General features: G+C 73.7%; 51 protein-coding genes and 1 pseudogene (1 of these 52 cut by a window edge). 19 read left to right on the plus strand and 33 right to left on the minus strand.

What is annotated here, in order from left to right:
* The 3 genes in view from ACIOHG_RS11020 to ACIOHG_RS11030 are tightly spaced (at most 3 nt apart) and all read right to left on the minus strand, a layout consistent with a single transcriptional unit that may run on beyond the window.
* Window positions 1-241, minus strand: partial view of a serine/threonine-protein kinase gene (locus ACIOHG_RS11020; protein WP_400948149.1) — the 5' end (the start) only. It extends 845 nt beyond the left edge of the window; only the first 241 of its 1,086 coding nucleotides appear in the window; its start codon is at window positions 239-241; its stop codon lies off the left edge, out of view.
* 1 nt (window position 242) lies between these two features.
* Entirely contained in the window at window positions 243-740 is a 498-nt protein-coding gene (locus tag ACIOHG_RS11025; protein WP_400948151.1) for a hypothetical protein, read from the minus strand.
* Window positions 741-743: 3 nt separating this feature from the next.
* Window positions 744-3,167 carry an FHA domain-containing protein gene (locus ACIOHG_RS11030; RefSeq protein ID WP_400948153.1) on the minus strand — a complete coding sequence of 808 codons (2,424 nt, stop codon included), beginning with the start codon at window positions 3,165-3,167 and terminating at the stop codon, window positions 744-746.
* A gap of 145 nt (window positions 3,168-3,312) precedes the next feature.
* On the opposite strand from ACIOHG_RS11030, the gene ACIOHG_RS11035 reads away from it, so the two are divergent.
* A complete protein-coding gene (locus tag ACIOHG_RS11035; RefSeq protein ID WP_400701005.1) occupies window positions 3,313-3,591 on the plus strand; it encodes a hypothetical protein in 279 nt (92 codons plus the stop codon).
* 86 nt (window positions 3,592-3,677) lie between these two features.
* Here ACIOHG_RS11035 and ACIOHG_RS11040 read toward each other — a convergent pair whose 3' ends face one another.
* From ACIOHG_RS11040 to ACIOHG_RS11060, 5 genes are all read right to left on the minus strand, one after another.
* On the minus strand, window positions 3,678-4,514 hold the full coding sequence (locus ACIOHG_RS11040) for a hypothetical protein (RefSeq protein ID WP_400948154.1): 837 nt from the start codon (window positions 4,512-4,514) through the stop codon (window positions 3,678-3,680).
* 13 nt (window positions 4,515-4,527) lie between these two features.
* Window positions 4,528-6,207, minus strand: a complete 1,680-nt coding sequence (locus tag ACIOHG_RS11045; protein WP_400948157.1) for a protein kinase — start codon at window positions 6,205-6,207, stop codon at window positions 4,528-4,530.
* Window positions 6,208-6,533: 326 nt separating this feature from the next.
* Window positions 6,534-6,824, minus strand: a complete 291-nt coding sequence (locus tag ACIOHG_RS11050) for a dsRBD fold-containing protein (RefSeq protein ID WP_400948160.1) — start codon at window positions 6,822-6,824, stop codon at window positions 6,534-6,536.
* A complete protein-coding gene (locus ACIOHG_RS11055) occupies window positions 6,821-6,994 on the minus strand; it encodes a hypothetical protein (RefSeq protein ID WP_400948162.1) in 174 nt (57 codons plus the stop codon). Before ACIOHG_RS11055 ends, ACIOHG_RS11050 begins: the two co-directional genes overlap by 4 nt.
* Before the next feature lie 50 nt (window positions 6,995-7,044).
* Window positions 7,045-7,563 (minus strand): phosphohydrolase, encoded by a 519-nt coding sequence (locus ACIOHG_RS11060; RefSeq protein ID WP_400948163.1) that lies wholly within the window; start codon window positions 7,561-7,563, stop codon window positions 7,045-7,047.
* Between the two features lie 176 nt (window positions 7,564-7,739).
* Here ACIOHG_RS11060 and ACIOHG_RS11065 point away from each other — a divergent pair, with 176 nt between their 5' ends.
* Complete coding sequence (locus tag ACIOHG_RS11065; RefSeq protein WP_400948166.1) at window positions 7,740-8,372, plus strand: uridine kinase; 633 nt, start codon at window positions 7,740-7,742, stop codon at window positions 8,370-8,372.
* A 25-nt stretch (window positions 8,373-8,397) separates the two neighbouring features.
* On the opposite strand, the gene ACIOHG_RS11070 is transcribed toward ACIOHG_RS11065, so the two are convergent.
* On the minus strand, window positions 8,398-9,189 hold the full coding sequence (locus ACIOHG_RS11070) for a DNA-formamidopyrimidine glycosylase family protein (protein WP_400948168.1): 792 nt from the start codon (window positions 9,187-9,189) through the stop codon (window positions 8,398-8,400).
* A gap of 97 nt (window positions 9,190-9,286) precedes the next feature.
* On the opposite strand from ACIOHG_RS11070, the gene ACIOHG_RS11075 reads away from it, so the two are divergent.
* From ACIOHG_RS11075 to ACIOHG_RS11090, 4 genes are all read left to right on the plus strand, one after another.
* Entirely contained in the window at window positions 9,287-10,051 is a 765-nt protein-coding gene (locus tag ACIOHG_RS11075) for an alpha/beta fold hydrolase (RefSeq protein ID WP_400948171.1), read from the plus strand.
* Between the two features lie 255 nt (window positions 10,052-10,306).
* On the plus strand, window positions 10,307-11,269 hold the full coding sequence (locus ACIOHG_RS11080; protein WP_400948173.1) for a GNAT family N-acetyltransferase: 963 nt from the start codon (window positions 10,307-10,309) through the stop codon (window positions 11,267-11,269).
* Between the two features lie 161 nt (window positions 11,270-11,430).
* Complete coding sequence (locus ACIOHG_RS11085) at window positions 11,431-11,703, plus strand: hypothetical protein (RefSeq protein WP_400948175.1); 273 nt, start codon at window positions 11,431-11,433, stop codon at window positions 11,701-11,703.
* A 98-nt stretch (window positions 11,704-11,801) separates the two neighbouring features.
* Window positions 11,802-12,125 (plus strand): hypothetical protein, encoded by a 324-nt coding sequence (locus ACIOHG_RS11090; RefSeq protein ID WP_400948178.1) that lies wholly within the window; start codon window positions 11,802-11,804, stop codon window positions 12,123-12,125.
* 58 nt (window positions 12,126-12,183) lie between these two features.
* On the opposite strand, the gene ACIOHG_RS11095 is transcribed toward ACIOHG_RS11090, so the two are convergent.
* Window positions 12,184-13,044 carry an S-methyl-5'-thioadenosine phosphorylase gene (locus ACIOHG_RS11095; protein WP_400948180.1) on the minus strand — a complete coding sequence of 287 codons (861 nt, stop codon included), beginning with the start codon at window positions 13,042-13,044 and terminating at the stop codon, window positions 12,184-12,186.
* 346 nt (window positions 13,045-13,390) lie between these two features.
* Here ACIOHG_RS11095 and ACIOHG_RS11100 point away from each other — a divergent pair, with 346 nt between their 5' ends.
* Complete coding sequence (locus ACIOHG_RS11100; protein ID WP_400948183.1) at window positions 13,391-14,143, plus strand: alpha/beta fold hydrolase; 753 nt, start codon at window positions 13,391-13,393, stop codon at window positions 14,141-14,143.
* Window positions 14,144-14,372: 229 nt separating this feature from the next.
* On the plus strand, window positions 14,373-14,903 hold the full coding sequence (locus ACIOHG_RS11105; RefSeq protein ID WP_400948185.1) for a GNAT family N-acetyltransferase: 531 nt from the start codon (window positions 14,373-14,375) through the stop codon (window positions 14,901-14,903).
* A gap of 88 nt (window positions 14,904-14,991) precedes the next feature.
* Here ACIOHG_RS11105 and ACIOHG_RS11110 read toward each other — a convergent pair whose 3' ends face one another.
* From ACIOHG_RS11110 to ACIOHG_RS11120, 3 genes are all read right to left on the minus strand, one after another.
* Window positions 14,992-15,450: a pyridoxamine 5'-phosphate oxidase family protein gene (locus ACIOHG_RS11110; RefSeq protein ID WP_400948187.1), complete on the minus strand. Its 459-nt coding sequence runs from the start codon at window positions 15,448-15,450 to the stop codon at window positions 14,992-14,994.
* Window positions 15,451-15,567: 117 nt separating this feature from the next.
* A complete protein-coding gene (locus ACIOHG_RS11115; RefSeq protein ID WP_400948190.1) occupies window positions 15,568-16,902 on the minus strand; it encodes a hypothetical protein in 1,335 nt (444 codons plus the stop codon).
* Window positions 16,895-18,436 carry an alkaline phosphatase D family protein gene (locus ACIOHG_RS11120; protein ID WP_400948192.1) on the minus strand — a complete coding sequence of 514 codons (1,542 nt, stop codon included), beginning with the start codon at window positions 18,434-18,436 and terminating at the stop codon, window positions 16,895-16,897. The genes ACIOHG_RS11115 and ACIOHG_RS11120 overlap by 8 nt, the downstream gene beginning before the upstream one ends.
* Window positions 18,437-18,727: 291 nt before the next feature.
* On the opposite strand from ACIOHG_RS11120, the gene ACIOHG_RS11125 reads away from it, so the two are divergent.
* From ACIOHG_RS11125 to ACIOHG_RS11140, 4 genes are all read left to right on the plus strand, one after another.
* Window positions 18,728-20,446, plus strand: a complete 1,719-nt coding sequence (locus ACIOHG_RS11125; protein WP_400948195.1) for a recombinase family protein — start codon at window positions 18,728-18,730, stop codon at window positions 20,444-20,446.
* A gap of 359 nt (window positions 20,447-20,805) precedes the next feature.
* Window positions 20,806-21,054, plus strand: coding sequence for a hypothetical protein (locus ACIOHG_RS11130; protein WP_400948197.1), 249 nt, complete (start codon window positions 20,806-20,808; stop codon window positions 21,052-21,054).
* Window positions 21,055-21,056: 2 nt separating this feature from the next.
* On the plus strand, window positions 21,057-21,554 hold the full coding sequence (locus ACIOHG_RS11135) for a hypothetical protein (RefSeq protein ID WP_400948199.1): 498 nt from the start codon (window positions 21,057-21,059) through the stop codon (window positions 21,552-21,554).
* 421 nt (window positions 21,555-21,975) lie between these two features.
* Window positions 21,976-22,107 carry an HNH endonuclease gene (locus ACIOHG_RS11140; RefSeq protein ID WP_400948201.1) on the plus strand — a complete coding sequence of 44 codons (132 nt, stop codon included), beginning with the start codon at window positions 21,976-21,978 and terminating at the stop codon, window positions 22,105-22,107.
* Here the strand turns inward: ACIOHG_RS11140 and ACIOHG_RS11145 are convergent.
* The 4 genes from ACIOHG_RS11145 to ACIOHG_RS11160 all read right to left on the minus strand — a co-directional run bounded on the left by ACIOHG_RS11145 (window position 22,058) and on the right by ACIOHG_RS11160 (window position 25,716).
* The gene (locus ACIOHG_RS11145; protein ID WP_400948515.1) at window positions 22,058-22,591 is read right to left on the minus strand and encodes a hypothetical protein; all 534 of its coding nucleotides are present in this window, start codon (window positions 22,589-22,591) and stop codon (window positions 22,058-22,060) included. The genes ACIOHG_RS11140 and ACIOHG_RS11145 overlap by 50 nt on opposite strands.
* A 646-nt stretch (window positions 22,592-23,237) precedes the next feature.
* Window positions 23,238-24,482 (minus strand): hypothetical protein, encoded by a 1,245-nt coding sequence (locus ACIOHG_RS11150; protein ID WP_400948204.1) that lies wholly within the window; start codon window positions 24,480-24,482, stop codon window positions 23,238-23,240.
* Window positions 24,483-24,517: 35 nt separating this feature from the next.
* Window positions 24,518-25,444, minus strand: a complete 927-nt coding sequence (locus tag ACIOHG_RS11155; protein ID WP_400948207.1) for a hypothetical protein — start codon at window positions 25,442-25,444, stop codon at window positions 24,518-24,520.
* 116 nt (window positions 25,445-25,560) lie between these two features.
* Window positions 25,561-25,716 (minus strand): hypothetical protein, encoded by a 156-nt coding sequence (locus ACIOHG_RS11160; protein WP_400948210.1) that lies wholly within the window; start codon window positions 25,714-25,716, stop codon window positions 25,561-25,563.
* Window positions 25,717-25,962: 246 nt separating this feature from the next.
* Between ACIOHG_RS11160 and ACIOHG_RS11165 the strand changes: the two genes are divergently transcribed.
* Entirely contained in the window at window positions 25,963-27,318 is a 1,356-nt protein-coding gene (locus tag ACIOHG_RS11165; protein WP_400948213.1) for a tetratricopeptide repeat protein, read from the plus strand.
* 154 nt (window positions 27,319-27,472) lie between these two features.
* Here the strand turns inward: ACIOHG_RS11165 and ACIOHG_RS11170 are convergent, their stop codons facing one another.
* The 5 genes from ACIOHG_RS11170 to ACIOHG_RS11190 all read right to left on the minus strand — a co-directional run bounded on the left by ACIOHG_RS11170 (window position 27,473) and on the right by ACIOHG_RS11190 (window position 32,951).
* Window positions 27,473-27,820, minus strand: coding sequence for a VOC family protein (locus tag ACIOHG_RS11170; RefSeq protein ID WP_400948216.1), 348 nt, complete (start codon window positions 27,818-27,820; stop codon window positions 27,473-27,475).
* A gap of 83 nt (window positions 27,821-27,903) precedes the next feature.
* Window positions 27,904-28,530 (minus strand): DUF4291 domain-containing protein, encoded by a 627-nt coding sequence (locus tag ACIOHG_RS11175; RefSeq protein ID WP_400948218.1) that lies wholly within the window; start codon window positions 28,528-28,530, stop codon window positions 27,904-27,906.
* On the minus strand, window positions 28,527-30,971 hold the full coding sequence (locus tag ACIOHG_RS11180) for a protein kinase (protein WP_400948221.1): 2,445 nt from the start codon (window positions 30,969-30,971) through the stop codon (window positions 28,527-28,529). Before ACIOHG_RS11180 ends, ACIOHG_RS11175 begins: the two co-directional genes overlap by 4 nt.
* A 114-nt stretch (window positions 30,972-31,085) precedes the next feature.
* Entirely contained in the window at window positions 31,086-32,354 is a 1,269-nt protein-coding gene (locus ACIOHG_RS11185) for a serine hydrolase domain-containing protein (protein WP_400948224.1), read from the minus strand.
* A gap of 183 nt (window positions 32,355-32,537) precedes the next feature.
* Entirely contained in the window at window positions 32,538-32,951 is a 414-nt protein-coding gene (locus tag ACIOHG_RS11190; protein WP_400948500.1) for a carboxymuconolactone decarboxylase family protein, read from the minus strand.
* Window positions 32,952-33,154: 203 nt separating this feature from the next.
* Between ACIOHG_RS11190 and ACIOHG_RS11195 the strand changes: the two genes are divergently transcribed.
* Window positions 33,155-34,081 carry a pirin family protein gene (locus ACIOHG_RS11195; protein ID WP_400948227.1) on the plus strand — a complete coding sequence of 309 codons (927 nt, stop codon included), beginning with the start codon at window positions 33,155-33,157 and terminating at the stop codon, window positions 34,079-34,081.
* A gap of 154 nt (window positions 34,082-34,235) precedes the next feature.
* On the opposite strand, the gene ACIOHG_RS11200 is transcribed toward ACIOHG_RS11195, so the two are convergent.
* A complete protein-coding gene (locus tag ACIOHG_RS11200) occupies window positions 34,236-34,778 on the minus strand; it encodes a nuclear transport factor 2 family protein (RefSeq protein WP_400948230.1) in 543 nt (180 codons plus the stop codon).
* 454 nt (window positions 34,779-35,232) lie between these two features.
* Here ACIOHG_RS11200 and ACIOHG_RS11205 point away from each other — a divergent pair, with 454 nt between their 5' ends.
* The 3 genes from ACIOHG_RS11205 (at window position 35,233) to ACIOHG_RS11215 (ending at window position 41,017) form a co-directional block, all read left to right on the plus strand.
* Entirely contained in the window at window positions 35,233-36,789 is a 1,557-nt protein-coding gene (locus ACIOHG_RS11205; protein ID WP_400948233.1) for a serine/threonine-protein kinase, read from the plus strand.
* Complete coding sequence (locus tag ACIOHG_RS11210; protein WP_400948235.1) at window positions 36,786-38,399, plus strand: serine/threonine-protein kinase; 1,614 nt, start codon at window positions 36,786-36,788, stop codon at window positions 38,397-38,399. Before ACIOHG_RS11205 ends, ACIOHG_RS11210 begins: the two co-directional genes overlap by 4 nt.
* A 1,280-nt stretch (window positions 38,400-39,679) precedes the next feature.
* On the plus strand, window positions 39,680-41,017 hold the full coding sequence (locus ACIOHG_RS11215) for an MFS transporter (RefSeq protein WP_400948238.1): 1,338 nt from the start codon (window positions 39,680-39,682) through the stop codon (window positions 41,015-41,017).
* A 94-nt stretch (window positions 41,018-41,111) separates the two neighbouring features.
* Here the strand turns inward: ACIOHG_RS11215 and ACIOHG_RS11220 are convergent, their stop codons facing one another.
* The gene (locus ACIOHG_RS11220) at window positions 41,112-43,676 is read right to left on the minus strand and encodes an ATP-binding protein (protein WP_400948241.1); all 2,565 of its coding nucleotides are present in this window, start codon (window positions 43,674-43,676) and stop codon (window positions 41,112-41,114) included.
* A 341-nt stretch (window positions 43,677-44,017) separates the two neighbouring features.
* Between ACIOHG_RS11220 and ACIOHG_RS11225 the strand changes: the two genes are divergently transcribed.
* Window positions 44,018-45,184, plus strand: coding sequence for a Rieske 2Fe-2S domain-containing protein (locus ACIOHG_RS11225; protein WP_400948244.1), 1,167 nt, complete (start codon window positions 44,018-44,020; stop codon window positions 45,182-45,184).
* Window positions 45,185-45,266: 82 nt separating this feature from the next.
* Here ACIOHG_RS11225 and ACIOHG_RS11230 read toward each other — a convergent pair whose 3' ends face one another.
* The 5 genes from ACIOHG_RS11230 to ACIOHG_RS11250 all read right to left on the minus strand — a co-directional run bounded on the left by ACIOHG_RS11230 (window position 45,267) and on the right by ACIOHG_RS11250 (window position 51,895).
* Window positions 45,267-46,853, minus strand: a complete 1,587-nt coding sequence (locus tag ACIOHG_RS11230) for a prenyltransferase/squalene oxidase repeat-containing protein (protein WP_400948247.1) — start codon at window positions 46,851-46,853, stop codon at window positions 45,267-45,269.
* Between the two features lie 5 nt (window positions 46,854-46,858).
* Window positions 46,859-47,956: a hypothetical protein gene (locus ACIOHG_RS11235; RefSeq protein ID WP_400948250.1), complete on the minus strand. Its 1,098-nt coding sequence runs from the start codon at window positions 47,954-47,956 to the stop codon at window positions 46,859-46,861.
* Window positions 47,940-49,121, minus strand: a complete 1,182-nt coding sequence (locus ACIOHG_RS11240) for a Rieske 2Fe-2S domain-containing protein (protein WP_400948254.1) — start codon at window positions 49,119-49,121, stop codon at window positions 47,940-47,942. Before ACIOHG_RS11240 ends, ACIOHG_RS11235 begins: the two co-directional genes overlap by 17 nt.
* A gap of 191 nt (window positions 49,122-49,312) precedes the next feature.
* Window positions 49,313-50,656, minus strand: a complete 1,344-nt coding sequence (locus tag ACIOHG_RS11245; RefSeq protein ID WP_400948257.1) for a hypothetical protein — start codon at window positions 50,654-50,656, stop codon at window positions 49,313-49,315.
* 177 nt (window positions 50,657-50,833) lie between these two features.
* On the minus strand, window positions 50,834-51,895 hold the full coding sequence (locus tag ACIOHG_RS11250) for a polyprenyl synthetase family protein (RefSeq protein WP_400948260.1): 1,062 nt from the start codon (window positions 51,893-51,895) through the stop codon (window positions 50,834-50,836).
* A 361-nt stretch (window positions 51,896-52,256) separates the two neighbouring features.
* On the opposite strand from ACIOHG_RS11250, the gene ACIOHG_RS11255 reads away from it, so the two are divergent.
* On the plus strand, window positions 52,257-53,279 hold the full coding sequence (locus ACIOHG_RS11255; protein ID WP_400948264.1) for a hypothetical protein: 1,023 nt from the start codon (window positions 52,257-52,259) through the stop codon (window positions 53,277-53,279).
* Between the two features lie 299 nt (window positions 53,280-53,578).
* Here ACIOHG_RS11255 and ACIOHG_RS11260 read toward each other — a convergent pair.
* The 4 genes and pseudogenes from ACIOHG_RS11260 to ACIOHG_RS11275 form a co-directional block, all read right to left on the minus strand.
* Window positions 53,579-53,782, minus strand: a pseudogene (locus tag ACIOHG_RS11260) (acyl-ACP desaturase); the annotation flags it as partial.
* Window positions 53,752-54,027 (minus strand): AMP-binding protein, encoded by a 276-nt coding sequence (locus ACIOHG_RS11265; protein WP_400948503.1) that lies wholly within the window; start codon window positions 54,025-54,027, stop codon window positions 53,752-53,754. The gene ACIOHG_RS11265 and the pseudogene ACIOHG_RS11260, both read right to left, overlap by 31 nt.
* A gap of 326 nt (window positions 54,028-54,353) precedes the next feature.
* Complete coding sequence (locus ACIOHG_RS11270; RefSeq protein ID WP_400948265.1) at window positions 54,354-54,656, minus strand: hypothetical protein; 303 nt, start codon at window positions 54,654-54,656, stop codon at window positions 54,354-54,356.
* A 242-nt stretch (window positions 54,657-54,898) separates the two neighbouring features.
* Entirely contained in the window at window positions 54,899-55,618 is a 720-nt protein-coding gene (locus ACIOHG_RS11275) for a CBM20 domain-containing protein (protein ID WP_400948268.1), read from the minus strand.
* Between the last annotated feature and the right edge of the window lie 180 nt (window positions 55,619-55,798).

The following is a 55,798-nucleotide window of genomic DNA, read 5'->3' on the forward strand; positions in this document are numbered from 1 at the left end:
AGCGCTGCCGGAAGGTCTCGTTGCGGGCCAGTTCGGGGGCGAGGAGCTTGACGGCGACGGTCCGGCCCAGCCGCAGGTCCTCGGCCCGGTAGACCACCGCCATCCCGCCGTGCCCGATCATCCGCTCCAGCCGGTAGCCCGCCACCGTCCGCCCGGCCAGTTCGCCCGGCTCGGCGGCGAGCAGTGACGGTTCGTCACCGGTCGGACCGCCGCCCGGCGGCCCGGCCGCGGGGTGCGCCACCTCAGGCCCTCCGCTCGCGGTCGACGGCGGCGAAGGTCTGCAGCTGGGTGGCGTCGCAGTAGTACCAGCGGCCCCGGTCCAGGTCGAGCAGCCAGGCGTGCGGGCCGTCCAGGACGGCGCCGAGCCGCAGGTCGCGGGTGCCGTCGCGGAAGGTCTCCAGGTCGATCCGGCCCGCCGTCCAGTCGTCGACCAGGCGGCGGTAGGTGGCGAGCGAGCGTTCGAGCGCGGCGAGCAGCGGGCGCGGGTCGTCGCTGGTGGCGAGCGGGGCGCCGGTGGTGGGCGGCGGGTGCGGGAGGGCGACCAGCAGGCGGCCGTCGACCCAGGCGGTCCAGCCGTTGGAGCAGACGATCCGGGCCCAGTTGCCGTGCGCCTCGGCGAGTTCGACGGGCAGCAGGGCGTCCAGGGCGACGCCCCCGGCGGCGGGTTCGGGGGCGGTCCAGGTGGCCATGCCGTCGGCCGGGACGACGTGGGTGGGCCGGAAGCCGCCGGGGGTCCCCACCGGCTACCGCCGCATCACGGCGGGTTCGTGGCGGCGCAGCAGCCGGGCGACGACCAGTCCGTAGCCGACGGCGAGCACCACCAGCATGCCCATGTCGAGCAGCCAGGTCCTCGGCGCGTGGGCGAACAGCGGGTCGTCGGTGAGGGCGCCGGGGACGATGCTGTGCAGGTCGATGGTGGCCGCCATCGCGCCGAGCGCCCAGCGGGACGGCACCAGCCAGGAGAGCTGGTTGAGCACCGGGACGTGGTCGAGCTGGAGCAGGGCGCCGCAGAACACCACCTGGACGATGGCGACCAGCACCAGCAGCGGCATGGTCACCTCCTCCTTCTTCACCAGCGCGGAGATCAGCAGGCCGAGCATCATCGCGGTGAGCGAGAGCAGCGCGACGGCGAGGGTGATCTCGACCAGCGGGGGCAGCAGGACGCCGCTGCCGCCCTGCGGCCTGAGCTTCACGCCGATCAGCGCGACCATGGTGAGGACCACGGACTGCACCACCGTCACGGTGCCCAGCACCAGGACCTTGGAGCAGAGGTAGGCGGATCTGGAGAGTCCGACGGCGCGTTCGCGCTGGTAGATGGTCCGTTCCTTGACGAGTTCGCGCACCGCGTTGGCGGCGCCGGTGAGCACGCCGCCGACGCAGAGGATGAGCAGCGCGTTCAGGGCGGTGTCCTGGTCGAGCCGACTGCCGGCCAGGGCGTGCGCCATGGCGCCCATCACGAACGGCAGGGCGATCATGACGGCGAGGAAGGTGCGGTCGGCGGCGAGCGCGCTGGCGTAGCGGCGGCAGAGCGTGCCGACCTGCCTGCGCCAGCGCCGCGGCCTGGGCCTGACGACGGGCGTCTCGGCGGCGGGCATCTCGGTGGCGGCCGGAAGTCGACCGTCCGGGGTCGGGCGGTCCCGGCGGTCCGCCGGGGCGAGCGCGCCGGGCCAGTCGACGGCACCGCCGGCCGGGGTGCTGACGTAGCTGCGGTAGGGCGCGGAGGCGCGGAACTCGCCGGCCCAGTCGCGGTCGGTCTGGGTCTCGAAGGCGTCGAAGGCGTCCGGCCAGTGGGCGAAGCCGAAGTGGCCGAGGGTCTCGCCGGGCGGGCCGTACCAGGCGATCCGGCCGCCGGGGGCGAGCAGCAGCAGCCGGTCGCACAGGTCGAGGCTGAGCACGCTGTGGGTGACCACCACGACGGTGCGGCCGTCGTCGGCGAGGCCGCGCAGCATCTGCATCACGGAGCGGTCCATGCCGGGGTCGAGGCCGCTGGTCGGCTCGTCGAGGAACAGCAGGGAGGGTTTGGTGAGCAGTTCGAGGGCGACGCTGACGCGTTTGCGCTGGCCGCCGGAGAGGCTGGAGATGACCTGGTCGGCGCGCTGGGCGAGGCCGAGTTCCTGGATCACCTCCTCGACCCGGGCGGCGCGTTCGGCCGGCGCGGTGTCGTCGGGGAAGCGCAGTTCGGCGGCGTACCGGAGGGCCTTCCGGACCGGGAGCTGGGTGTGCAGGATGTCGTCCTGCGGGACGAGTCCGATGCGCTGACGCAGTTCGGCGTAGTCGCGGTAGAGGTCGCGGCCGTCGTAGCGGACGGTGCCCCGGTCGGCGGGGCGCAGCCCGGTGAGGGCGTTGAGCAGGGTGGACTTGCCGGCGCCGCTGGGTCCGGCGACGGCCAGCAGGCACTTCTGTCCGACCGGGAAGCTGACCTGGTCGAGCAGGGTGCGGCCGCCGTCGACCTGGACGGTGAGCCCTTCCACGTCGAGGTCGATGTCGCCGGTGTCGACGAACTCCTGGAGTTCGTCGCCGACCAGGCAGAACACCGAGTGGCCGATGCCGACCAGGTCGCCGGGGCCGACGGCGGCGCGCAGCACGGGCTGACCGTTCAGGTAGGTGCCGTTGTGGCTGTCCAGGTCGGCGATCTCGTAACGCCCGTCGGGGCGGGCCCGCAGTTCGGCGTGGTGCCGGGAGACCGAGAGGTCGCCCAGGACGAGGTCGTTGTCGGTGGCCCGGCCGATCCGCACCACCTTGGCGGGGAGCGCCCGGACGCTGGACGGTGGCCGGAACGAGCCGGTGATGGCGGTCAGCGCGGACGGCCGGCGGCCGGGCAGCGGGTGGACGGCGGTCGGCTCGGGCAGCGCGCTGAAGGTGCAGCGCGGGCCGTCGGAGGGGCTGCCGAGGCAGAGCACGGTGCCCGGTTCGATCTCCAGGTGGACGATCCGGCGGCCGTCGGCGGCGTACGTGCCGTTGGTCGAGCCGGTGTCGTCGACGATCCAGTGGCCGTCCCCGACGTGCAGTTCGGCGTGGTGCCAGGAGACCCGGGGGTCGGTGAGGACGATGTCGCCGGTGGGATCGCGCCCCATCGCGTAGGTGCGGCTCGGGGTGATGACCGTCGAGTCGCCGCCGGTTTCCAGGATCAGTTTCGGCGCGGTGAGCGCAGCCTCTCGCTCTCCCATACGTCGATGCTAGACCTGGCGGCGGGCACCCGCCCGGGGGGCGGTTTTCGGTCTTCCGGGTGACAGTGGGAAACGGTCGCCGCGGGTTGGGTACCTGTGGGGTCGGGACCGAGCGGCCCGTTGGGCGGCGGATGGGAGCGGGCTTGTGAACACCTGGGCAACCTGGACCACTCAGGGCATTCTCTCCGGCCACGGTGGTGTGCGGACCGTGGAAATCGGCGTCATCACCGGGGACCTGACCCTGCACACCATGTGGATCGACGGCGAGGCGCGACTGACGGTGCAGTACAGCGGCGCCCTCGACTGGTTCACCGTGGAGGGCAGTCCCGTGGCGGCGGCCGACGAGGCCGCGGCGCGCGAGGTGCACCAGCACATGGTGGAGGCGGCGAAGACGGGCGGGGGTGCGACGGCGCCCCGGGCCTGAGCCCCGGCGAACGCGGCCGGGCCGGCACCGACGGACTGTTCGTCGGTACCGGCCCGGCCGCATTGCCGTGCCCACGGGCAGGAGGGCTACGGGCAGGAATAGGTGAACGCGGCCTCGGCGGTGCGGCCGCCGCTCGGCTCCAGCACCTCCAGCCTGGCGGTGGCCGCGGCCTCACCCTGACCCTGGAACGTCCAACGCAGCGTCACCTCGGTGCGGTGGCGGCCCCGCAGGACGTGCTGGGTGATCGGACCGGAGTCGGTGCCGTCGCTGCGCACCCAGCGGTACGTCACGTCGCCCTCGCCGCCGTCGGTCTCCAGCACGCCGGCGATCACGGCGGTGCCGTCGCAGGTCGGCCCGCCCTGGGCGACGGCCGCCACCCCGACCACCTCGACGGAGCGGCCGTAGCGGTCCCACAGCAGGTAGCCCAGCAGCGTCAGCAGCAGCACCAGCGGGATCAGCAGCCACCGGTCCCAGCGCCGCCGGGGCGGCTCCGGCTCCGTGGCCGGGCCCTCCCCGTGCCAGACCGCGGCGGCGAGCGGCGGCACGCCGGGGCCGTACCGGCGCAGGGCGGCGTCGGCGGGCACGGCATCCGCGACGGGCGTGGGCGCCGGGGCGAGCACGGTCTCGGCGGGTTCGATCCGGACGGTCTGCTCGGCGTCCGGCCCGGCGGGAACGGGCGGCACGGGGCCGAGCTGCACGGTCGCGGCGGGGTCCGCCACCGGCGGGGCCAGCCGGAAGGTCTCCTCGTCGGCGGCCTGCGGCGCGGCCGGGCGCAGCATGACGGTCCGGTCGTCGCCCTGCGGTTCGGCGGGCCGCAGCCGCACCGTCTCCTCGGGGACCGACGGAGTCGACGGAGCCTCGGGCTGCGGGGGGCGGCGCACCGGGCCGAGGCGGAGTCCGGAGTCGGGGGGCATTTCGGTCATCGTCGGACTCCTCTCACGGCACCGGGCAGATCATCAGGTACTTGCTCGTCGTTCCACTGGCGCCCCCGGGATTGGTGGTGATCTTCGCGCTCACGTAGTGGACCCCGCTTCCGGTACGGCAAGCAAAGGTGTGAGCCTGCGTGACGGACCTTGCACCGGCGGCAACCGTCACGGGGGCATCAGTCGTGGTGGGGCCTGAATCGTCGATCCACGTGAAGGTGGCTGTCGCCCCGCTGCTGCCCGCAGGGTCCACCGAAAGCGAAGCGCTCGCCGTGAGGGTGTATCCGCTGAGGCCACCAGCGACCCGAACCACCTTCACCGTCACCGGCGGGGCAGTGCTGGAGGCCGGAGGTGCGCTCGGAGGAGCGGGCGGCGTGGTGGTGCCGCTGGTGGGTGGGGGTGCGGTTTTGGGCGGGCTTGTCGGCTTGGTGGTGGCGGAGGCGGTGGGGCTGGGGTCGGCGGTGGGCGAGGCGCTGTCGGTGGGGGTGGGCGGGGCCGAGGGGGCGGGGGTGGTCGGGGTGGGGGTGCCGGGAGTCCCGGGGGCGCCGGGGAGGAGGCTGGTGGTGGCCTTGGGGGCAGCGACGGGCTGCGGGTCTCCGACGGCGCCGCTCTCGCCGACGGCGCCGCTCTCGCCGGCGGCGGCGACCGCGCCGAGCGCCCCGACGGTGATCACCAGCGCGCCGACGGTGGCGAGCAGCGGCCCGCGCAGCCGGGGCCGGGGGCGGGGCTTGGGGGCGAGCACGGTGGTGGCGTAGGAGGTCGCGCCGGGCGGGACGCCGTCGCCGAGCGGGGTGGGGAGCAGCAGTGGGAGCAGGGCGACCAGCGCGGCGAGGCGGCGGCGGCCGCGTTTCTCCCAGTCGGCGCCGTAGGCGGCTCCGGCGAGGGCCTCCAGTTCGTGGACCAGGGCCTCGGCGCCGGCCGGGCGCTGCTCGGGGGTCTTGGCGAGGCCGGCCCGGATGAGCGGGCGGAGCGCCTCGGGGGCCTGGGTGTCGGGGATCTCGGCCTCGGTGTGCTGGACGGCGAGTTCCATCAGTGTGGTGCCGGCGTAGGGCTTGGCGCCGGTGAGGCATTCGAAGAAGGTCGCGGTGGCGGCGTACACGTCGGTGGCGGGCGAGGCGGCCCGGCCGGCCCACTGCTCGGGGGCCATGTAGGCGGGGGTGCCGGCCACGGTGCCGCCGGTGCCGGCCCGCACGGCGATACCGAAGTCGACCAGCTTGGACCGGCCGTCGACGGTGACCAGCACGTTGCCGGGCTTGTAGTCGCGGTGCACGACGCCGGCCCGGTGCGCGGCGGCGAGGCCGAGCAGCGAGCCCTTGAGGACGACCAGGGCGGCTTCGGGGCCGGTCTCGCCCTCGGCGCGCAGCAGGTCGCGCAGCGAGATGCCGTCGACGAGTTCCATCACGATGGCCGCGCCGTGCGGGCTCTCGACGTACTCGTAGAGCCGGGTGACGTGCGGGCTGTCGAGGGTGGCGAGCAGTTCGGCCTCGACCCGGAAGGCGTCCTGGTCGGGGTGGTCGCCGAGCAGGTACTTGATGGCGACGGGCGTGCCGGTGGCCCGGTGGTGGGCGAGGACGACGCGGCCGGAGGCGCCGGCGCCGAGTTCGCGTTCGTGCGCGTAGTCGGGCAGTTCCCAGCGGGCGTCCTGCGGCGGCGGGTCCGCGGGTCTGCCGGTGGGCTGCTGGTCGTTCGTCATCCGTTCCCCCCGTCGCCCCTGTCGGTCCGGGGGCGGCTGTCGTGCGTGCGGCGTGCGCGGGTGCACGGCCACCGTGAGTGACGCGTCCCCGCACCGGAGGGGTTCCGGAGCGGGGGCGCGGGAAAGTCACGATTCGGTTCTTTCGTACACCGTGCACGGCTGACGGTCCGTCAGGGCGGTTCGTCCGTGCACGGTGGCATTGTCTCGGCGGTCACGGAGCGTGGCGCCGGTGGCCGTGCGGGGGCGGCCACCGCACGGAGCGGTGGCCGGTCCGGCGCGCGGCCGCCCCGCATCCTAGCGCTGCGGCGGGCGGCCGCTCGGGCGGGTCAGGGGAGGTCCCGCCGACGGGCGGAGTCGGCGGCCTCGGCGGCGGTGGAGCCCTGCTGGATCAGCTGCCGGCCGAGGGCGTCGAGGGCGCGGCCGACGGCGAGTTCCTCGCCGATCGCGGGGTCGGCAGGGTCGTACCGGCTGCGGTGGGCCTCGGCGTCGGCCTCGATCAGCCGGACGCCGGTGTCGAGGACGGCGTGCGCCTGGGTGAGGTCGCCGACCTCGACCACCCGGAGCCGGACGTTCCATTCGGTGCTGTGCGGTGCGGGCACCGCCGGGTGCGCGCTCACCGCCGGTCCTCCTGCTGCGGGGGCTCCGCGAGGCGGTCGCCCTCGGCCCGGGACTCCTCCTGGGCGTGCATGATCTGGTAGGAGGTGATGCCTTCCTCGGGGTCGGCGGCGCGGACGTCGTCCTCCTCGCGCCGGGCCTTGTCGTCGAGCCGGTCGTTCATCCCGGACATGCTGGGCTCCTCGCTCTCGGCCCCCTCCGCTCCCCCTCCCCTCCAGCGTGCTACCGCGTGCGGGATCGGTCGAGTTCGGCCAGCAGGTCCGGGTTGACGATGCCGACGATCGTCCGGACGTCCTCGGGCGCGGCGGCCGGCCAGAGCACGGCGCGGGCGGCCCGGTAGCGCTCGGCGAGCCGGAGCCGGTCGGCCTCGGGGAGCCGGGCGGCCCGGTCGGCGCGGGAGTTGTGCGCGTTGTCGGCGATCTTGACCAGGGTGGCGTCGGGGTCGGCGACGATGCCGTGCAGCATCTGCGCGTACTCGGTGCCGGGCTGCCGGGTGACCAGCCGGACGGTGGCCACCACGGCGGCGGGGACGCCGGCGGCGAGCAGGTCCTCGGCGGTGAGCGGGGTGTCCTCCAGGACGTCGTGCAGCAGCCCGGCCATCTGCCGCTCGGCGCCGAACGGGGCGAGGCCGACCGCGACGGCGCGCACGTGCTCGACGTAGCGCACCCCGATCCGGTCGTACTGGCCGGCGTGGGCGCGCTCGGCGAGCGCGTCGACCTCGGCGAGGGTCAGGTCCGGCACGGCGGGCTCCCGGGGTGGTGGATGATCGGTCGTCGGGAAATATAGTCCGCGCGACGGCCCGCCGGACGGCTCGGCCGATGGCCCGGCGGACGGCCCCGGTGGGTGGTCCGGCAAGCGGCCCGTCGGACGGCCCGGCCGCCGGGAGGCCGGTGGAAGGTGGAAGGAGGTGGCGGCGGGTGCGGGTGACCCCGATCTCCCCGGAGCGCCTGGTCGAACTGCTCGCCGGGCGGATCGACGCCCTGGCCGGGGACGACCGCCGGCTGCGGGTCGCGGTCGACGGCGCGGCCGCGGCCCGGCCCGAGGCGCTGGCGGACGCCCTGGTGGAGCCGCTGCAACTGCTGGGGCGGCCGGTGCGGCGGGTGTCGGCGGGCGGCTTCCTGCGTCCGGCGTCGATCCGCTTCGAGTACGGCAAGCAGGACCCGGACGCCTTCCACGACCTGTGGCTGGACCAGGGCGCGCTGCTGCGCGAGGTCCTCGACCCGCTGGAACCGGGCGGGGACGGCCGGATCCTCCCCTCCTACTGGGACCCGGTGACCGACCGCTCCACCCGGGCCGGGTACGTCGAACTGCCGCCGCGCGGGGTGCTGCTGCTGGACGGGTCGTTCCTGCTCGGCCGCTGGCTGCCGCTGGAGCTGACGGTGCACCTCGCGCAGTCCCCCGCCGCGCTGGCCCGCCGCACCCCGGCGGAGGAGCGGTGGACGCTGCCCGCGTACGAGCGCTACCGGGCGGAGACCGACCCGGTGGCGCTGGCCGACCTCACCGTCCGGGTCGAGGACCCGCGGCACCCGGCGCTGGTCGAGCCGGTCTGACGGCCCGTCGGCGGCAGGTGCGGTTTCAACTCGTCGGGGCCGGGCCGCGCTGGCAGCGCGGGCACCAGTGGGCGACCCGCCCCTGGTCGTGTCGGCCGGTGCGGATCGACGTACCGCAGCGGATGCAGTCGCGCCGCGTCCGGCCGTAGACCCAGTGCCCGCAGCCGGGGCGGGTGTCGCCGGTGGTGATGTGGCCGGGGCGGAACCTGTTGGCCTCCAGCAGTTGCCGGGCACGCTCCAGCAGCCGGTCGAGGTCGGGGAGTTCGGCGACCGGTGTCCACGGTGTGACCCCGGCCAGGAAGGACAGCTCGACGGCGTAGACGTTGCCGATCCCGGCCAGGTTGCGCTGGTCGAGCAGGGCGGCGCCGATCGGGCGCTGCGGGGCGGCGAGCAGCCGGCGGCGGGCCTCGGCGGCGTCCCAGCCCGGGCCGAGCAGGTCGGGGCCGAGGTGGCCGACCGCCCGGTGCTCCTCGGCGGTGCGCAGCAGTTGGACCACCGGCAGCCGGTAGCCGACGGCGGTGGCCCGCTCGGTGCCGAGCAGCGCCCGGATCTGGAACGCGGGCCCGCCGCGCCAGCGCTCGCCGGGCCGGAACAGCTCCCAGCGGCCGTCCATCCGCAGGTGGGTGTGGAGCGTGACGCCGCCCTCGAACCTGGTCAGCAGGTGCTTGCCGCGCGGCACCGTGCCCAGCACCCGACGGCCCGTCAGGTCGGCGGTGGCGTGGGCGGGGACGCGGAGCTCCGCCGCCGTCAGGACCTGGCCGGTGAGCGCCTGGTCGAGCCGGTGGGCGAGGTGGTAGATGGTGTCTCCTTCAGGCACTCCCCCATCATGCCGCCCGCCACCGACACCGTCGCCCCGAGGGGCGGGTCGGGAAACCTGCTGGTCAACGACCTTGCCCTGCCCTAGGGTCGACCGAATGACGATCATGCATGAGGTGGCCGGGGACGGCCCCGCGGTGGTACTGCTGCACTCCTCGGTCGGCGACCGGCGGATGTGGGACGGCCAGTGGGAGGCGCTGCGCGCGGCCGGCCACCGGGTGGTGCGCTGCGACTTCCGCGGGTTCGGGGAGACCCCCTGCGCGGACCGCCCCTACGACAACGTGACGGACCTGGTGGAGTTGCTGGACGGGCTCGGCATCGAGCGGGCGGCCCTGGTCGGCGCCTCCTTCGGCGGCCGGATCGCCCTCCAGTTCGCGGCCCTGCACCCCGGGCGGGTCGATTCGCTGACGCTGCTCTGCCCGGCCCGCCCCGGCCACGAGGCGAGTGCCGAACTCGAGGCGCTGGACGACCTGGAGGTCGCCCTGGTCGAGTCCGGGAAGCTGGACGAGGCGGTCGAGCTGATGGTCGACACCTGGCTCGGCCCCGACGCCGACGGGGCGGCCCGCGCGCTGGTCCGGGTGATGCAGCGCAACGCCTACGAGGTGCAGCTGGCGCCCGAGGTGGAGATCTCCCCGACCCCGGTCGAGGCCGACCTGCGGGACGTGACCGCGCCGACCCTGGTGTACTCGGGCGCGCACGACCTCCCCGACTTCCGGCGGATCGCCGCCGACCTGGCTGAGCTGCTGCCGAACGCCGAGCACCGCGAACTCCCCTGGGCGGGCCACCTCCCGGCCCTGGAGCGCCCCGCCGAGACGGCGGAGCTGGTGCTCGCCCACCTCGCCTCGGTCGCCGGTCGTTCCTGAGCCACATTCACCCTCCCAGGTGAACCGGTCCGGCCCGGATCGACCGCTTGTCCGGTCGGGCCGGGCCGACAGGCCGTCAGATCCGCCGCTCCGCAAGCCTCTCCGGGCAAGCGGAAACGGTTCTTCGCAGACGCTCCATCGGTTCAAACATGCTTGCTGTCCGGCTCGAAAAACCCGTGCACGTGATCGAGCGTCCTGATTCGATACCGCGTGATCGGCCTCCCCGGGAGGACACCCCACGACTTGGACGGCAGTATGCGCGACATCATCTTCGACACCGACCACCACCACGGCCATGAGCTCGGCCCCGACGGCGGCTCCGCGGCGCTGCTTGCCCGGCTGGAGACGTACTACGACGCGGTGCCCCGGTTCTCCGCGACGGCCGAGGAGCACGGCCCGTTCACGCTGTTCCTGCGCACCGGCGAGGGCTGGCACTACTACGCCCGCCCGACCCTGGGCAGTTCCGGCCCGTTCACCGCCGACCAGGTGCAGCAGGTCCGCGCCCGGCAGCGCGCGGCGGGCGCGCCGGAGAGCTTCGAGTGGGTGCACGAGACCACACCGGGCCTGCGCGCGGCGGTCGAGGCCGCCGGCCTGACGGTCCACGCGCACCCCCTGCTGGTCCTCGACCTGGACGACGCCGCCGTCCCCGCTCCTACCTCCGCTCCCACTCCCGCCCCCGTTTCGGCTTCGGCTTCGGCTTCGACTTCGACTTCGACTTCGACTTCGACCGAGGACGGCGGGGCCGAGGTCCTGGTTCTCTCCCCCGGCGACCCGCTGCTGCCGAGCGCCGTCGCGCTGCCGCACCTGGCCTTCGCCGAGCCGGGCACCGCGGTCGGCACCGCCGGCCCCGAGCAGCTCGCGGCCGCCGCGCGGGCCGCCGCCGACGACGGCTCGGCGGCCCGCATGGAGGGACGAATAACGGCGGGGCGCACCGTCCTCGCCGCGGTCCCCGGGCCGGACGGCCTGGCGATCTCCTCCGGCTGCCACCAACCGGTCGAGGGCGTCAGCGAGATCGTCGGGATCGCCACCCTGCCCGCGCTGCGCCGCCGGGGCCTGGCCCGCCGCCTCACCCTGGGCCTGGTCGAGCATGCCCGCGCCACCGGCGTGCGGACGGTGTTCCTCAGCGCGAGCGACGAGGCAGTGGCCCGGATCTACCAGCAGGTGGGCTTCCGCCGCGCGGCCACCGCCCTGATCGCCGAGCCGCCGACCACGGACTGATCGGCAGCGGGTCGGCTGCCGGCGGGTCGGCCGGTGGCCGGTCCGCCGACCGGGGAGTGACCGGCTCCAGGCCGTTCACCGGTGTGCCGTTCGGCCGGGCGCCACCGCCGGAGCCGTCCCGGGCGGGCGTCCTGACGGCGGGTCAGCGGCGCGACGGACCGTTGCCCGGCCAGAGGGCGGCCCCCGCAGCCGACTTCGGCGCGGACGCCGCCGTGGGCCTCGCCGTGGGCCTCGCCGTGGGCCTCGCCGTGGGCCTCGCCGTGGGCCTCGCCGTGGGCCTCGGGTCCGGCTCGCTGCCCGGCTCTGCCCGGCTCTCCACGGCGCGGCGCCGGGCAAGGCTGCCGGGCATGGGTGACATGGGCGGTGCCTGGTGGTGGCAGGTGGGCGAACTCCCGGCGCACGACCGGATGTTCGAGCGGGCGTTCGCGGGTTAGAACCGGCGTCCGGCCGGGCACATGGTTGCTACCTGGGACGCGGGGAAGCGCCGGCGGGCACGGCCGGGCCTCCCCGCCAGTCGGCGCGGAGGTGGTTGATGGACGGACCCGCACTCTCGGCGCGTGAGCTACTGATCCTCCAGCAGATCGAGGCCGAGCTGGGGAACGATCAGGAGCTGGAGCACGCACTGCGCACGATGCGACTGCCGAGGACGGCACGGCTGCGACGCGCGCTGGCGGCCCGACCACGGATCGTCGCTGTGGCGCTCGCCTGCTGCCTGATCCTCTCCTTCGGACTGCTGGGGCTGGCGGTGGCGCTGAACGCCCCGGTGCTGCTCGGGGCCGTAGTGACGGCCTGGGTGGTGCTGCTGGCGACGCTCACCGTCACGGCGGGCGTCCGCCGGCGCAGGAGGCGCCGGTAGCGCCCGGACGGCGACGGGACCGGCCGGCGGTGATCCGGTCGGCCCCGCCGCCGGCCGGTCACAGGCCGGGCAGTCCGGTCTCCAGGTCGTCAAGGGCGTGGGAGCAGGGGCAGTCGCGGGTGGCGGGCAGCGCCTCCAGCGCCGTGAACAGGACGGTGCGCAGCCGGTCGACGTTGCGGGCGAAGACCTCCAGCACCTCGGCGTGGGTGACACCCTCGCCCGCCTCCACCCCCGCGTCCAGGTCCGTCACCAGCGCCAGCGAGGTGTAGCACACGCCCAGTTCACGCGCCAGCACCGCCTCCGGATGCCCCGTCATGCCCACCACCGACCAGCCGCTCGCCGCGAACCAGCGGGACTCCGCCCGGGTGGAGAACCGCGGACCCTCGACCACCACCAGCGTCCCGCCGTCCACCGGCTCCCACCCGGCGCTGCGGGCGGCCCCCAGCGCGGCGGCCCGACCGTGCGGGCAGTACGGATCCGCCATCGAGACGTGCACCACCTCCGGCACCGACCCGTCCGGCAGCACCCGCCCGTCGTAGTACGTCTGCACCCGCCCCGACGTCCGGTCCACGAACTGGTCCGGCACCACCAGCACCCCCGGACCGAACTCCGCCCGCAGGCCGCCGACCGCACACGGCCCCAGCACCTGCCGCACCCCCAACGCGTGCAGCGCCCACACATTCGCCCGGTAATTGATCCGGTGCGGCGGCAACCGGTGCCCACGCCCGTGCCTCGGCACAAACGCCACCCGCCGACCCCCCACCTCCCCCACGAACACCGCATCACTCGGCGGACCGTACGGCGTCTCGACATGCACCTCCGTCACCTCGTCCAGCAACGCGTACAGACCCGAACCACCGATCACCCCCAACTCGGCAAGCGGGGCGCCGTCGGTACGGGGCGGGTGGACGTCGGGCATGGCTCTCCTCGGCTCGGCCGGTGGGTCGCGGCCGGACGCTCCCCCGTCGGGGCCGCCGGTTCGCGGTGCGGAGCGCCCCCGGCGGCGCGGACCGGTCGGCCGCACCCCGTCGTGGGCACGCTCCCACCCTACGAGCAGTCAGGTCCCCCGTCCCGCAAGGGAGCCCCGGTACAGCGCCCGCCGTCCGCCGGCCTGTCCCGGCCGGCCTCGCCCGCCGGCCCGGCCGAGTCTGTCGGCCCCGGTGGGCAAGGAGTGCCCCACGGGCCGGTTACCGGCGGGTGGTGGCCGCGTACAGTGACAGCACTGGTCGGGTGGCAGGGACGGGACGGGTGTGATGGACGGGCGGGTGGCGGTTCACTCCGGTGGCGGTGAGGCGACGGCGGCGCACCGGCCACTGTCCTGGCGGGCGCTGCCGCCGTCGCCGGACGCGGCGGTGCTGGTGCTGCACGGCGGGCAGGAGTTCGGGGCCGGGCGGCCCCCGGCGGTGAACCTGCCGGGGCTGCGGATGCTCCCGTTCGCCAAGGCCGTCGAGCGCGGGGCGGCGGCCGTGCCGGGCCGGTCGCTGGCGGTGGGCACGGTGCGGTACCGCTGCCGGGGCTGGAACGGCGACCGGGCGGACGCGGCCCGGGACGCGGAGGCCGCCCTCGCCGACCTGGCCGAGCAGTTGGGGCCCGTGCCGATCGTGCTGATCGGTCACTCGATGGGCGGGCGGGCCGCGTTGCGGGCCGCCGCCCACCCGTGCGTGCGCGGTGTGGTGGCGCTCGCCCCGTGGTGCCCGCGGGACGAGCCGACCGAGCACCTGCGGGGCCGCTCCGTCCTGATGCTGCACGGCGACCGCGACAAGGTCACCCCGCCCGCGGACACCGACCTGTTCGCCCTGCGGGCCCGCGACCACGGGGCCCGGGTGGCCGGCTACCGGGTGCACGGCAGCGGCCACACCCTGCTCCGCCGGGCCGGGGACTGGCACCGCAGCGCCGCCGGGCTCGCCCTGGGCCTGCTGGGGCTCGGCGAACTGCCCGCGGAGGCGGGCGCGGCGCTCGCCCTGCGGGACGGCTCCGGGGACGGGCTGCACATCCCACTCGCCACCGGTCGGCGCTGACCCACCACCGGCCTCCGGCCCTCGGCCCCGGCTCGCCGGAGCCCCGCCGAAGCCGGGCCGGAGCCCTTGGCGGGCCTGCCCCGGGCGGGGAGGCGACGTCCGGGTGACCGGGTGGTGACAGCTGGTGCGGAACCGGCCTCCGGCTCGACTCGGGCGGGCGGGGGGCGCACACTCCGGTGAGGGGAGACGTGTCCGCCGAGCGACGGCGCCGACCGAGGAGGACCCGCCCATGGGGATCAGGCTGACCACCGATCGGCTCGTCGTCCGGGACTGGACCCCGGACGACGCCGAGGCCGCGCTGGCCGTGTACGGCTCGACGGACGTGGCCCGCTGGCTGACGCCCGTGATGGACCGCGTCGCCGATCCAGAGGCGATGCGCACCGTGCTGCGGGAGTGGGTCCGGCAGCAGGCCGAGCTGCTGCCGCCGCGCGGCCGCTGGGCGGTGGAGCGGGTCGAGGACGGGCGGGTGATCGGCGGGCTCGGCATCCGCCCGCTGCCCCCGTACGAGGAGGACCTGGAGATCACCTGGCAGCTCGCCCCCGAGGCCTGGGGCCACGGCTACGCCACCGAGGCGGGGCTGGCGCTGCTGCGCTGGGTCTTCACCCAGGACATCGAGGAGGTCTTCGCGGTGGCCCGACCCAAGAACGACCGCGCGCACGCCGTCGCCCAGCGCCTCGGGATGCGCTGGGTCGGCGAGACCACCAAGTACTACGACCTCAATCTCCAGGTCTACCGCATCCGCCCGGCCGACCTCCCCTGAGCGCGTCCCGGAGCGCCCGCCCCGAAGCGACCCTCCCGGAGCGGCCGCCCCGGAGCACCGTCCCCGGTCGGGGACGGGGTGCAGCCGGTTACTCCAGCCACGTCCCGGCCCGCATGAGGAGCCGGCCGCGCTGCTCCGCCCCGCCGCGCCAGGCGCGGACGGTCTCCGGGAGCACCCGCAGGTACAGGTGGGGCTTCTGTTCGGTGCGCGGGTCCCAGCCGAACTTGGCGGTGTAGGACTCCGCCGCTGCGGGCGCGTCCCCGGTGGGGAAGCACTCGGCGGTGCCCTGGAGCAGCACCACGTCGTGGGTGTCGGGCAGTGCGAGGCGGACCCGGGGGTCCTCGCGGGCGTTGCGTGCTGTCAGGGAGGCGGCGGCGGTGCACAGCCACACCGCCCGCCCGTCCCAGCGGAACCAGAGCGGGACCTGGTGCGGCCCGCGTTCGGGGTGGGCGGTGGACACCCAGAGGTCCCGCTCGGTGTCGAGCCGTTCGAGCGTGTCGCGCCTGCGCTCCGCCGTCGTGCGGCGGACGGTCTTGGTGTTCTGCACGGGCCCCGACCGTAGTCGGCGGTCCCGCGCCCCGCATGGGGCGCGGGACCTACTCCTGACGCCCCCGCACTTCTCCGTCCTCGGGCCGACCCCGACGGGGGGCCGGCCCTGCGGGCGTCACCAGTCGGAGGCGGTGGCGCCCAGGCCGAGCAGGACCTGGTCGAAGCCGTTCCCGTCGGCGTCGTCGGTGTAGGAGAACGCGAGGGCGCCGAACGGGGAGGAGGCGACGGCGAGTTGCTCCTGCCGTCCGGCGGTGTCCCGGCTGACGGACTGGGCGGGGAGCCGCCCGGTGAAGGTGCCGTCGGGGTTGAGGCCGCGGGCCCGGACGGCCGGGTCAGTACCGGTACCAGGGCCGGTGCCGGTACCGGTACCGGTACCGGTGACGCTCCAGCCGATCACGGCGTTGCGCTGGTCGTCGATGCCGATGGCGGGCTTCCCGGCCCCGGCCCCGTCGGAGACCTCGACCTCGGCCGAGCCGGGGGTGCCGTCGGCGGTGAAGGACCTGGCCCAGACGCCCCGGGTGCCGGTGTGGTCGGACTCCCAGGCGACGGCGAAGTCGCCGTTGAAGTCGGCGGCCACGGCGGGGTGTTGCTGCTGTCCGGCGGCGATGCCGTTGGCGCTGCGGCGGGTGAGGGTGACGGCCCCGTTGGCCTTGGCCAGCCCGACCAGGCCGATCTGGTAGTAGCCGTTGCCGTCGGTGTCCTCGGCCCAGACCACGAGGGCGTCGCCGGAGGCGGAGGTCGCCACGTCGGGGTCGTGGTGCGCGCCGCCGGTCGCGTTGACCGTCACCTCGTAGGCCTTGGTGGCGGTCCCGGTGAACCCGGCGGCCTTGACGGTGGCGGGCGCGGTGCCCTGGACGTCCTCCCAGACCACGGTGAACGCGACGGCGGTGGTGCTGCCGGGCGCGCCGTCCGGGTCGACGGCGACGCGCGGGTGGATCTGCTGGCCGTCGGTGTTCGCGTTGGCCCGGCCGGAGCCGAGCAGCGCGCCGGTCGGGGAGAGCACCCGGTAGGCGATGTTGTAGGAGCCGTTGCCGTCCGGGTCCTCGGCCCACACCACGACGGCGTTGCCCCGGTCGTCGAGCCCGACGTCGGGCTGCAGGTGCCGCCAGGTGGTGCCCGCCGTCCCGCCGTTGGAGAGCTTCTGCTCGTAGCCGGAGACCCCGTTGTGGTAGGTCCGCACCCAGACGTCGCTGTGCGCGTCGTCCTCGGGGGCGGTGGTGTCGCGGTCGTCCTCCCAGACCACCGCGGTGTCGCCGCGGCGGTTCGCCGCGATCGCCGAGCTGTCCTGGTCGCCGGTGGCGTCGCTGTTGGCGGTGGTCCAGGAGGTGGGGCCCGCCGCCGCGGCGGGCCCCACCAGTGCGAAGGCAGTGGCGAGGGCGGCGACGAGGGCGGCGACGAGGGTGGCGGCGAGGGCGGCCGCGGCCGGGCCGAGTACGGAGAGCTTACGCATCGGCCAACCCCGGCTGTCCGTCGTGGATGAGGAAGGTGCGGGCGGTGGTCGCCGCCGCGCCGTGCTCGGTCACCGTCGCCACCGAGCGGAAGTCGGCGGTGATCTGCGCCGGGGTGATCCGGGTGCGGACGTAGCCGCGCCGGTCGGAGTAGAAGCGCAGGTGCGGGTTGAGCGCCCCGTTGGGGATGGCGGTGGTGGCGCTGCCGTTGCCGCCGCTGGTGATGGAGGTGCAGACCAGTTCGGAGCCGATCGTCGCGGAGGACGGGTTCGCGTAGTCGGCCTTGAGGTCGTTGGCCCAGGAGGAGTGCACGTCGCCGGTGAGGACCACCGGGTTGCGCACGCCGCGGTCGACGATGCCCTGCTGGATGCGGGCCCGGCTGGCCCGGTAGCCGTCCCAGGCGTCCATGTTCATCGCGCCGGCCGCGTTGACGTTGCGGGCGAAGAACACCTGCTGGCCGATCAGGTCCCAGGTGCCGAGCCGCTGGCCGAGGCCGTCGAGCAGCCAGCTCTCCTGGGCCGCGCCGGTGATCGAACGGCTCGTCAGGTCGGCGTCGGCGCAGACCTTGGTGCCGTCGCCGCAGGCCTGGTCGTCGCGGAACTGGCGGGTGTCGAGCAGGTGGAAGGTGGCCAGGGTGCCCCAGCGGACCCGGCGGTAGAGCTGGATGCTGTTGCCGTTGGGCGTGGCGGCGGCCCGCAGCGGCATGTTCTCGAAGTAGGCCTGGTAGGCGGCGGTGCGCCGGGCGGTCCACTGGGCGGCCGTCAGGACGGGGCTGTTGTCGGCCCGGACCGTACCGGCGTAGTTGTTCTCCACCTCGTGGTCGTCCGGCACCACCAGCCAGGGCGCGATCGCGTGCGCGGCCTGCAGGTCCGGGTCGGTGCGGTAGAGGGCGTAGCGGCGGCGGTAGTCGGCGAGCGAGACGATCTCGCTGCCGAGGTGCTGGCGCACGCCGCCGGTGCCGGTGCCGCCCTCGTAGATGTAGTCGCCGAGGTGCAGGATCACGTCGGGGCGGTCGTCGGCCATCCGGCGGTAGGCGGTGTAGTAGCCGCTCTCGTAGTGGGCGCAGGAGGCGAAGGCCATCGTGAAGTCGCGCCCGACCGTGGTGGGCGCCGGCGCGGTGCGGGTGCGGCCCACCGGGGAGATGAACCCCTGGGCGCGGAACCGGTAGTAGTACTCGGCGTCGGGGGCGAGCCCGCCGGCCAGCACGTGCACCGAGTGGGCCTGGGCGTAGCGGGCGGTGACGGTGCCGGAGCCGACCAGGGTGGTGAAGTTCTGACTGGTCGACAGCTGCCAGTCGACGGCGACGTCGGCGTTGGGCATGCCGCCCTGGCCGTCCGCGTCGGTCGGCGAGGGGGCCAGCCTGGTCCAGAGCACCACGCTGTTGTCGTCCGGGTCCCCGGAGGCGACGCCGAGCGTGAAGGGGAAGGGGGTGGCGGCGGTGGCCGACGGCAGTGCCGTCGCCCGGAGTTGGAGCGCGGCGGCGCCCGCGGTGGTGAGCCCGCCCAGGAGGAAGATGCGGCGACTGAGGTTGCTCATGACAACCCATGCTCGCGGGCCGGAGTGAACTCCCGCCCCTGCGCCGGGGTCGGCCACGTGACGCGGTGGCGACACGCACCCTCCCGGGCGGGCCGACACGCACCCGCCTGGGCGGGCCGACGCCTCGGTGGACGCAGCAGCCGACGCCTCAGTGGACGCAGAACTCGTTGCCGGCCGGGTCTCCCAACACACAGAACTGGATGTTCTGGAGTGTGAGAGATGGCAGCGGCATCTGTGCAGGTCAGGGGCTCGGAGCGCATCGCTGGGAAATCTTCCCCCTCCCCACGCTGTATGGAAGACTTCCGCAATCCGTTGTCCGGCACAGTGTTCAACGAGACTCTTCGGGGTGTTCGTTGCGTCCGCTTGTCCGTACTGACGGACGAGACCACCAGCCCCGAGCGGCAGCGCGAGGCGGACGACCAGGCAGCCGCAGCGCTGCACATCGACTTCGGGCAGGGTGACGCACTCCGGGAAGCGGTGGACCTCGACGTCAGCGCGTCCAAGACGAGTCCGTTCGACCGCCCGCAGCTCGGCCAGTGGCTGAGCAGCCCGGACAGCTTCGACGCCCTGGTGTGGTGGCGCTTCGACCGCGCCATCCGGTCCATGGGGCACATGCACGAACTCGCCAAGTGGGCGAGGGAACACCGTAAGGTGTTGGTCTTCGCCGAAGGTATCGGCGGCGGGCGCCTGGTGTTCGACTTCCGCAACCCCATGGACCCCATGGCAGAGCTCCAGATGCTCATGCTGGCGTTCGCCGCACAGGTCGAATCGCAGTCGATCAGTGACCGGGTTACCGGCGCCATGGCTGCCATGCGCAAGATGCCGCTTCGGTGGCGTGGCGGCGGTCGTCCGCCGTGCGGCTACATGCCCGCCCCCATGCCCGAGGAGTTCGGCGGCAAGGGTTGGACCCTGGTGCCCGACCCCGACGCGGTCAAGGTCATTGAGCGCATCGTCCGGGAACTGCTGGAGGGTGTCACGGTGTCCGCCATCGCAGCGGGACTCAACACCGACGACGTACTCAGCCCGCGCGACTACTGGTCCGTCAAGAACGGGCGCAAGCGGGGCGGGAAGACCGGCGGAGCGAAGGGCTCTCACGTCGTGGTGGACGTGTTCAAGTGGACCCCGGCAGTCATTACCCGGATGCTCCGCAGTGAAGTGCTGATCGGGTGGAAGCTGCACAACGGCAAGCCCGTGCGCGACGACCATGGCAACCCGGTGATGTGCACCCCGGAACCGATCCTCACCCGCGAGGAGTTCGACCGGATCGGCGCCGTGCTTGACGAGCGCAGCATCGAGAACGGCGAGCGGTCCGACACGGAAGCGCTGTTGCTGCGGGTGATCCACTGCGATTCGTGCGGTGGGCGCATGTACCTGAACCGGCAGGAGAGCAAGAAGAACCAGGCGCCCGTCTACAAGTGCAACCACCATGCCCGGGGCGACAAGTGCGAGGCACCGTCGAACGTCCGCGGAGACTGGGCAGACGACCACGTGGAAGCCGAGTTCCTGCGGCTGGTCGGCCCCATCCGGGTGAAGACGGTTGTAGAGGTGCCCGGGTACGACCCCACGCCGGAACTGAACGCCACCGTGGCCGAGTTCGCCGAGCACCAGAAGCAACAGGGGCGCCAGAAGTCCCGACACGCTGCGGCGGAGTGGCAGAAGCGAGCCGACGCGCTCGACACCCGCATAGCCGAGCTGGAGTCCCGCGAGAAGACCGAGCCCACCCGGATCGTGACCGAGACCGGGCGAACCTACGCGGACGACTGGGCATCGGCAGATCTGGCGGGCCGGCGACGGATGCTCATCGAGGCTGGGGCCCGGCTCGACGTGAAGCGGGGCACCCGGGGCGGATGGCGGACGCTCGACACCCGTCGGGTCACCTTCACGATCACGGGCGAGCTGGACCCCGCTATCGAGGAGTTGGCGGGCCTTCGCGCCGAGCTGAGTGCCACCTCCGAGACCGCCCCCACCGAGGGCACCCGGGTCCGCCTCGCCGAGCCCGTTGCGGCGTAGCCCACAGCGGGGGTGGTGATGGGGTGACGCTGATGACGGTGATTTCAGTTTTCTCTAGATGTTGAGTGTCTAAGAGAAACAGAAATTTGCCTCACCAGCGTCACCCCGTCACCGTTTCGGGGGCGCGGGAAAGGTCTGCGCTCTCCACAACAGTAGGGCGGGCAAGCCCACTGGGCGACGATCATGGGAATTCGTCCCCCTCTTCCACCTCCGAGAGTGCAGGTCTAGCGTGCGCGCCACTGACGGGCCCGAAGGACCGAGTATCCGTACCTCTCTTGCTGCTCTGCCCGTGCACCACACCCGCTGACCCTCAGGGACGTTCCCATTTCGCCGACAGGCGACCAACCGGAGGTAACTCTGTGACCAACCCTGGCACGCCCAAGTGCTCCTACGAAGACCGGGAGAACGCAAAGCTCCACAGGAGCGCCGACGCTTTCCGGTACAGCGCCGACATGGAGCACCTTGCCAAGCTGAAGCGCGACCACCCCGAACAGTACGACCAGGTCAACCCGATCAGTCGTATCTCGCTCGGCCACTACGAGATCGCGAAGGCTTCCGCCATGCAGCTCGGCCGCAGCGTTTCCGCCCCCACCGATCGCGAGGTCTGAAAGTGAACCCTGACGTTTCCAAGGCGGCTGACAAGCTCGCCAAGCTGCGCGCCCAGGCGGACAAGCTCACAGCTCCACTCGCGGAGGCCGAGGCAACTTTGGCGGGCGCCGAAGCGGTCGAGCAGGCTCGCCGTGCCGAGCGTGCCATCGAGTACGACCGTGCGTTTGTCAAGACGTGGATGGCGCAGGCCGAGGGTCGATCCACGCGGGGCAACGAGCTGCATGCGGAGTTCCTTGAACTCCTTTCCGCTGAGCCGTGGTTCAAGGCATATGTCGCACACCGTGCCGAACGGTACAAGCGCGAGAAGATCCTGACCGCCGCACAGAATGCACAGTCCCACCTCGGTGACCCGCCGACCGTTCCAGAGCCGCGCCGGTACGACCTGCGGATCATCGAGGACATCACCAGCGCGGTGGAGAAGGCAGCCGAGGCCATCGGTGCGGCCTTCTCAGAGGAGCTGGACGCCGCCAGGAACGCCTACGTCGAAGCGACCGACTGACATGGCCGTTGACGCGCTCGAACCCGGCCCGGACGGTACCTATCCACACTTTCCCCGGGATGCGCAGGGTCGGCCGGTCTGGTCTGATGCACCAACTGGCCTTCCAGCACGCAATGGTGGGGCGCCAATGCCACGAGGAATCCAGCCGATGAGCGACCCCAGGCACCCCGGCCGGCTGCTGGCCGTCGACGTGACGCCCAGACGTCCGGACGGCAGCCCGATTGATCCGCCGGTCATTCCACCGGGCCCGTAGACCGGCTGCACAAGTCGGAAGTCCCCTGTATCAGGAACTCTACGGAATGGCTGATACAGGGGACTCGTCGCCACTACAGCGGCGTGGAACGGCTTCGCCGGCGAGTCGACCGAGCGGGCTCCGCGGTGTGCGGGCTGTGCGGCGAGGTTCCCCGCCGAGCTGGTCGACGTGGACCACCGGCAGCCCCTCGCCCTCGGCGGCGAGGACACCGACGACAACGTGTGGTCACTATGCCGCGAGTGCCACAAATCTAAGACTCTTCGGGACTTCCTTCCGAGGGCTCCGGCACGTACACCGTAAACCCGCTACCGCCAGTATTCTCAAGCAACCGCTGGGACCGTCGTGCCTCTTCGGCATTGAGATCGCTCTCGGCCCGAATCCTGCGCAGGCGTGATTCCATCGCCTTCGCTTTGGCTTCCTCTATTTGAGCCTTGGCCTCCTCCGTCTGTGCAAGCTGCTTGTAGCAACTAGTTCGGATTCGCAGGACGGAACTCGGAGCCCAGTAGACCAGAAATAGCGCATGCTGTGCATCTAGATGGAAGATGAGATCGAACCACACCGGCGAGCCCATGTGCATGCCCGTCAGAATTGGCCTATCTAGCCGCTCATCCATGAAGTGAATTAGTTCCTTTTCACTCCCTTCCGTCCAGCTAGATTCCCCCCGCATTTCTTGGTAAGAGATCCACCCAATGAACCAGCTGAGGTCATTAAGGACCTTGCCCATCCGAAACAGATCCGTGGGGCCATATTCGGACTGAAAACGCACAGTGACCGGATCGCTCATTGCTGGTACCTCGCACGCTGTTCTTCCTTATATGGTCCGCTGCTGGCTCGATCCGGGCGACTCGGGAGGTTACTTCTGCCACGAAGACCCCGCCCCCCGTGCTCAGCCCCCGGGTGCCCCGAGCTGACCGCCCGTGGTGGTCGCTGCCCCAAGCACCAGGCCGAGGCGGACGCACAGCGAGGCACACCAGGCGGAAGCGCGTACGGCCCTCGCTGGCCCCGCATCCGTCGGGCCTACCTCTACGCCCATCCGTGGTGCGTGCTGTGCGCGAGGCAGGCGACCACCGCGGACCACCATCCCAAGTCGCGCCGATCGCTGGTTGCCCGAGGTGTGACCGATCCGGACGCGTGGTCGCGTCTTCGTCCGCTGTGTACGCAGTGTCACAGCCGCGAGACCGCTGTTCATCAGCCCGGAGGTTGGGCGAGTGAGCGTGTCAAGCCTGCCCGAGGCCCTGACCTGCGCTGATACCCAGGGGGGTGACTCCCTCCCGGTGCCATAAGGCGCGGCAGGGAGGGAAAAGACTCTCGCCGCAGGTAGAGCCGTTTGCGCGGGGCGTTACAGGCAAGAGAGTCGCAAAGGCCCCGCTCTGTCTTCCCTCAGGGATACAGAGCGGGGCCTTTCTGCGTTTGTGAAGAACCTCCCGTACTCAGCGCGGAGCCGCCGGGAGGTGAGCGGCCGAACGCTTGGCCACATCGCGCGCACGGAATCCGAAGCTGATGAGGGTCACGCGTTCTCCGGCGCCAAGGGGTGTCCTGCCGTGCGGGGTAATCGCCCCATCGAACACGACGCATTCGCCCGCTGCGAGATCGCAAGCGCGGTAGCCGTCGGCACCGATGAAAACAGTGGTGCTCACGGTGGGAGTCGCCGCGGAACGCTCGTGCTTGAGGCACAGGATCAGGTTGGCCTCGCCGAATCCGAACTCGTCAACGTGGAAGTCGAGGAACTGCCCCTCCTCCAGATAGGCGATATAGACGCCGTTGTGCGGCTGCTCGACTTCCAGACCGGTGGACTCCGTGACGACTGCGGCGAGATCGACTTGCCCGGCGAACCGGTTCGCGGCATCGCCCACGGCTGCGTTCCACTTGCCGTTGTGAAGGTAGCCGTTGGCGGTCAGGGTCTCCTCGGCCTCCTGCGCCATCGCGGTGATCAGCTCGGCCGGGAACGGCTGGTCGCGCAGGTGTCGCGGGTGGACTCGCTGATGTGCGGTCAGCCCGCGTACGGCGCCTCGGATGCCGGGGAAGTCTTCTGCCCACCGGTCAGGATTCCGGGCCGTGGTGTGGGACTGGAGCCACGAGGTCCATTGGCCGTTCCACTGGCGAGGCGCAGTGTCGTCCGCTCCCGGTGCGGCGGCGCGGTCGATCAGCAGTTCCACCCGCGAGAGTGCTGCCTGCGTGGACCCGACAAGCTCGGTGTCGCCCTTGGCGATCCGCAGTCGCAGCGCTTCCCGGAGATGGGCCTCGGCACCCGCGAGGTCGCCGCGCTCCATCAGATACTTCCCGGTGTGCTGGAGCGCGAAGTCCACCAGTTCCGGGTGTTGGCTCCGCGCGGTTCCCAGGGCGCTGCGGTAGAGCGCATCCGCAGTCCGCATGTCGCCAGCGTAGCGGTGGGCGTCGCCGAGGTTGAGCCCGGTGGCAATGACGGCCCGGGTGTTTCCGCTCGCTGCGGCCAAGTCGAGCGATTGCCGCAGGAACGTCAGGGCCTCCTCGTGGTGGCCCAAGCACATCTGACCGACACCGATCCATCTGGTCAGGACCCGGGTGCGGGCGGGGTCGGTTCCCTCGGGCAAAGCCCTTAGGTCGTTCTGGAGTTGGCCGACCGCAGTGGTCAACTTGCTCCGGTCGGTCGGGACCATGCGCAGGCCGGCGTCTTGTGTGATGAGGTGCTGGAGCACCGGACCCTCCTCGTTCGGTTCTGCTCAGGGTGGCACTACAGCTGGTCGGTCTGCTGGCGCAGGTCGGCCAGCAGCTCCACCCCGTGCGGGGTGAAGTGCTCGCTCAGGGGTTCGAGTTCGCGCATGAGGTAGCGGACGGCGGGCAGGCCCTCGTCGTAGGCGGCCTGGAAGCACGTGCGTTCGTTGGCGGTCAGGTCGTCGCGGTCCAGCTCGGTGCGGCGGAACCTCAGCAACTGGTTGTAGACGCCGGTCGCGTGGAAGGCCCGGTCCACCTCCCAGAACTGGTTGCGCGCGACGCCCTGACCCGCTCGCCACTTGATCTCGATCTTCGGTGACTCCTTGGACGAGTACCCGTCGGCGAAGACCTGGTGCTGAAGCACGTGGAAGCTGATCGACTGGTGCGTTCCCTCGTGGAGCAGGTTCTCCGCCAGGAAGCGGGGAGACGGCTCCGGGCTGACCGTGTTCGGCGGGATGTGGTGTCGGGCCTTGTCGGAGAACACGACGATGTACGGGAGCGCCGGGTCACTGGAACTGGTCAGCGAAGAAGCGCGGACTCCGGGCTTGAGTCCGACCCACAGCAGCCCACGAACGAACTCGCGCACGCGGGCGAATCCCTCGGGGTGGACCAACGACAGGCGGTCCAGCGCCTCGGACAGTGCTGCGCGGCGGTCATCGGTGTGCTCGGCGATCTCGTAGTTCGTCAGGTTGATCTCGTTGGCGATCTCGCCGGGAAGCTGGGCGTCGAACCAGTCGAAGGCCGCTCCGGCCACGGTCACGCTCTCACTGCGCAGGGAACGGGCGTGCTGCGCGTAGGGAGTACCGGACTTGATCAGGCGTTCCATCAAGGCGAACGGCAGAGTGTTCTCCGCGCCCTCCTCGCGCAGGCGGAGCAGGTCCGGGTCCTTCCGGCCGAGGTCGAAGAAGGAGCCGGCCGGGACGCTGGTGGCGATGGTGGTGTTCACTGCGGACTCTCCTTGCTTGGGGCTGTGTGGCGATGCCGCGCGACGGGCCGACCCGGGTGGTCATCCGGGCCGACCCGCCATGCCGTCAACTACACGGCATTAGTTCAGAGTTGCTGTCAGACCTCGGTGGCCACGGGCGCGAAGTCACCGTCCGGCACCGAGTGGTCCAGGCGCCGCGTCAGGGACTCGACGCCCACCGGCGCGAAGTCGCCGTCCGGCACCGAGTGGTCCAGGTGCCGCGTCAGGTTGCTGACCTGGGTGCTGTCGGACATGGTTGTGCTCCCTCCATAGGTACTGCTGCGGATTGGTGGTGCACCTCCCCGAGGTCCGGGGAGGAGTTTGCCGACCGCTGGCGGGTTCACCACGTGGCCTGCGGCAGGTGTCGCCATTGCCGTGCCAGTCGGCGGGAACCCCTGGCCTGTCGGTGCAATCAGTGAACAGTCAGTCACGCTCCGGCGGTACGGTGTGAGCACACCGATCCCGTTCAACCCGTTCAAGATCGCGATTAGGGGCGACAGTTGACGGACACTAAGGCACCGAACGAAGCACTGGCCCGTGTGATCGCGGAGGCCGGATGCACGTACCAGGCCCTGGCGACGACAGTGCGCACGGTCGCTTCCGAGGCGGGGGAGCACTTGGCCACGGCTCCGTCGGCCGTCGCTCACTGGGTGGCCGGCGGCACCCCCACCGGGCGCACGCCGCAGTATCTTGCCGAGGCCCTCACCCGGAGGACGCGTCGCAAGGTGACCGTGGCGGAGATCGGATTAGGGTCGGAAGCGATCGGGGAGGTTATGAGCGCCGACCCGCTGGCCACCGCCGCCGACCTCGGGAGAGCCGTGATGCAGTCCCGCCGTGACTTCCTCGCCAGTGCGTTCGCCACCGCCGCCGTGGCGCTGCCGCTGACCTACGATCACCATGCGGTCGCCGCGACCCTGCGAGCGGGAAGGACCGGCGGCCGGGTGGGCGTCGGTGAGGTGGCCGCTGTCCGGCACATCACCAGCGTGTTCACGGCCGCTGACGAGCGTCTTGGCGGTGGGCACGGGCTGAGCGCGGTGACCACCTACCTGACCGACACGGTGGTGCCGATGCTCCAGGCCACGTACCCCTCCGAGGCGATTCGCCGGGACGCCTACGGCGTGGCGGCCGAGCTGTCGTACCTCGCCGCGTGGAAGTACCACGACCTGGGTCGGGAGGGTGCCGCACAGCGGTACTACCTCCTCGGATACCAACTCGCCTGCGAGAGCGATCCGACGGGACACGGAGCCTGGATGATGCGTGCCCTCGCTCATCAGGCCCTCAACCTCAAGCAGCCGGAGTTCTGCGTTGAACTGGCGGAGGAGTCCCTGCGGCGAGCGCGTGGGAAGGTGGACCCACAGACCGAGGCCCTGCTGCTGATCACGAGCGCCAGGGCGTACGGAGCTGTGGGGAGCGGGCAAAAGGCCGCAGCGGCGCTACTGGCGGCCGAGGACGCCATGCTTGACACCGCGACGCCGCCCGCGTCCTTCACGGCGGCTACTGGGCCGGTAGCGGCAACCGTCGCCTCTCACACCGCCAAGACGCTGGCCGAGCTGAAAGACCACCAGGCGGCCGAGCGCCACCACCGGGCCGCCCTCGCCGGTCGTGACCCCGAGGCGTTCCGGCGCATTCACGCCCTGACGCTCGGGAATCTGGCCCGGTCCGTCGCTGCCCAGCGGCGTCACGACGAAGCTGTGGGGATCTGGGGTCAGTCGCTGGATTTCATGGACGGAGTCGTCTCGGACCGGCACAAGAAGGACCTTCACAAAGTCCGTACCACAATGACGAGTTGGGCCCGGCGTGGCATTCCCGGCGCCGCAGACCTCGGGCAGCGCGCCGCCGAACTCGTCCGAGCCTGACCCGCGCCCGCCAGACCCCGCCCTGACTGGTCGCGTGAGTGCCGGGCCGTCCCGCACCATCGAGCCGTTCGCACCGAGTAGGTCTCGCCAGACAGCAAAACGCCCCGTTCGGCCAAGTGCCGGGCGGGGCTCTGTCGTTGGTGCTGACCTGCGGCTAAGCTGCACAGAACTGGTAATCACGTGTGTTGGGGTCCTGCAGCACCACCCAGTCGAGGCCGGGGACGCTGTGCTCGCCGACGACGCTCGCGCCCAGCGCGACCAGGCGCTCCACCTCCGCCGCCAGGGCCGTGCCGGGCGGGACGCCGAAGTCGACGTGCACCCGGTTCTTGCCCAGCCGCTCCTCGGCCACCCGCTGGAACCCCATCGCCACGGGCCGCGCCCCGACGATGACGAAGTCGCCGTGGTCCGCGGCGATTTCGCCGCCCAGCACGGCGGCCCACCAGCGGGCCAGCTCCTGCGGTTCGGCGCAGTCCATCGTGATCATCGCTGCTGTCAGACTCATGACCGGCACCCTAGCCGCGCCCGCCGACAGTCGGTCGCCCCCTGTTGGTTGTCGCCCCTGCCGACTGTCGTGCCCTACCGGTCCTACCGACCGTGGGCGGGGGTGCGGCAGAGGCGGTCGGCCGGTTCGGCGGACAGGGGGTAGGGGCGTTCGGCCGGGAGGAGGCGGGCGGCCCGGTCGGGGTGGCCGGTGCGGAGCAGGGCGGCGGCGCGGCGGACCTGCGGGGTGAGGTCGGTGAGCGAGACCGTCCACTCCTCGGCGTATTGGCGGATCGTGTCGCGGCCGAGGCCGACCTGGATGCTGTAGTGGTTGAGCGCGGCGCCGCGCAGCGAGCGCTCCGGGTCCCACTGGACGTGGACGGCAGCCCGGGCGAGGCGGTCCGGGTCGCCGGTGGTGAGTTCGGCGCGGGACAGCGCGTGCTCCCAGCCCGCGCGGGTGATCCGAACGGCGAGGACGCGCTCCTGCCCGGCCTTGGTGCCCCAGTTGCTGCGGTGCAGCAGCCAGGGCAGCGAGGGTTTGATCCAGGTCATCCGCCCGAACGAGAACGGCGCGACGAACCGGCCCGCGCGCAGCGCCGCGTCGGCGATCGCCGGGGAGTACGCCTGGTACATCACGATGCTGGTGGCGTCGAAGTCCGCCCGGACGGCGTGCAGGGCTCCGGTCGCGGTCGCACCGGACGTGGAGGTGGGGGCGCTGCGCTGCCGACTCATGTCCCGAGCGTGCCAGGTCGGGGCGGGTCCGGGCGAGGCGTTTTCCGGCGGCCCGGGAACCAGCGGCGGCCGACGCCCCGGGACGGTGCCTGGTCCGCCGGGGCGGGGGCCGGGGCCACCGGGTCCGGGACCACCGGGTCCGGCGCCGTGGCGCTCTCCTCGATCTGACGGCGGGTCAGGTCGATGGTGAGCAGGCGGCTGTGGTCGCCGAAGCGGGCGGCGGTCTCGGCGCGCAGCAGGTCGATCAGGCGGAGCGCGGCGCTGCGGTCGCCGGTCCGGGCGGTGAGGACGGCGGCGTCCAGGCGGCACTTGTAGACCAGGAAGTGGTGCGGGTCGAGGGTGCGGGCGGCTTCGGCGGCGATGTCGGCGAGCAGGGTGACGGCGGTGCCGGGGTCGCCGTGTTCGGCGAGGGCGAGGGCGGCGCGCATCCGGGCGGAGAGCGCTTCGCCGGCCGGCCCGGACTCCCGGCTGAACGCCCGGTCGGCAGCGGTGGTCGCCACGGGGTCGGGCGCGGTGGCGGCGGCGCGGGCGTTCCAGTTAGCCCAGCCGTTGCGGGCGGCGCGGGCGTTCCAGTTGGCCCAGCCGTTGCGGGCGGCGCGGGTGCGGGGGTGGTGCGGGCCGAGGGCGGTGGCGCAGTCGCGGGCGAGTTCCTCGAAGGCGTAGGCGGCGGCCCGGGCGTCGCCCGCCTCGCCGAGGTGGCGGGCGAGTCCGTTGCGGGCGGTGAGGGTGAGTTCGTCCTCGGGGCCGCGCAGGGCGGTGCAGTCCTGGACGAGTCGGCGGTAGAGGGCCAGCGCCCGGTCGGTGTGGCCGGCGCCCGCGGTGGCGTAGGCGTGGCCCTCGCGGGCGGAGAGGGTCTCCATGGCGGCGGGGCCGAGCGCGGCCTCGGCCTCGACGGCGAGCCGGTCGAACAGGGCGACGGCCGCTCCCCCGGCGGGGTTCTCGGCGTACGTCCAGTGGGCCTGCCAGTAGCGGGCCTCCAGGACGTCGGGGTGCTGCTCGCCGTGCTGGCCGGCGAGGCCGTCGGCGGCGAGCTGGTAGGCGGCCGCGGCCGAGTCGAACTGCTGTCCTTCGGCGAGGAGTTCGCCGAGCCGCAGGTGGGTGCGGTAGTGGAGCGGGTCGGTGGGGGCGGTGGTGGCGCGGACGCGTTCGGCGAGCCGGGCGGCGGTGCCGACGGCGACCGGGAGGTTGCCGGTCCGGGCGGTGCGGTGGACGAGTTCGAGGCGCTGTTCCAGGACAGCGGGGGCGTCGGGCCCGAGGACCCGGGCGGCGTGCTCGACCAGTTCGGCGAGCAGCACGGCGGCCCGGGCGTCCTCGCCGCTCTCGCCGGTGGCGCGGGCGTGGGCGAGCCGCAGGTCGAAGGCGTCGGGGTGGTCGGTTCCGTACAACTCCTCGGCGAGGGGCAGGAGTTGTTCCAGCGCGGGGGCGGCGGTGGCGGGCGGGAGGAGTTCGGCGACGGCGCGGCGGCCGATCAGGTCGAGGACCTCGGCATGCCGGGCGATCAGCGGGTGCGGCCGGACGGCGGGGGCGTCGGCGGCGGCGTCGGCCACGGTGTCGGCGGGGCGGAGCGCGCGCTCCACGTGCTCGGCGACCAGGGCGAGTCCGGCGGGCGGCAGCCAGGGGGCCTGCGGGTCGGGGCGCAGCAGGGCAAGGAGTTGCCGGGGCGTGGGCCGGGCGGCCGGGTCGGGGTCGAGGCAGCGGGTGACGGCGGGCAGCAACTCGGCCGGGACGCCGTCGAGTTCGGGCCGGGCTTCGACGGTGCGCCGCAGGACGGGCCAGATGTCCTGCGGCGGGTCGTCCGGGCCGGTCCAGGGGTGGCGGCCGCGGGCCAGGGTGGCGAGGACCGCGCCGAGCGCGAACACGTCGCTGGGCGGGCCGACCCGGTCGGGCCGTTCGATCTGTTCGGGCGACATGTAGCCGGGGGTGCCGGTGAGGCCGTCCAGGGTGAGGGTCTGGCCGGGGGCGCGGGAGATGCCGAAGTCGATCACCTTGGGGCCGTGCGCGGTGACCAGGATGTTGCCCGGCTTGAGGTCCCGGTGGACCAGTCCGGCGACGTGCACGGCCTCCAGCGCCTCGGCGATGCCCGCGCCGAGCCGGCGCACCGAGGCGGCGGGCAACGGGCCGGTGGCGCGCAGCAGTTCGGCCAGGCTGGGGGCCGGCACGTAGGCGATGGCCAGCCAGGGGCGTTCGGCGTCCGGGTCGGCGTCGAGCACGGGGGCGGTCCACACGCCGCCGACCCGACGGGCGGCCCGCGCCTCGCGGGCGAACCGGCGCCGGGCGTCCGCGTCCCGGGCCTGTTCGGGGTGCAGCACCTTGACGGCGACCAGCACCCCGCCGGCGGTGCGGCACAGGTGGACCTGCCCCATGCCGCCGGAGCCGAGCTCGCGCAGCACCCGGTACGGTCCGATCTCCCGTACGTCCGGTGGCTGTTGGGCGTCCCGCACGGCCGGTCCTCCCTCCCGGTGCGTCCGTCGCGCCCGTTCGGGCACGCGCCTGTCAGGACGACGGGAGGGCGGGCCGGAGTTCCCGATGCGGCGTCAGTTTCCTTTTCCGGTCTGCTACTTCTCGGCGGGGAGCTCGTAGACGTGGCCGGGGGTGGCGATCTCGGTGACGGCCTTGGCGAACAGGGTGCTGGGCTCGTTGCCGTCGTGCACGATGTCGGTGTTGAGCAGGATCACCAGGGTGGCGTCCTGCTCGGGCAGGTAGACGGTGACGCTCTCGTAGCCGGGCAGCGAGCCGTTGTGACCGGTCCAGCCGCCGACCCGGAACAGGCCGAGCCCGTAGCCCGCGCCGTCGCCGAAGCCCGGGACGGGGACGAACTTCTCCCGTTCGGCCTGGGTGGCGGGGCTGAGCAGGGTGCCGGTGGCGAGGGTCTTCGCCCAGTGGTGCAGGTCGTGCAGGTCGGAGATCATCGCCCCGGCCGCCCAGCCCCAGGACGGGTTCCAGTAAGTGGTGTCCTCGACGTCCCCGCTCAGGGTCTGGTTGCTGTAGCCGTGCGCGTACGGCTCGGGCAGTTCGTTGCCGGCCGGGAACAGCGTGTGCCCGAGGCGGGCCGGCGCGACCACCCGCTCCTGGACGAAGTCGCGCAGCGGCATCCGCCCGAGCTTCTCGACCAGCAGGCCGAGCAGCACGGTGTTGGTGTTGGAGTACTGGAACTGCGTCCCGGGCGGGAAGACGTTGTCGTGCTTGAACGCGTAGCCGAGCAACTCCTGCGGGGCGAAGGGGCGGTAGGGGTCGGAGAGCAGCGCGTGCACGAAGTCCTGGTCGAAGGTGTACGAGTACAGGCCGCTGCGCATCTCGGCGAGTTGACGGATCGTGATGTGCTCGCCGTCCGGGACGCCGTCGAGGTACGTGCCGATCGGGTCGTCGAGGCCGAGCAGGCCCTGGTCGACGAGTTCGAGGACGGCGGTGACGGTGAAGGTCTTGGTCTCGCTGCCGATCCGCAGGTTGAGGTCGGGCGTCATCGGCCGCCCGGTCGCCCGGTCGGCAACGCCGGTGGAGCGGACGTAGCTGCCGCGGCCGGGCAGCCAGAGGCCGACGGTCACACCGGGGGTGCCGGTCTCCTGGCGGACCTGTTCGATCGCCGCGTCCAGGCGGGCGGCGAGCGCCGGGTCGAGCGGACAGTCCTCGTCCGGGGCGTGGTGGGCCGGTCGCAGGATCGGCCGGGTGAAGGGGGTGCCGGAACCGCCGACGGGGACGCCCAGCGGGGCGGCGACCGCGGTGGTCGGGGCGAGGGTGCCCAGGGCGAGCAGGGCGACGGCGAGGCGCCGGGCGGTGCGGCGGACGGTACGGGGGCGGCGAACGGTACGGGGGCGGGGGCGGGTCATGGTGGGGTGTGTCCTCCGGAGCGGGTGGTGACCTGTTCAGGACAGGTCACCACCCGCGCGGGGCGCCGGGAGCGCGCTGCGCGGGGCGGGTCGGCGAGTCCACTCGTGCGGCGGGGCGCTGGGTGCGCACCCGCGCGCCGGGCCGTTCGGCGGACGCCGCTCCACCGTCCCGCCGAAGGGGCGTCAGTGTACGGAGGACGGGCGGACCGGGTGCTTGCTGAGGATCGATACCCGGTTGAAGGCGTTGATGGCGATGGCGATCCAGATCACCGCCGAGATCTGCTCGTTCCCCAGGACGGTGCGGGCCTGCGCGTACGCGGCCTCCTGAGCGGCGGAGTCGGCGGGGTGGGTGGTGGCCTCGGCCAGCGCGAGGGCGGCGCGCTCGCGCTCGTCGTACAGGCCGGTCTCCCGCCAGGCGGCCAGCACGCCGAGCCGCTGGACGGTCTCGCCCTCCTTCAGCGCGGCCTTGGTGTGCACGTCCAGGCAGTAGGCGCAGCCGTTGAGCTGGGAGACCCGGAGGTTGATCAGCTCGACCAGGCGGCGTTCGATCCCGGCCTCGGCGGCCGCGGCGCGGACGGCCTCGGCGGTGCCGAGCATCGCCCGGAACGGCTGCGGGTGCTGCTTGTCGATGTAGACCCGGGCCGTCGCGGCCGCCACCTCGGTCACGTGGACTCTCCTCCAGTTGCGGCCCGCCACGGGCGGGTGGTTTGTCGGACGGTTCGTTTCATGATAGTTGAAGATAAAACCATTTGTCGTGGTGTCGCGGCGCACAGCCCCCGGCACCGGGGAGGGAGCACAGCATGAGCACCACCGGGAACGGCGCCGCCGAGGTCCTGCCCCCGCGGGACGTCCCGCTCGGCGGGGCCCGCGCCATGACGGTCCGTCGGACCCTCCCCCAGCGCGAGCGTACCCTGATCGGCGCCTGGTGCTTCGTCGACCACTACGGCCCCGACGACGTCGCCGTCACCGGCGGCATGGACGTGCCCCCGCACCCGCACATCGGCCTGCAGACCGCGACCTGGCTGTTCAGCGGCAAGCTCCGGCACCGCGACAGCAACGGCGTCCACGAGGACGTCCTGCCCGGCGAGCTCAACCTGATGACGGCCGGCCGCGGCATCGCGCACTCCGAGACCTCCACCCCGGAGACCACCGTCCTGCACGGCGTCCAGCTCTGGATCGCACTGCCCGACGCGCACCGGCACACCGGGCGGGCCTTCCACCACCACGTCCCGCGGCCCGTCCCGCTGCCCGGCGGCGGCGAGGCCCGGGTCTTCCTCGGCACGCTGGCCGGCGAGACCTCCCCCGTCCCCACCTTCAGCCCGCTGCTGGGCGCCGAGATCCACCTCCCGGCCGGGGCCACCACCACCCTCGACCTCGACCCCGCCTTCGAGCACGGCCTGCTGGTCGACGCCGGCGAGATCCGCTTCGCCGGCACCCCGCTGCGCCCCGACGAACTCGGCCACCTCCCCACCGGCCACCCCACCGCCACTCTCACCAACACCTCCGCCGAACCCGCCCGCCTGGTCCTGCTCGGCGGCACCCCCTTCGGCGAGGAGATCGTCATGTGGTGGAACTTCGTCGCCCGCACCGGCGAGGAGATCGTCCAGGCCCGCCTCGACTGGGAGAAGGGGGACCGCTTCGGCGAGGTGACGGGCTACCCGGGCGACCGCCTGCCCGCCCCGGAACTGCCGAACGCCACCCTCAAGGCACGGGGAAACCGCCACTGACCTGTGTAAACCCATTCCTCGTGAACGTGCCGACACAGCAACAGGGCGCCGGAGCGCGCCCTTCCGCGCAGGCCGACGACACACCGCCCGGAAGGGAACGTCCAGGGGCCCCACCCCCACGTGCGGTGCGCCGCCCAGCCGGTCCGACGGGCCGTCAGCACCGCGTGGGTTGCTGCCGGGTCCGGAGGGAGTCGGCGATGCGCGCCGCCGACGTCCCTCGTCCGTTGGCCGCGGCCCGGATCGGGATCCCGTACGCGGCGGCGGTGTCGATGCCGATGTCCTTGGCGGCCTGTTCGGGCAGGTCGGCCAGGTTCCACAGGGCGACGTCGTGGCTGACCTGCCAGTCGGGGGTGAAGCTGAGCAGGCTGATCCCCGGGAGGTCGAAGCGGTGGCCGCTCACGTGCAGCCCGGTGACGCGCCACATGAACGCGGCCCGGTCCGGGGCGTGGACGCTGTCCTCCACCCAGCACCTGGTGTCGGACGTGTTGGCGAACCAGGGTCCGAACTGGTCCCGGATCTCGTCCAGGCCGTGCAGGTCCCAGCGGAGCGACTTCTCCTCGTAGTGGGCGTCGTCGGTGTAGATGGATAACGCGGCGTCCAGGTCGTGCCGGTTCCAGCCCTCGCAGTGCCGCTGGTAGGTGGCGAGTTGGGCGGCCTGGTAGGCCGGTTCGGCCTGCCGCGTGGACGCAGGGCTCATCGTTGTTCCTCCCCATTCCCGGGCCGGGTGCCGCGGTGCCGTCACCGCGGCTTCGACCGGCCACCGGTCTTCGGGCCCGCCTCCGGACCCCCGCCCGAGCAGACCACGGGCCGGTACCGCCGAGCGCCGGGAACCCCCTCAAACCGCCCCGGAGAGGGAATCGCGGCCGCGCCGCCCAGGCTGCGCGGGCGCCGGTCAGGTCGAAGTCCTGCGCGACCTGACCTGTGGACCGTTCGCCGCGCTGGCACAGGTCGACGATCACGGCCGCGAACTCCGGCGTGAACGAGCGCCTGGGCCTCGGCTTCCTCTCCACGGAAAGACGGACCGCGGCGGGGCCGGTGGGAGGTGTCGCCTAGGATCACACTCCTGACCAAAGCTTTACGGGGGAACGGAAGCCATGCAGCCGATCGGACCTGACGATCCGCCATACGTTGGACCTTTCAGGACGGTTGCCGTGCTCGGCCAGGGCGGTATGGGCAGGGTGCTGCTGGGGGCGGCCGCGGACGGGCGGCTCGTCGCCGTCAAGCGCGTGCACGCCGACCTCGCCGACGACGAGGGCTTCCGCGCCCGGTTCCGGCGCGAGGTGGACGCCTCGCGGCGGGTGTCCGGCGCCTACACCGCGCCGGTGGTGGACGCCGACCCGGACGCTCCGGCGCCCTGGCTCGCCTCCCTGTTCCTGCCGGGGCCCACCCTGGGCGAGGCGCTGGAGGCGGTCGGCGCCCTGCCCGAGGAGACGACGCGCCGGCTCGCCGCCGGTCTCGCCCGGGCGCTCGCGGACGTCCACCGGGCCGGGCTCGTCCACCGGGACCTGAAACCGTCGAACGTCCTGCTCACCGAGGACGGCGTCCGGGTCATCGACTTCGGCATCGCCCGGGCGGACGACCACGCCACCAGGATCACCCACACCGGCGCTTTCATCGGCTCCCCCTCCTTCATAGCCCCGGAGCAGATCGTGGGCGGGGCCGCCGGGCCCGCCGCCGACGTGTTCGCGCTCGGGGCCACTCTGGTGCTGGCCTGCACCGGGCGGCCCCCTTTCGACGGCGGCTCGGTGCCCGCCGTCCTGCACGCCGTGGTCCACGGAGAACCCGAGGTCACGGCCGTGCCACCGGGTCTGCGCGCCCTGGTCGCGGCCTGTCTCGCCAAGGACCCGGCCCGGCGGCCCTCCCCGCAGGAGGTGTCGGCCCGCCTCGGGGCGGTGGCCGCCGCCGCCCGGCCGTGGCCCGAGGCCGTGCACGCCCGGATCGCGGCCCAGCGGGCGGAGGCCGACCGGTTCGTCCACGCGACACCCTCCGTCCCCCCGCCCCCGCCGCCGACCGCTTTCGCCCCCGCGCCCGTTCCCGCCTCCGTCCCTACCCCTGCCCCCGTCTCCGCCCCCATCCCCGGACGGGCCTCGCGGCGGCCCCGGCGGATCGCCCTGGCCGTCGGCGCCGGGCTGCTCGCGGTCACCGGAGCGGTGGTCGCCGCGCCGGGCCGGGCGGCGGACCTGTACTACCTGGTGGTGCCCGAGCCCGTCCCGACCCCGGGCGACGTGCCGCTGAGCAAGGTCCCCGACCGGTACACCGGGCCGCTGTCCACCTGCGACGAGGTGTTCACCCGGGTGACGGCCCCCAGCGGATTCACCGTGGAGCACACCATGGAGAGTCCGGACCGCACCACTCCGGTCGGCGGGCGACGCTCCGAGCAGTGCTCGTGGAACACCCGCTCCGGTGACCGGATCACCATCGTCTGGGACCAGTACGACAGCGCCGCGGGCCGGACCGGCGCCGAACTGGCGAAGGAGCACTACGAGGCGTTCTACCGGCGCGGGGTCACCCCGCGCAGTTCCGCCTACGGCTTCTTCGAGGAAGCCCTGTGGGAGAAGCCGCACGGCGAGTCCTGCGTCCTGCGCGGCCGGGACGGGAACCTGCACGTGTTCCTGATCGTCGAGGGCGCCGCCTATCCGGTGGGCCGCTGCGAGGGTGTCGCCGAGGACGTCGGACGGCAGTTCATGGCGGCGGTGAAGGCCCGATGACGCGCCCCCTCGGTCCCGAGGACCCGCACCGGGCGGGGCCGTACCGCCTGCTCGCCGAACTGGGCCGGGGCGGCATGGGACGGGTGTTCCTCGGCGCCGGGCCGGACGGGCGGCTCGCCGCCGTGAAGCAGGTGCACGCCCGCCTCGCCGTCGACGCGGGCTTCCGGGCCCGGTTCCGGCGCGAGGTGGAGGCGTCCCGGCGGGTGTCCGGGGCCTGCACGGCAGCGGTACTGGACGCCGACCCGGAGGCCGCCGTGCCCTGGCTCGCCTCCGTGTTCGTGCCCGGCCCCTCGCTCGGCGCTGCCGTGGAGCGGTCCGGCCCACTGCCCGCCGAGACCGCGCGGCGGCTCGCGGTGGGCCTGGCGACCGCCCTGGACGAGATCCACCGGGCCGGGCTGATCCACCGCGACCTGAAGCCGGAGAACGTCCTGCTGTCGCAGGACGGGGTGCGGGTCATCGACTTCGGCATCGCCCGGGCCGTCGAGGACGGCGGTCCCGCCGCACTCACGGGCACGGGGCTGGTCATCGGCTCGCCCGCGTTCATGTCCCCCGAGCAGGCGGAGGGCCGGGAGCTCACCCCGGCGAGCGACGTGTTCTCGCTGGGTTCGGTCCTGGTCCTGGCCGCCACGGGGACGAGCCCGTTCGCCGGACCCTCGACGTTCCAGCAGCTCTACGCCGTCGCGCACGCCGAACCCGCACTCGACGCCCTGCCGGACGGGCTGCGCGGCCTGGCCGCCGCCTGCCTGGCCAAGGACCCGGCCGCCCGCCCGACGCCCGCCCAACTCCTCGCCGCGCTGGGTCCGTTGGCGCCCGATCCGCGCCCCTGGCCGCCGACCGTCCACGCCATGATCACCGAACAGCGGGCGCAGGTCGCCGACCTGCTGCCCCTGGACCCGGCTCCGGACCCGGGCCGGGCCCCCGCCGCTTCCGCTTCCGCTTCCGAACGGGCGGCGGCCCTGCCCCCGGGCAGCCCCACCGCCGCCGCCACCGCTCTCGCCACCGAGGTGTCCGCTCCGGCCCCGCGGCGACGCGGGCGGTGGGTCCCGGTCGCGGCCGCGACCGCAACCGCCCTGTGCCTGCTGGGCGCCGGGGCGTGGTGGTACGTCCGCGACGACAACCGCGCCGGGCCGGCGGACCGCTACCTGACGATGCCGACCTGCGCCGAGGCCGCACTGCGGCTCCCCCTGCCGGAACGACGGAAGGACATGGACCGGTTCACCGACTTCTCCTCCTCGGCCGACACCGACTGCTCCTGGTACGACAGGAACGAGCAGTTGGCGAGCGGCTGGGAACCCTCCTCCCACGCCGACGTCCGCTGGTCCCTGCGCCGTTCGGTGGGCACCGGCGAGAACGCCACCGAAGTCCAGCGGAAGGACTTCACGGACCGTGCACGCAGCGACGGCCGCCCCGCGACCGGTCTCGCCTTCGCCGACGACGCGTACTGGAGGACCGCCGACAGCGGGTGGACCTGTGCGCTGTCCGTCCGCAGGGCGAACCTCACCGTGGACGTCTTCCTCGCCGGCGAGCGGCATCCGGCCGCCGACTGCGAGCAGGAGGCGGCGAGGATCGCCGAAGCGGCCCTGGCAGCGGTTCCCGCCACCCCCGCCTGACCCTCGGGCGGTTCCTGGCCGGGGCCGGGTCGGAGCAGCCAGGAGCCGGGGCCGGGTTCCCGATGGCCTTGATGCCGTCGGGCGCGTCCTCCTGGAGGTGGCTGCTGCCGAGCATGGCCACGTCCCAGACGTCCAGGTCGAGTTCGAGGCCGGCGAGTGCGGCGGCGAACTCCCGCCACGGACCCGTCCCGCAGGTCGACGCGCAGCAGGAGGGTCCTGGCCGGCGTGGCCACGGCCTCGGTCTCGGCGGCGCTCGCCCGGCCCGCCCGGGGGAGGGCGCGGCGGGGGTCGCCGGTGCGGTCGAACCTGCGGCGGGCCCAGGTGCAGAGGCTGGGGCGGAGCTCCTCGGGGAGCGGCGGGCCCGCGTCCTCGACGCTCTCGTCGGCGCCGGAGGAGACGTGTCCGGCGGCCCGGTCGAGGAGACTCGTGGGGGCCTGCAGAACTGTGGATCCGGCCGGCACCGAATTGCCCGGTGCGTTCGAAGACGTGGACGGCGGGTTCGACGGTGTCGCCTTCGGCGCCTGTCGAAGCGGCCGGTCCCTCCATCGCGCACGTGCAATAGGGGCCGCCGCCAACAATTGCCAGGCGTATCGGGGTCGCAGCTTCCTCTCCAGATCTGCGGCGTCCTCGCGGAGCCGGTTCCGGATGTCGATTTTCGAGGCGGCGGGAATTCACGGCACAGGTTGCGGAAATGCGCCGGAATGCCTACCGGACCCTGTCGCGAAGAACGGCACCGGAGGGCACTTCTGCACCAATGGCAGTTTCGGGGAAGTCGCCGATGGCATGGCCGGTCGTCCCGCACGACGCGACCGTCCTGGACGGTATGCGAAGAACGGCTCCGAACTGCGCGGATAAAGCCGGGAATCCACTGCGAAACGGGCAGGCAGCCCGATTCACCGTTCTTCCGGCGCCTCCCGGACCGCCGCGAGGGCGTCCCGGAGAGCACCGGAGAGCGCCCATGGTAGCCCCTTCGAATTTCTCTGGGCCACCCCCGGAGTTTGGCTCTCCGCAAGTTCACGCCATGCCGCGCCCTGGGCAAGATAGAACATTTACCCGATTTATCCGAATCCTCCGGGTCCTCAAAAAGGACATAGGAGTGGAATCCGTCGGCATAAGCTCGGCTTGTCCAGTTCTGAACCGCCCCACCTGATTTGCCCCACCGATAGTGGGTGAAACGGACACCGACGGTCGGGATGTGTGGATGTGGTGCACTTGACGCGGGCACCTCGTGAAGTGGATTCGCTCCTCGATTTGGGTGGCGGTGCACCGTCCTGCGGGTTATGTTGATCGCTCTCAGGTGCCTCGGGGCTGCACCGGAAACAATTCGGCGCCTGGGATTTTCGGGAGGAGAAGAAAGCTTGTCCGCGCCATCAATTCCGTCGCGTCGACCACGGGGTCCGCTGACCGAACGCAATTTCCTGATGCTGTTCGGCGCCCGGGCGATCTCCTCCCTCGGTGACGGGATCTCCCTGGTCGCCCTCACCTTCGCGATGCTGGACCTGGCCGGTCCCAAGGGCCTCGCGCTGGTCCTGCTGGCCCGCGAGATCCCCACCGTCGCGCTGCTGCTGCTCGGCGGGGTCTGGGCGGACCGGATGTCCCGCCGCAGACTGATGATCGCCGCCAACGTCGCGATGTTCGGCGCGCAGGCGGCCTCGGGTGCCCTGGTGCTGTCCGACTCGGCGGCCGTCTGGAAGATCGCCCTCCTCCAGGTCGGCTACGGCCTGGGCAACGCGCTGTTCCTGCCGGCCTCGCTGAGCGTGGTCCCGCAGAGCGTCAGCCCCGGGCACCTCCAGAAGGCGAACGCGCTGCTGGCGCTGTCCCGCAACGGCCTGGGCGTCATCGGCCCGATGGCGGGCGCCCTGCTGGTGGCCACCGTCGGCGCGGGCTGGGGCATGGCCGCGGACGCCGGAACGTTCCTCCTCGCCGCGATCGCCTTCTCCTTCATGCGGATCACCGACCCGAAGCGGGAGAAGGCGGAGTCCGTCCTCACCGAACTCAAGGGCGGCTGGAAGGAGTTCACCTCCCGGACCTGGGTGTGGACGATCATCTCGTCCTTCGGCCTCTTCCAACTCGCCGTGTTCCCGGTGTTCATGGTGCTGGGCGCCCGCATCGCCAAGGAGGACCTCGGCGGCGCCGCGGCCTGGGGCGGGCTGCTCGCGGCCACCTCCGTCGGTGCCATCCTCGGCGCGCTGGTCGCCACCCGGGTGAAGCCCCGACTCCCCCTGGTCTTCGGCCAGTTCCTGATCCTCCCGGTGGGCCTGTTCTTCGTCCTGTTCGCGGTCGGCGCTCCGCTGCTGGTGCTGCAGGGCGTGGCGGTCTTCGCCTGGGCCTGCTCCGAACTCGGCGACACCCTCTGGTACACGGCCCTGCAGGAGAACGTGCCCGAGGAGGCCCTCGGACGCATCAGCTCCTTCGACTTCTTCGGCTCCCAGGTCTTCAAGCCGATCGGCTTCGCCCTGGTCGGACCGGTCGGGGCCGCCATCGGCTCCCACACCGTCATGCTCGGCTCCGCCGGCCTGCTCGTGGTGGTGACCGTGGGCATCCTCTTCGTGCCCGGCGTGTGGCAGGTCCGGTCGGGGGTGCCGGCGCCGGCGCTCGAACCGGCGGCCGCCGAATGAGCACCGGCGGACCGTGACGGCCCGCGGCCGCCCGGGAGTAGGCCCCGGATCTCGCGCAGCAGCTGCGGTCGGCCGTCCGCGACCGGGATCCGCGTCACTCCCCCGCCCCGCCGGGCTCCGCCGCGGGCGGGTCGGCGGCGGGCGGTGCGGCCGCGGGCAGGGTGAGCAGCATGGTGGTGCCGCCGCCCGGGGTGTCCTCCACCTCCAGGGAGCCGCCCATCGCTTCGGCGAGGCCGCGGGAGAGGGCGAGGCCGAGGCCGACGCCGGTGGTGTTGTCGGTGTCGCCGAGGCGCTGGAACGGCAGGAAGACCCGGTCGCGGTCGCCGGGCGGGATGCCGGGGCCGCGGTCGACCACCCGGATCTCGACCCGGTCGGCGTGCGTGGAGGCGGCGACCAGGACGGGCGCGCCGGGCGCGTTGTGGCGCAGCGCGTTGGTGACGACGTTGGCCAGCACCCGTTCCAGCAGCGGCGGGTCGGCGAGCACGGGCGGCACGGTGTCGAGGTCGAGCGGCCGGACGGGCGGGTGGGCGTCGAGCAGCGAGTCGAGGGCGCGGAGCAGCGCCTCGTCCAGGTGGGTCGGTTCGAGGTGCAGGGTGAGGGCGCCGGCCTGCAGGCGGCTCAGGTCGAGCAGGTTGTCGACCAGCCGGGTGAGCTTGACCAGCGACTCGTCCGCGGTGGCGAGGAGTTCGGCCCGGTCGGCGGGCGAGAACTCGACGTCGGGGCTGCGCAGCGAGCCGACCGAGGCAAGGGCGACGGCGAGCGGGGTGCGCAGGTCGTGGCTGACGGCGGCGAGCAGCGCGGTGCGCATCCGGTCGGCGGCCTTGATCGGTTCGACCTCGGCGGCGGCGGTGGCGAGCCGGTCGCGTTCCAGGGCGGCGGCGATGTGGGCGGCGAAGGCGGTGAGCACGCGCTGGTCCGCGGCGGGCAGGCGGCGCCCGGCGAGGACGAGCAACCCGCCTCCGCCCACCGGTAGTTCGGTGACCGTCCGGTCGGGGGCCGGGTCGCCCCCGGCGTCGCTGCGGCCCAGGGCCGCGCCGCTCGCCCGGTCGAGCAGCGCGACCGAGTCCAGGGCGAAGGCGGTGCGGGTCTTCTCCAGCAGGGCGGGCAGCGCGTCCGCGCCCCGCAGGACGCTGCCGGCCAGCGTGGACAGGGTCTCGGCCTCGGCGGTGGCGCGGGCGGCCCGGGCGGTCTGCCGGCCGGCGTGGTCGACCACCGTGGCGACCGTCAGGGCGACCACCGCGAACACCAGCAGCGCGATGACGTTGTTGGGTTCGCCGATGGTGAAGGTGTGCACCGGCGGGATGAAGTAGTAGTTCAGCAGCAGCGAGGCGGTCAGCGAGGCCAGCAGTGCGGAGGCCGCGCCGCCCAGCAACGCCACGGCGACGACGCCGAGTTGGAGGATCAGCGCGTCCGTCGTCAGGTTGACCTGCTGGTGGAACTGCGCGAGCACCGCCGTCAGGACCACGGGCACCGCGAGGCCGGCCAGGACGCCCGCGACGGTGCGCCGCCGGGAGTGGCGCCGTCCGAGCGGGGGGAGTCGGCCGCGGCCGGTGAACGCGTGGGTGACCATGTGGACGTCGATGTCCTCGGAACCGTCCACGGCGCTCTGGCCGGTGCCGGGCCCGGTGAGGAAGCGGTTCAGCCGCCCCCGGCGGCTGGTGCCCAGGACGAGCTGGGTGGCGTGGTGGGCCCGGGCGAAGGCCAGCAGCGCGGTCGGGACGTCGTCGCCGACCACCACGTGGTAGCTGCCGCCGAGGGTCTCGACCAGCTGCCGCTGTTCGGCGAGCGTCCCCGGGGAGGCGCCCGCGAGGCCGTCGCTGCGGCTGATGTGCACGGCGAGCAGTTCGCCGCCGGCGGTGCGGTCGGCGATCCGGGCGGCCCGGCGGACCAGCGTCTCGCCCTCGGGGCCGCCGGTGAGCGCGACCACGACGCGCTCCCGGGTCTCCCAGACCCGGTCGATGCGGTGGGTGGCGCGGTAGTCGAGCAGTCCCTCGTCGACCCGGCCGGCCACCCAGAGCAGGGCGAGTTCGCGCAGCGCGGTGAGGTTGCCGACCCGGAAGTAGTGGGAGAGCGCGGCGTCCACCTTCTCGGCCCGGTAGACGTTGCCGTGGGCGAGGCGGCGGCGCAGCGCCTGGGGTGCCATGTCGACCAGTTCGAGCTGGTCGGCGCGGCGGACGACCGCATCGGGGACGGTCTCGCGCTGCGGGATGCCGGTGATCTTCCGGACCACGTCGTTGAGCGATTCGAGGTGCTGGACGTTGACGGTGGTGACGACGTCGATCCCGGCGGCGAGCAGTTCCTCGACGTCCTGCCAGCGCTTGGTGTGGCGCCCGCCGGGGATGTTGGTGTGGGCGAGTTCGTCGACCAGGGCGACCTGCGGGCGGCGGGCGAGGACCGCGTCGAGGTCCATCTCCTGGAACTCGCCGTCCCGGTAGGTCCGGGTCAGGCGGGGCACCGTCTCCAGTCCCCGCAGCATGTCCTCGGTGTGCCGTCGGCCGTGGCACTCGATGTACCCGACGACCACGTCCGCGCCCCGGTCGAGCCGCCGGTGCGCCTCGTCGAGCATCCGGTAGGTCTTTCCGACGCCGGGGGCCGAACCGAGGTAGACCCTCAACTGCCCGCGGCGCGGGGCGGCGCCGGGGGTGAGGTCACGGGACATGGGCGTTGCTCTTTCCGTGCGGAAGCGGCTTCGGGAGGACGGGCTGCCGGCGACAGCAGCGAACCAGCCCTCCGAAGCCGTTCCAGGTTTCCTGACGCCCTCCATACGGGCGCACGGACCACCTTGACGCGACCTTGACGCGGCCTTGATGCCCGGGGCGCAGCGCCTCGGTGGTCTGCCGGTCCTCCCGGTCGGTCCCGCCGTGGACGGTGGTGAGGGTCGGCACGCGGGACACGGGCGGCGAGCGAGACAGGTCCGGCGGTTCCGGGGGCTGCCGGCGGCCGCCGTCGCGGTGCTCACCTGGGGGCAGGCACACGGACGAGGTGCGGAGGAGCAGCTTCATGATCAGGAACGGCCACATCTCCCGCTGGCTGGGGGCCCAGCGGATCGACACCCCGACGCCGGTGGACCGGGAGTTCGGCAAGCAGATCCCCGACCCGAGCGGCTGGTTCGGGCTGGCGTTCTCCGACGAGGTCGGGCCCGGACAGGTGTTCACCTCGCGCTTCCTGGACGAGGACGTCGTCCTGTACCGCACCCGCAAGGGGGTGCTGCGGGCCGTGCGGCCGCACTGCCCGCACCTGGGCGCCCACCTGGGGCTGGGGCGGGTCGAGGAGGAGGAGCTGGTCTGCGCCTTCCACTCCTTCGGGTACGGGACCGACGGGGCGTGCGTCCGGACGGGGTACGGGACGAAGCCGCCGCGGATCGGGCTGCAGCGGCTCACCGTGCGGGAGAACGCCTCGGGGCTGGTGCTGCTCTGGTACCACCCGGAGGGGAAGCCCCCGGACTGGGAGGTGCCGGACCTGCCGACGGAGGGTTTCACGCCGTGGGCGCACGCCACCATCGACGCGATCGGGCACCCGCAGGAGCTGATGGAGAACCCGATCGACTTCGGCCATTTCGGCACGTACCACGAGATGGGCGACGCGATCGACGGCAGCGTCTCCTTCGAACCCCACCGCTACACCGCGAAGTTGCGGGTCAAGCCGTTCGCCACCTTCGAGCTCAAGCCCCGCCCCGGCGTCCGGCTGCCGCTGCCGCGCTGGCTGGCGGAGCTGACCCTGGTGGTCCACGTCACCACCCACGGGGTGGGGCTGGTGCTGGGCGACATGTTCCTGCCCGGCGGGCGGCAGTTGCTGCGGGTGCTGGCGCTGCCGTCGGTGCAGGCGGACGGGCGGATGCGGATCAGGCTGGGCGCGGCGGTGGTCCGGCCGCGGTCCTGGCCGCTGCCGCTGCGGCCCTTCGGGGAGCGGCTGCTGGCCGCGGGGGCCCGGCTGGCGCTGCGGCTGATCCTCGACTTCTCCTTCAACGAGGACCGCACCGGCAGTGACATCCCGATCTGGGCGACGAAGAAGTACGTGGCCCATCCGCCGGTGGCGGAGGGCGACGGCCCGCTGTCGGAGTACCGGCGCTGGGCCCGGCAGTTCTACCCCGCCGCGCCGCGCACCGCCCGGGCGGTCCCGGCGCCGGCCGCCGGGAGCGACGGCCGCCGGCAGGAGGCCCGGGGGTAGCGGCCCGCACCGCGCGCACGGGGAAGAGCCGCCGGGAGCGTCCCGGCGGCTCTTCCTGTCGTTCGGCGGCGGGGTCCGTCCGCTACGCGTAGTGCGGGGTGCGTCCGCGCGAGGCCGCGAAGTTCAGGGCCTTGAGGACGAAGCCGAGGCTGCTGTGCGGGACGTCGTAGGGGATGGGGCGGGGGCCGACCTCGTCGGTGACGCAGTCGAAGCCACCGTCCGGGCGCTGCCGCTCGGCCAGGTGGCGGAGTCCGGCGGCCACCGCGGCGGGCACCGACGGCAGGTCCGCCGTCCCGCGCGCGGCCGGGTCGGCGGTGAGCAGGGCGATGACGGAGAAAGCGGTGCTGACGGTGTCGCTGGCGGAGCCGGGGAGGTGGCCCCAGCCGCCGTCGGGGTTGCGGGTGGCGAGCAGGTGGTCGACCGACCGGCGGGCGGCCCGCACCGCCGCCGGGCGGACGTCCGGGCGGAGCTGCGGCAGCGACCGGGCCAGGCCCAGGGCGCGGACGCAGCGGAAGACCGCGCTGGAGTGGCTCCTGCTCCAGGACAGTTCGAAGGTGCCGTCGGGGTGCTGACGGTCGATCAGGTGGAGCAGGCCGCGCCGGACCCGGTCGGCGTGCTCGGCGCCCGCGAGGCCGAGGCAGACCACGCCCTCCGCCGTCATCGCCGCCTCGGAGGGGTTGCCGCGCAGGTAGGTGGGGAAGCCGCCGTCGTCGTTCTGCAGCTCCAGGTAGTAGCGCAGGCCCCGCCGGACCGGGTCGGCGTACCGGACGGGGTCGAGGGCGTGCAGGGCCTGCAGGCCGTAGGAGGAGTCCTCGGCGTCCGTCTGGGTGGAGTGCGGCGTGTACGTCCAGCCGCCGTCGGGCTGCTGGAGGGCCGCCAGCCGCTCCCCCAGCCGGGCCGTGACGTCCCGCCGGTCGGTCCGCCCGGCCAGGCCCATGCCGGTCAGCGCGGTGGCGCCGACGCTCCAGTCGAGGATGAAGGGGATGCCGCCGTCCGGCCGCGCGGTCGCCAGCACGCCGCGCAGCCCCGCGCGCACGCGTGCGGCCTGCGCGGGCCCGCGGGTGTGCAGGGCGAACAGCACGATCAGCCGGGACAGGACGTTGCCCTCCCAGATCTCCGGGGTGTCCACCGTGGCGACCAGGGCGTCGAGTTCGTGGTCGCGGAGCAGTTCGGGGCGGCCCAGGGCGTGGCAGGCGATCGCCTTGTGGGAGAGCCGCTCGACGCGTTTCCAGGTGTGCAGGGCCGCCAGGTCCGGCAGCTCGGTCAGCGTGGCGGGCAGCGGCACGTCGGCGCCGAGCAGCCGCAGCACGACGTCGACCAGTTCCCGCTTCGGCCCGGCGGTGTGGTGGTCGAAGCCGCGCAGCAACTCGGCCGCCCGGTACGGGGTTCCGGGGCGGGCGCCGTCCCGGGCCAGCCGCAGCACCACGCGTTCCAGTGGCACGGTCTCGCCGACCCCGGCCAGGAAGCGGCGCATCCCGGCGGTCTCCCGGGGGCAGGGCAGTCCGGTCAGCGCGCCCAGCCGCAGGGTCAGCGCGGTCTCCAGGACGCGGCCCCGGCAGTGGCCGGGCACCGCGCCCCCGGGAGTGACCAGGCCGGCCAGGTGGTCGGCGAGGCGGGCGCGCACCTCGTCGACGGACGGGGGCGCCGGGTGGGAGGTGGTGGTGGTCACGGCGGTCATCCCCTCGGGCCGGCGGTCAGCGGGGCGTCCAGGCACTCCCACCACCAGGCGATGGCCGGGACGGGGAGCGGGCCGCCGAGGACCACGGCGTCCGGGGCGGTGTCCACCGCGATCTCCGGCAGCAGCCCGGCGTGGGCGGGGTCGACCTCCAGCTTCTCCCGGCAGCTGTGGTGCCAGAACTCGGTGTAGGCGGCGATGTGCAGGCCCACGTCGCGCAGGTAGAGCCGCATCGGTTCGGACACCTGCGGCAGCACCTGCTCGCGCAGCCGCAGGAACAGGGCCATCACCTGGTTGCGCATCGCCAGGGCGGTGGCCACCGCCTCCGGCACGCCGGTGCCGTCGCGGCGGGCGAGGATCGTGATCAGGTTGCTCTCGCCGATGCCGTTGGTCAGGTCGCGCGGGAGGGAGAAGATGTCGTTGTCCCAGTTGCAGAGGATCCACATCATCTCGCCGAGGGCCCGGACGGCCGGCAGCGCGAGCTCGTCGGCGTCCAGCCGGTAGTCGCCGGCGATCTCGCAGTACGTCATCGGGACGGCCGCGCCGACGCCGTACAGCTTGACGGCCACGGTCTCGTTGAGGTCGGGGACGCCGCCGAGCGAGCGCTGGGCCCGCTCGCAGGTGCCGCCGAAGAACCACAGCCGCCAGCTCTCGGTGTGCCGGGCGATCTGCGCGGGCGTGGCGAACCGCAGCAGCCGGGTGCGGGCCTCCACCCAGGCCGCCGCGAGCGGGTCGTCGTCCACGGGCGGGCAGGACGGCGCGTCCAGCAGCCGCAGCAGGTTGTTCAGCCGCAGCACGAGCCGGTCGGAGTCCTGCCGGACGTCGTCGATCAGGTCGTCCACCGGGAAGCCCCAGGCGCAGATCAGGTCGGCGCCCAGCTGGGCGCGCTCCAGGTCGGCGTGCGGGAAGAACATCGAGGCGATCCAGCCGAGCCCGTAGCTGGTCAGGCGTTCGCGGTGGGCCTCGTCGCGGGCGACGATGCGGTGGTCGAGCAGCCAGCGGTTGGTGCGCTCCTCGATCAGCGCGGACTGCGGGTGGGTCCGGACCGGGATCGGGCACCACAGGGCCGGGAGGCGGGGGTCAACGGTGGTTTTCACGGCTGCTCCCCGTGGTGGTGATGGTGGCGACGGCGCTCGGCGGGACGGTCTCGGCGCGGGCGGCTTCGGCGGGGTGCGTCTCGGCGCGGGCGGTGTCGGCCGGCCGGGCGCCGGCGGGGTAGAACTGGTCGGCCCAGCGCCGCCAGCGCATGAACGGGCCGTCGCCCTGGGCGAGTCGGGGGTGGTGCAGGAAGGTCTTCGCGCTCCACACCGGCAGGTCGCCGCCCTTCTCGGGCATGATGAAGCGGGTGTGGTTGAACCAGTGGGTGAGCCGGGCGAGCAGCCGCGAGGCGCCCGCCGCGAACGGCTCGCGCAGCGGCGGGGGCAGCAGCCGCGGGGCCGGGACCCGGGCGCTGGCGGCCCACCGGACCTGCATCCGCCACGGGCCGGTGACGACGGGCAGCGCCCACACCCGCAGGCCGATGCCCATCCGCAGGTCGATGTCGGCGACGAGGTAGCCGACGCCGTGGATCCGGATCCGGTAGTCGGAGGTGTAGGTGCGGCCGGTGAAGGGGATCCGCGCCGCCAGCCGCAGCGTCGTCGTGCAGCCCGTCCCGTTCTCCCGGAACGGCTCGGCGGCGCTGCCGCCGGTCATCACGGTGGTGTGCAGCGTGCCGAGGTGGCCGACGTCGATCGCGTTCTCCAGCACCTCCTGCGGGTGCCCCGGGGACTCGGTGAGGCTGTAGTGCGGCGGCGACCAGCCCGCGGTGGGCAGCGCGGGGATCCGCCAGGCGGGCGGCTCCCCCTCGGGGTGGTACCAGACCATGATCAGGCCGTTGACCTCCTCCACCGGGAGCAGCGCCAGCCGGGCCTTGGGCGGGCGGGTGCCGTAGGCGGTGGCCTTGCACGCCCCGTCGGGGCCGAAGGCGAACGCGTGGAAGGAGCAGACGATGTCCTCGCCCCGCACGGTGCCGCCGCGGCCCAGGTGGGCCCCCAGGTGCGGGCAGTACGGGCGGGTGGCGGTGAGTCGTCCGCTCCGGGCCCGCCACAGCACCACGTCCTGCTCCAGCAGGCGCCGGGTGACGACCGCGCCCGGGCGGACGGTGTGGGAGGTGCCCAGGCAGAACCAGCCGCTGGGGTCGGGGAGGGGCGACTCCGCCGGACTGTACGGGGTGATGTCGCCCTCGGTCGGGACGGTGTAGTTGAGGTTCTTCCGGCGGAACATCCCTCTCAGCCTCCTGCGCGCGACCGGGGTGGTGGTTTCCGCCCGCCGGCGCCGTGCGCCGCCGGGCGGTACCAGCCAAGCGCGGGAGGCCGGGCACGGGGACCGGGCGGGACCGTCGGGGCTGTCTCGCTTGCCGGGGTGTCACTCCCCCGCGCCGTTCTCCGCCTCTCCGCCGGGGGGACGGCCGTCGGCTACTGGGCCGCGGCCCGGGCCAGCAGGTGCCGCACGCCCGCGTGCGCCGCGTACGGGCGCAGGTGGGCCCGCATCGTGCGCCGGGCCGCCGCGACCCGGCCGGACCGCAGGTGGGGAAAGTCGTCGAGGAAGGACTGCCAGGTGTGCACGGCCTGGTCGAGGTGGCCCGAGCGCAGCTGGAGTTCGGCCAGCTGGGCGGTGACGATCGCCCGGGAGCGGCGCTCGGCGGGCGGCCGGTGCCGCAGCGAGGTCTGCAGGGTGGCGATGGCTCCCCCGGTGTCGCCGAGCAGGTGGCGGACGGTGGCCTGCTGGTGGGCGAGCGCGGCCGGGTGGTAGTCGCCGATCAGCTCGGCGCGTTCCGCGGAGGTCGCCCGCTGCATCAGGCGTTCGGCCGCCGAGAGCGCCGCCAGCGCGGCGGTGCGGTCCGCGTCGGCCGCAGCCGCCACGGCCAGCTGGCCGAGCAGGAAGGCGTGCCGGGTCGGGGTGGCGGTGCGGCACCCGGCGGTCTCGGCGGTCTCGGCGAGCTGCCGGGCGTGGCGGTGGTGGCCGAGCGCGCAGGCCTGCACGGACAGGGCGCGCAGCGTGACGGCGTAGCCCGCCGGGTCGGCGGCCTCGCGCGCCAGCCGGAGCGCGACCCGGTAGTAGTGCTGGGCCAGCGCGTGCTCGTTGTCGTCGAAGCACATGAACGCGCACAGGTAGGTCAGGCGGGTGGCGACCCGGTGGAGCCGGCGCCGCAGGGCCGACGGTGCCGGGCCGTGCAGCAGCGGCGCGACGACGTGGGTGAGGTAGGCCGCGAGCGGCCGGCGGGCGTGGCCGCCGCCGAAGGTGCTGTCGTTGTCGGTGAACAGCCGCGCCATCTGTTCGGCCGCCGCCACCTGTTCGACCGTCACCGGGGCGCCGGGGTACGGCGGTCGGAGGGTGCGGGTGGCGCCCGCGGTCTGCTCCCAGGCGGGGATGTCGAGCCGGGTGAGCGAGTACGTGCCGACGGCGGACGTCCGCGGGCGCCGCTGCGCCCCGCCCAGCAGGTCCAGGGCGTCCGCCGCGTCGTCCGGCTCGTCGTCCGGTTCCGGGGCGGCGGTCGGCGCGTCGCGGGTGAGCCCCGTCGCGGCCTCGGTGACCCGGCGGCCGAGGGCGCGGGACAGGGCCTCCGCCACGATGGCCGGCGCGGGGGGCCGGGGCTTGCGCCCGGCCAGCCAGAAGGAGACCGATTTGCGGTCGAAGAGCAGGGTGATGCCCTGTTCCGCGGCCACTGCGGCGGCCTGCCGCGCCAGTGCCGTTCCGGTCCATCCGGCCTCGTCCAGCAGCGCCCGCAGCAGGTGGTTGGGGGTCGAGGTGCGCCCCATGGCCGCTCCGAGATGTTCAGGGTCCTCCGGGGAGCCTCCATTGCCCCAGACGCGCGGGCCCGCGGTCAAGGGCGCCTCCGCAAGCGAGACACCGTGACGGAGCGAGACACGGGGGCGGAGGTCGCGAGGGGTGGAGGTCGCGGGGGCGCCCTTGACCGCGGGCCCGGGCGGGTGCCGTCAGCGCTCCCGGACCAGGAGGTGGTCGGCGAGGGCCCGCAGGTCGGCGGCGCCGGCGGGGTCCGGGTCCGCGGCGGCGAGGTGGGCCAGGGCGGCCGCGCTGCGGCGGTCGGCCTCGGCGCGGGCCCAGGCGCGCCCGCCGGCGGCTTCCACCAGGCGGGCCGCGTGCGCCACGGTCGCGGCGTCGAACGTCCCGGCCCGCTGGTAGAGGGCGGCCAGTTCGGCACCCGCCCCAGTACCGGACGCCAGTGCCGCCACCACCGGCAGGCTCTTCTTGCGCGACTCCAGGTCGCCGCCGACCGGTTTGCCCACCACCTCCGGGTCCCCCCAGATGCCGAGCAGGTCGTCGGTGAGCTGGAAGGCCGTCCCCAGCTCGCGTCCGAACGCGCGGTAGCGGTCGACCGCGCGCCCGTCGGCCCCGCCGGCCAGCGCGCCCATCGCGCAGGCGGCGCCGAGCACCGCGCCGGTCTTCCCCTCGGACATCCGCAGGCACTCGTCGAGTCCGACCTCCGCCCGGTCCTCGAACTGGAGGTCGGCGGCCTGTCCGACGCACAGGTCGAGCACGGCGCTGCTCAGCTCCTTGCCCGCGGGCGTCGCCCCGAGCAGGTCGGTGGCCGCCGCGAGGAGCGTGTCGCCCGCCAGCAGGGCCCGCCCGGTGCCGTAGACGATCCAGGCGGCCGGCCGGTGGCGCCGCACCGGGTCGTGGTCCATGACGTCGTCGTGGAGGAGCGAGAAGTCGTGCACCAGCTCGACGGCGACCGCGGCGGCGACCGCGGCGTCCCCCGCCTGCGGGTGGGGGGCCGGCCCGCCGCCGCGGACGGCCCGGGCACAGGCCAGGGCCAGGGCGGGGCGCACCGACTTGCCCTGCCCGCCGGTCGGCCGGCCGTCGGCGTCCCACCATCCGGCGTGGTAGCCGGCGATCTGCCGGATCTCGGGGGGCAGCGCCCCGACGACGGCCCGCAGGGCGGGTTCGACGCGCTGCCGGGCCTCGGCCAGCACCTCGGCGGCGGTTCGGCCGGAGCGTCCGGCGGGGGCGGTCCGGGACGGGGAGGGAGGGGTCATCGCTGCTCCTCGGGTCGGGGCCGGACCTCGCACCGGCCGGTCTCTCCCCCAGTAGCGCCCGGGTGGCGTCCGCGCTGAAGTGCTCCGGCTCCGGCGGGGTGTCACGCTTGACGCCGCGTCACGCCCGGCCCGGCCGTGCAGGACGCGCCGCCCGGCCGTACGTCAGGTGGGAAACCGGCGGCGCGCGCGGCCCGGTCCACGCCCCCCGTGCACCCGGTACCGCCGGAAGTGCCCCCGTTCCCCGGCCGGTCGGGCGAACGGCCGTCCCGGGGCAGGGGTTTGGCGTACAGTGCGCGAAAAGTGAACTTCCGTTCATCATACGGTAGTTGAAGAATCGTTTCGTCACGATGGGTGTGATCATGTGACTCCGGAGGACATCCGCCCGCCCGCCCGGCCCCTCGACACCGCCCGGCCCCTCGACACCGCCCGGCCCCTCGACACCGCCCGGCCCCTCGACACCGCCCGGCCGCTGGGCACTGCCGGGCCTCTCGACAGCACCGGGCCCCTGGACGCTGCCTGGGTCGAACGCGCCGAGGCCGGCCTGCTCGCCTTCCACCGCAGCGACCTCGCGCACGGCGGGGGCCGCGACCGCCGTCGGCTCGCCGCCCGACTGGCCCGGGAGGTGCTGCCGGGCCTGCACCGGCCCGGCCCGCCCGCCGTCCGGCTGCGGATGCACCGGGTAGCCGGGCGGCTCGCCTACCTGTGCGGCTTCATGCACTTCGACGACGGCCGCCCGGAGCAGGCCCGGCGGTACTACGCGACCGCGCTGCGCCTCGCCGAGCTGGGCGGCTCCCCCGCCGACCGCGCCGTGGTGCTGCGCGGCATGTCGGTGCAGGCCCTCGCGCTCGGCGACGGCCCGCGCGCCCTCGCGCTGGCCCGGGCCGCCAACGGCGGCGCCGCGCCCGCCGAGCGGCGGTCCTTCCTGCTCGGCCAGCTGGCCGTCGCGCTGGCCCGGACCGGCGCCCGGCACGACGCGCTGCGGACCCTCACCGCGGCCGAGCGCTTCCTCGACCGGGCCACCGGGCCCGCCGACGCCCCGGTCGGCGTCTTCCACCAGGCCGCGCTGCTGCGCCAGCAGGCCGCGGTCCGCGAACTGCTCGGCGACCCGGCCGGTGCGGTGGCCGCCCTCCGGGAGTCGCTGCCGCACCGCCCGCCCGAGGAGACCCGCTCGCACGCCGTCGTCCTCGCCGACCTCGCCGTCCTGCTGGAGCGCACCGGCCGACTCACCGAGGCCGCCGCCGTCTGGCACGACTTCCTCGACCTGCGCCCCGGCCTCCGCAGTGCCCGGGTCGACGGGGCGTTCACCGCGCTGCGGACCAGGCTGCGCCCGCACGCCCGCCAGCCCGCCGTCCGCGACCTGCTGGACCGCGCCGGGCAGACCTGACGGGCGAGACCGTTGCCCTTCTTCAGCTCGAACGCGCCGCCGCGGCACGGTCGTTCGCCCCGGTATCGTCCGCCCCGGTGCCGTCCGCCGGCGCCCCGGGTCCGCGCAGCAGGGTGTCCACGGCGGCGCGGGCCGGGGAGGTCGTGGCGGCTCAGGCCGAGGGCGGTGAGGGTGGGGAGGACCACGTCGAGCAGGAAGGCGGGGGCGTCGATGCCGGCGGTGCGCATCACGGCGATCCGCGCCTCGTAGTCGGGCAGGACGTCCTCGGCGGGCATCCGGAAGGTGCGCAGCACATGGGCCAGGTCGGCGAGGGTGCCCTCCCGGTCGGCGTCCAGGTGCAGGGCGAGCATCCGCTGGTAGAACCGGGCGTGCGCCGTCTCGTCCCGGCCGATCAGCCGGTAGATGTCGGCGAGCACGTTCGCCCCCTTGCCGAGGGCGAGTTCGCGCTGCCTGCGGTAGATGGCGAAGGTGGTCAGCTCCTGGACGGCGCCGTAGACCACCATCCGGCGGGCCGCGCCGCCTCGCGGACGGTCGCCAACTGCTCGGCCCAGCCGCCGCGTCGGCCGAGGATCGGCGGCCCGGGCACCGGCACGGGCACCAGCCCGGCCCACAGCGCACCCAGGAAGGTCCGGACGAAGGGCCGCGGATCGCCGGCGGCCAGCGCGACCCGCTCCCCGGGGCGCAGTCCGAGCGCGCGGAGTGCCGCCGCCGAAGCCCTTGCCTCGGTGAGGAGTTGATGCCGGGTCAGGGTGGTCCACCCGCCAGGTACTCGTGGGCCGGGGTGTCGTCGCCGGCGTACTTCTCCAGCAGGCCGGCCGGCCCCGCGTCGCCCATGGTGTCCCAGTCTCGTCGGACATCGTTGTCGGCAGGACGCCAGCAAGGCCCGACCCCGCGCCCCGCCCTCGGTCGACGCGCGGCCGGCGCCCGTGCGCCGACGAACGCTCCTTGCCACTGACGGCCCGTCAGGGGATGCGGCCAGGCCCGGGGCCGGGCTCCGAATTCGCTCGACCGGGTGATCATCTCCGGGGCCGCCGGGCGGTGCGCCCGGATGCGCTCAGGGGTGCCCGGGGGTGCTCAGTGGCGGACGGCGGTGGCTGCGGCGAGGTCGATGTGTGCGGCGCGGCGGCGCAGGACGGCGGCGTCGGTGCGGGCCGCCTCGCGGGCGCGGGCCACGGCGGCGTGCGGGGAGTCGGCGCGGACGGCGAACGTCTGGGAGCCCGGGGCCCCGTGCCGGGAGCGGGTCGGCATGGTCACCAGCCAGAGCGGCTTCGGGACGGCGGACTCCCCCGACTCCCCGCAGGTGCGTGAGAACGGGAGCGAACCCGGAGCCGGCCGGCGGTCGGCTCCGGGTTCGGTCAGTACGGAGGCGAAGGCCATGGCTTCTCCAGTGCTGTGCGGCCGGGGGCGTGGGACGCGGCCCGCGGGTGTGCAGAGCACCGGCGGGCCACGGGGTGGGGGCCGCACCGTGCAGGCGTCCGGTGGGGGCCGAGCTTACGACTGCCTGAAAATTTCAGCAAGGCTTTTCATCTCGTCATGCGGACGGGCCCACCCCGGCGGCTCCGTGCTGCCGTGCCGCCGGGGTGTGCTGCGGAGCTCCGCCCCTCAGTGCCGGGCGTCCGTCAGCGCCAGGTGTCGTTGGCGGTGAAGGTGCCGGTGGCGGGGGTGACCGCGCTGCGGTTGGCGCCATTCTCCCAGACCACGCTGCCGTCGGGGTTCTTGATCAGGTACTTGTACTCGACCGGGGTGTTGGGCGGCAGCTGCAGGCCGGCGGTCCACACCGGGTAGCTGCTGCCGCCCGTGGTCAGCGGCACGGCCTTCGCCGGGTCCCAGTCGCCGAGTTCGGCGAGCGCGCCGGCGACGTAGAGGTTCTGGCCGTAGACGGTGGTGGCGGTGGCGTGGAAGACCGCGGTCACCGGGGCCCCGTCACTGACGTTCCAGCGCTCGTCGATCGGGGAGACCGTGCCGGGCCCGTCGGTCACGGAGCGGTTGGGGATGCTCTCCCAGGTCACGGCCCCGGTGCTGCTGCGGATCAGGAACTTGTACTGGGCAGTGGTGCCCTGAATGATCTGGAAGTAGCCCTTCCAGGTCGGGTACGTCTGGGCGGTGGTCTGCAGCGGGACGGCGGCGGCGGGGTTCCAGTTGCCCAACTGCGCGGTGTTCCCGCTGATCAGTACGGTGTCACCGGGCTGGGTCCGGGCGGTGACCGTGACCCAGAGGGTCGCCTCGGCAGTGGCGGCGCCCGCCGGAGCGACGGCGCCGAGCAGGCAGGCCAGCAGTGCGGCCGCGAGCAGGACCGGGCGCCAGACGGCGGCCGCGGTGCGGGCAGGAGCGGTCGTCATGACTCTTCCCATCTCTTCCTCAAGGGGAGCTGACACGGCGTCAGCACGGCTTGATCCCAACATGAAATCAACGGATCGAGTCGGAAAAGCTGCCTTTCTCCCGCGCTTGCCGTCACATTCAAGACACCCAGGAGGGGCGTCATCCAGATTTCCCTTCAAGAAGTCAATACAACGGCCGGC

This window comes from Kitasatospora sp. NPDC088134, assembly GCF_044741705.1.
Classification (GTDB): Bacteria; Actinomycetota; Actinomycetes; order Streptomycetales; family Streptomycetaceae; genus Kitasatospora.

Excerpts from the sequence above, each read along its gene's own strand:
- ACIOHG_RS11030 (WP_400948153.1), bottom strand. The coding sequence starts at position 3,167 with ATGGGAGAGCGAGAGGCTGCGCTCACCGCGCCGAAACTGATCCTGGAA.
- ACIOHG_RS11040 (WP_400948154.1), bottom strand. The coding sequence starts at position 4,514 with ATGACCGAAATGCCCCCCGACTCCGGACTCCGCCTCGGCCCGGTGCGC.
- ACIOHG_RS11045 (WP_400948157.1), bottom strand. The coding sequence starts at position 6,207 with ATGACGAACGACCAGCAGCCCACCGGCAGACCCGCGGACCCGCCGCCG.
- ACIOHG_RS11055 (WP_400948162.1), bottom strand. The coding sequence starts at position 6,994 with ATGTCCGGGATGAACGACCGGCTCGACGACAAGGCCCGGCGCGAGGAG.
- ACIOHG_RS11075 (WP_400948171.1), top strand. The coding sequence starts at position 9,287 with ATGACGATCATGCATGAGGTGGCCGGGGACGGCCCCGCGGTGGTACTG.
- ACIOHG_RS11080 (WP_400948173.1), top strand. The coding sequence starts at position 10,307 with ATGCGCGACATCATCTTCGACACCGACCACCACCACGGCCATGAGCTC.
- ACIOHG_RS11090 (WP_400948178.1), top strand. The coding sequence starts at position 11,802 with ATGGACGGACCCGCACTCTCGGCGCGTGAGCTACTGATCCTCCAGCAG.
- ACIOHG_RS11095 (WP_400948180.1), bottom strand. The coding sequence starts at position 13,044 with ATGCCCGACGTCCACCCGCCCCGTACCGACGGCGCCCCGCTTGCCGAG.
- ACIOHG_RS11105 (WP_400948185.1), top strand. The coding sequence starts at position 14,373 with ATGGGGATCAGGCTGACCACCGATCGGCTCGTCGTCCGGGACTGGACC.
- ACIOHG_RS11115 (WP_400948190.1), bottom strand. The coding sequence starts at position 16,902 with ATGCGTAAGCTCTCCGTACTCGGCCCGGCCGCGGCCGCCCTCGCCGCC.
- ACIOHG_RS11120 (WP_400948192.1), bottom strand. The coding sequence starts at position 18,436 with ATGAGCAACCTCAGTCGCCGCATCTTCCTCCTGGGCGGGCTCACCACC.
- ACIOHG_RS11125 (WP_400948195.1), top strand. The coding sequence starts at position 18,728 with ATGGAAGACTTCCGCAATCCGTTGTCCGGCACAGTGTTCAACGAGACT.
- ACIOHG_RS11145 (WP_400948515.1), bottom strand. The coding sequence starts at position 22,591 with ATGAGCGATCCGGTCACTGTGCGTTTTCAGTCCGAATATGGCCCCACG.
- ACIOHG_RS11160 (WP_400948210.1), bottom strand. The coding sequence starts at position 25,716 with ATGTCCGACAGCACCCAGGTCAGCAACCTGACGCGGCACCTGGACCAC.
- ACIOHG_RS11170 (WP_400948216.1), bottom strand. The coding sequence starts at position 27,820 with ATGAGTCTGACAGCAGCGATGATCACGATGGACTGCGCCGAACCGCAG.
- ACIOHG_RS11175 (WP_400948218.1), bottom strand. The coding sequence starts at position 28,530 with ATGAGTCGGCAGCGCAGCGCCCCCACCTCCACGTCCGGTGCGACCGCG.
- ACIOHG_RS11185 (WP_400948224.1), bottom strand. The coding sequence starts at position 32,354 with ATGACCCGCCCCCGCCCCCGTACCGTTCGCCGCCCCCGTACCGTCCGC.
- ACIOHG_RS11190 (WP_400948500.1), bottom strand. The coding sequence starts at position 32,951 with ATGCTCGGCACCGCCGAGGCCGTCCGCGCCGCGGCCGCCGAGGCCGGG.
- ACIOHG_RS11195 (WP_400948227.1), top strand. The coding sequence starts at position 33,155 with ATGAGCACCACCGGGAACGGCGCCGCCGAGGTCCTGCCCCCGCGGGAC.
- ACIOHG_RS11200 (WP_400948230.1), bottom strand. The coding sequence starts at position 34,778 with ATGAGCCCTGCGTCCACGCGGCAGGCCGAACCGGCCTACCAGGCCGCC.
- ACIOHG_RS11210 (WP_400948235.1), top strand. The coding sequence starts at position 36,786 with ATGACGCGCCCCCTCGGTCCCGAGGACCCGCACCGGGCGGGGCCGTAC.
- ACIOHG_RS11215 (WP_400948238.1), top strand. The coding sequence starts at position 39,680 with ATGTTGATCGCTCTCAGGTGCCTCGGGGCTGCACCGGAAACAATTCGG.
- ACIOHG_RS11220 (WP_400948241.1), bottom strand. The coding sequence starts at position 43,676 with ATGTCCCGTGACCTCACCCCCGGCGCCGCCCCGCGCCGCGGGCAGTTG.
- ACIOHG_RS11225 (WP_400948244.1), top strand. The coding sequence starts at position 44,018 with ATGATCAGGAACGGCCACATCTCCCGCTGGCTGGGGGCCCAGCGGATC.
- ACIOHG_RS11240 (WP_400948254.1), bottom strand. The coding sequence starts at position 49,121 with ATGTTCCGCCGGAAGAACCTCAACTACACCGTCCCGACCGAGGGCGAC.
- ACIOHG_RS11245 (WP_400948257.1), bottom strand. The coding sequence starts at position 50,656 with ATGGGGCGCACCTCGACCCCCAACCACCTGCTGCGGGCGCTGCTGGAC.
- ACIOHG_RS11250 (WP_400948260.1), bottom strand. The coding sequence starts at position 51,895 with ATGACCCCTCCCTCCCCGTCCCGGACCGCCCCCGCCGGACGCTCCGGC.
- ACIOHG_RS11270 (WP_400948265.1), bottom strand. The coding sequence starts at position 54,656 with ATGGCCTTCGCCTCCGTACTGACCGAACCCGGAGCCGACCGCCGGCCG.
- ACIOHG_RS11275 (WP_400948268.1), bottom strand. The coding sequence starts at position 55,618 with ATGACGACCGCTCCTGCCCGCACCGCGGCCGCCGTCTGGCGCCCGGTC.